Origin of the sequence: Bradyrhizobium sp. CW1, from assembly GCF_023100665.1 — a bacterium.
GTDB lineage: Bacteria > Pseudomonadota > Alphaproteobacteria > Rhizobiales > Xanthobacteraceae > Bradyrhizobium > Bradyrhizobium canariense_D.
On the sequence record NZ_CP064684.1, the window covers coordinates 732,894 to 790,255 of the forward strand.

53 protein-coding genes and 1 pseudogene (2 of these 54 cut by a window edge) are annotated in these 57,362 nt (G+C 61.8%); 42 read left to right on the forward strand and 12 right to left on the reverse strand.

What is annotated here, in order from left to right; translation table 11 throughout:
- Nucleotides 1–132, reverse strand: the beginning of a protein-coding gene (locus tag IVB54_RS03450; protein ID WP_247777071.1) for an ABC transporter substrate-binding protein. Its footprint begins 915 nt before the window's first position; 132 of the gene's 1,047 nt are visible here — the first part of the coding sequence; it begins with the start codon at nt 130–132; the stop codon falls past the left edge of the window.
- Nucleotides 133–359: 227 nt separating this feature from the next.
- Here IVB54_RS03450 and IVB54_RS03455 point away from each other — a divergent pair, with 227 nt between their 5' ends.
- From IVB54_RS03455 to IVB54_RS03485, 7 genes are all read left to right on the forward strand, one after another.
- Complete coding sequence (locus tag IVB54_RS03455) at nt 360–731, forward strand: hypothetical protein (RefSeq protein ID WP_018453145.1); 372 nt, start codon at nt 360–362, stop codon at nt 729–731.
- A 121-nt stretch (nt 732–852) separates the two neighbouring features.
- A complete protein-coding gene (gene hisE, locus IVB54_RS03460) occupies nt 853–1,257 on the forward strand; it encodes a phosphoribosyl-ATP diphosphatase (protein WP_007597487.1) in 405 nt (134 codons plus the stop codon).
- Nucleotides 1,258–1,302: 45 nt separating this feature from the next.
- Nucleotides 1,303–1,905 (forward strand): YqaA family protein, encoded by a 603-nt coding sequence (locus IVB54_RS03465; RefSeq protein WP_085385485.1) that lies wholly within the window; start codon nt 1,303–1,305, stop codon nt 1,903–1,905.
- Nucleotides 1,906–1,953: 48 nt separating this feature from the next.
- A complete protein-coding gene (locus IVB54_RS03470; RefSeq protein ID WP_018453147.1) occupies nt 1,954–2,490 on the forward strand; it encodes a hypothetical protein in 537 nt (178 codons plus the stop codon).
- A gap of 30 nt (nt 2,491–2,520) precedes the next feature.
- Nucleotides 2,521–3,921, forward strand: a complete 1,401-nt coding sequence (locus tag IVB54_RS03475) for an aspartate ammonia-lyase (protein ID WP_018453148.1) — start codon at nt 2,521–2,523, stop codon at nt 3,919–3,921.
- A gap of 150 nt (nt 3,922–4,071) precedes the next feature.
- Entirely contained in the window at nt 4,072–5,040 is a 969-nt protein-coding gene (locus tag IVB54_RS03480) for a nitronate monooxygenase family protein (protein ID WP_018453149.1), read from the forward strand.
- Between the two features lie 55 nt (nt 5,041–5,095).
- Nucleotides 5,096–5,869, forward strand: coding sequence for a thioesterase family protein (locus IVB54_RS03485; protein WP_247299252.1), 774 nt, complete (start codon nt 5,096–5,098; stop codon nt 5,867–5,869).
- A 10-nt stretch (nt 5,870–5,879) separates the two neighbouring features.
- Here the strand turns inward: IVB54_RS03485 and IVB54_RS03490 are convergent, their stop codons facing one another.
- Entirely contained in the window at nt 5,880–7,442 is a 1,563-nt protein-coding gene (locus IVB54_RS03490) for an AMP-binding protein (RefSeq protein ID WP_247360883.1), read from the reverse strand.
- Between the two features lie 108 nt (nt 7,443–7,550).
- Between IVB54_RS03490 and IVB54_RS03495 the strand changes: the two genes are divergently transcribed.
- The 4 genes from IVB54_RS03495 (at nt 7,551) to IVB54_RS03510 (ending at nt 10,554) form a co-directional block, all read left to right on the forward strand.
- Complete coding sequence (locus IVB54_RS03495) at nt 7,551–8,525, forward strand: nitronate monooxygenase (protein ID WP_018453151.1); 975 nt, start codon at nt 7,551–7,553, stop codon at nt 8,523–8,525.
- A 137-nt stretch (nt 8,526–8,662) separates the two neighbouring features.
- Nucleotides 8,663–8,911: a hypothetical protein gene (locus IVB54_RS03500; RefSeq protein ID WP_018453152.1), complete on the forward strand. Its 249-nt coding sequence runs from the start codon at nt 8,663–8,665 to the stop codon at nt 8,909–8,911.
- A gap of 132 nt (nt 8,912–9,043) precedes the next feature.
- Nucleotides 9,044–9,754 (forward strand): hypothetical protein, encoded by a 711-nt coding sequence (locus IVB54_RS03505; RefSeq protein WP_018453153.1) that lies wholly within the window; start codon nt 9,044–9,046, stop codon nt 9,752–9,754.
- A gap of 86 nt (nt 9,755–9,840) precedes the next feature.
- Nucleotides 9,841–10,554, forward strand: a complete 714-nt coding sequence (locus tag IVB54_RS03510) for a hypothetical protein (protein WP_018453154.1) — start codon at nt 9,841–9,843, stop codon at nt 10,552–10,554.
- Between the two features lie 106 nt (nt 10,555–10,660).
- Here the strand turns inward: IVB54_RS03510 and IVB54_RS03515 are convergent, their stop codons facing one another.
- Nucleotides 10,661–10,885 (reverse strand): cysteine rich repeat-containing protein, encoded by a 225-nt coding sequence (locus IVB54_RS03515; protein ID WP_018453155.1) that lies wholly within the window; start codon nt 10,883–10,885, stop codon nt 10,661–10,663.
- Between the two features lie 235 nt (nt 10,886–11,120).
- On the opposite strand from IVB54_RS03515, the gene IVB54_RS03520 reads away from it, so the two are divergent.
- On the forward strand, nt 11,121–11,402 hold the full coding sequence (locus IVB54_RS03520) for a hypothetical protein (protein WP_026232471.1): 282 nt from the start codon (nt 11,121–11,123) through the stop codon (nt 11,400–11,402).
- Between the two features lie 116 nt (nt 11,403–11,518).
- Here the strand turns inward: IVB54_RS03520 and IVB54_RS03525 are convergent, their stop codons facing one another.
- Together IVB54_RS03525 and IVB54_RS03530 are read right to left on the reverse strand one after the other, a co-directional pair.
- Nucleotides 11,519–13,456: an ATP-binding protein gene (locus tag IVB54_RS03525; RefSeq protein WP_247299254.1), complete on the reverse strand. Its 1,938-nt coding sequence runs from the start codon at nt 13,454–13,456 to the stop codon at nt 11,519–11,521.
- A complete protein-coding gene (locus IVB54_RS03530) occupies nt 13,453–14,136 on the reverse strand; it encodes a response regulator transcription factor (RefSeq protein WP_018453158.1) in 684 nt (227 codons plus the stop codon). Before IVB54_RS03530 ends, IVB54_RS03525 begins: the two co-directional genes overlap by 4 nt.
- A 404-nt stretch (nt 14,137–14,540) precedes the next feature.
- Between IVB54_RS03530 and IVB54_RS03535 the strand changes: the two genes are divergently transcribed.
- Nucleotides 14,541–16,349 carry a caspase family protein gene (locus IVB54_RS03535; RefSeq protein WP_247360887.1) on the forward strand — a complete coding sequence of 603 codons (1,809 nt, stop codon included), beginning with the start codon at nt 14,541–14,543 and terminating at the stop codon, nt 16,347–16,349.
- Nucleotides 16,350–16,381: 32 nt separating this feature from the next.
- Here IVB54_RS03535 and IVB54_RS03540 read toward each other — a convergent pair whose 3' ends face one another.
- On the reverse strand, nt 16,382–16,825 hold the full coding sequence (locus IVB54_RS03540) for a hypothetical protein (protein ID WP_204512507.1): 444 nt from the start codon (nt 16,823–16,825) through the stop codon (nt 16,382–16,384).
- A 327-nt stretch (nt 16,826–17,152) separates the two neighbouring features.
- Between IVB54_RS03540 and IVB54_RS03545 the strand changes: the two genes are divergently transcribed.
- On the forward strand, nt 17,153–18,958 hold the full coding sequence (locus IVB54_RS03545) for a caspase family protein (RefSeq protein WP_247482680.1): 1,806 nt from the start codon (nt 17,153–17,155) through the stop codon (nt 18,956–18,958).
- Between the two features lie 65 nt (nt 18,959–19,023).
- Here IVB54_RS03545 and IVB54_RS03550 read toward each other — a convergent pair whose 3' ends face one another.
- Nucleotides 19,024–19,257 carry a hypothetical protein gene (locus tag IVB54_RS03550; protein WP_026232472.1) on the reverse strand — a complete coding sequence of 78 codons (234 nt, stop codon included), beginning with the start codon at nt 19,255–19,257 and terminating at the stop codon, nt 19,024–19,026.
- Nucleotides 19,258–19,493: 236 nt separating this feature from the next.
- Between IVB54_RS03550 and IVB54_RS03555 the strand changes: the two genes are divergently transcribed.
- From IVB54_RS03555 to IVB54_RS03575, 5 genes are all read left to right on the forward strand, one after another.
- Nucleotides 19,494–20,159, forward strand: a complete 666-nt coding sequence (locus IVB54_RS03555; RefSeq protein WP_018453161.1) for a response regulator transcription factor — start codon at nt 19,494–19,496, stop codon at nt 20,157–20,159.
- Nucleotides 20,156–21,577, forward strand: coding sequence for a sensor histidine kinase (locus IVB54_RS03560; protein ID WP_018453162.1), 1,422 nt, complete (start codon nt 20,156–20,158; stop codon nt 21,575–21,577). The genes IVB54_RS03555 and IVB54_RS03560 overlap by 4 nt, the downstream gene beginning before the upstream one ends.
- An 87-nt stretch (nt 21,578–21,664) precedes the next feature.
- Nucleotides 21,665–22,741, forward strand: coding sequence for an ABC transporter substrate-binding protein (locus IVB54_RS03565; protein WP_085350789.1), 1,077 nt, complete (start codon nt 21,665–21,667; stop codon nt 22,739–22,741).
- Between the two features lie 271 nt (nt 22,742–23,012).
- Entirely contained in the window at nt 23,013–24,320 is a 1,308-nt protein-coding gene (locus IVB54_RS03570) for an MFS transporter (protein WP_247777072.1), read from the forward strand.
- 77 nt (nt 24,321–24,397) lie between these two features.
- Entirely contained in the window at nt 24,398–25,195 is a 798-nt protein-coding gene (locus IVB54_RS03575) for a substrate-binding domain-containing protein (protein ID WP_018453165.1), read from the forward strand.
- Nucleotides 25,196–25,315: 120 nt separating this feature from the next.
- Here IVB54_RS03575 and IVB54_RS03580 read toward each other — a convergent pair whose 3' ends face one another.
- Complete coding sequence (locus IVB54_RS03580) at nt 25,316–25,495, reverse strand: hypothetical protein (RefSeq protein WP_143273402.1); 180 nt, start codon at nt 25,493–25,495, stop codon at nt 25,316–25,318.
- A 36-nt stretch (nt 25,496–25,531) separates the two neighbouring features.
- On the opposite strand from IVB54_RS03580, the gene IVB54_RS03585 reads away from it, so the two are divergent.
- From IVB54_RS03585 to gabD, 14 genes and pseudogenes are all read left to right on the forward strand, one after another.
- The gene (locus IVB54_RS03585) at nt 25,532–26,851 is read left to right on the forward strand and encodes an MFS transporter (RefSeq protein ID WP_026232474.1); all 1,320 of its coding nucleotides are present in this window, start codon (nt 25,532–25,534) and stop codon (nt 26,849–26,851) included.
- Nucleotides 26,852–26,913: 62 nt separating this feature from the next.
- The gene (locus tag IVB54_RS03590; RefSeq protein WP_018453168.1) at nt 26,914–27,951 is read left to right on the forward strand and encodes an isocitrate/isopropylmalate family dehydrogenase; all 1,038 of its coding nucleotides are present in this window, start codon (nt 26,914–26,916) and stop codon (nt 27,949–27,951) included.
- A gap of 4 nt (nt 27,952–27,955) precedes the next feature.
- Complete coding sequence (locus tag IVB54_RS03595; protein WP_018453169.1) at nt 27,956–29,278, forward strand: MFS family transporter; 1,323 nt, start codon at nt 27,956–27,958, stop codon at nt 29,276–29,278.
- Nucleotides 29,279–29,353: 75 nt separating this feature from the next.
- Nucleotides 29,354–31,012: an acetolactate synthase large subunit gene (locus IVB54_RS03600; protein WP_018453170.1), complete on the forward strand. Its 1,659-nt coding sequence runs from the start codon at nt 29,354–29,356 to the stop codon at nt 31,010–31,012.
- Nucleotides 31,013–31,085: 73 nt separating this feature from the next.
- On the forward strand, nt 31,086–31,454 hold the full coding sequence (locus tag IVB54_RS03605) for a phasin family protein (RefSeq protein ID WP_143273907.1): 369 nt from the start codon (nt 31,086–31,088) through the stop codon (nt 31,452–31,454).
- Nucleotides 31,455–31,495: 41 nt separating this feature from the next.
- Complete coding sequence (acs, locus tag IVB54_RS03610; protein ID WP_240543312.1) at nt 31,496–33,550, forward strand: acetate--CoA ligase; 2,055 nt, start codon at nt 31,496–31,498, stop codon at nt 33,548–33,550.
- A complete protein-coding gene (gene ppa, locus IVB54_RS03615; protein WP_018453173.1) occupies nt 33,547–34,074 on the forward strand; it encodes an inorganic diphosphatase in 528 nt (175 codons plus the stop codon). Before acs ends, ppa begins: the two co-directional genes overlap by 4 nt.
- Nucleotides 34,075–34,095: 21 nt before the next feature.
- Nucleotides 34,096–34,710, forward strand: a complete 615-nt coding sequence (locus IVB54_RS03620) for an adenylate kinase (protein ID WP_026232477.1) — start codon at nt 34,096–34,098, stop codon at nt 34,708–34,710.
- A complete protein-coding gene (locus IVB54_RS03625; RefSeq protein WP_018453175.1) occupies nt 34,707–35,879 on the forward strand; it encodes an iron-containing alcohol dehydrogenase in 1,173 nt (390 codons plus the stop codon). Before IVB54_RS03620 ends, IVB54_RS03625 begins: the two co-directional genes overlap by 4 nt.
- A 21-nt stretch (nt 35,880–35,900) precedes the next feature.
- Nucleotides 35,901–36,575 (forward strand): poly(R)-hydroxyalkanoic acid synthase subunit PhaE, encoded by a 675-nt coding sequence (locus IVB54_RS03630; RefSeq protein WP_039798611.1) that lies wholly within the window; start codon nt 35,901–35,903, stop codon nt 36,573–36,575.
- Entirely contained in the window at nt 36,572–37,693 is a 1,122-nt protein-coding gene (phaC, locus tag IVB54_RS03635) for a class III poly(R)-hydroxyalkanoic acid synthase subunit PhaC (protein WP_018453177.1), read from the forward strand. The genes IVB54_RS03630 and phaC overlap by 4 nt, the downstream gene beginning before the upstream one ends.
- A complete protein-coding gene (locus IVB54_RS03640) occupies nt 37,693–39,615 on the forward strand; it encodes a CoA-transferase (RefSeq protein ID WP_085361112.1) in 1,923 nt (640 codons plus the stop codon). Before phaC ends, IVB54_RS03640 begins: the two co-directional genes overlap by 1 nt.
- Before the next feature lie 4 nt (nt 39,616–39,619).
- On the forward strand, nt 39,620–40,546 hold the full coding sequence (locus tag IVB54_RS03645; protein WP_085361111.1) for an alpha/beta hydrolase: 927 nt from the start codon (nt 39,620–39,622) through the stop codon (nt 40,544–40,546).
- Between the two features lie 62 nt (nt 40,547–40,608).
- Nucleotides 40,609–42,085, forward strand: a pseudogene (gene gabD / locus IVB54_RS03650) (NADP-dependent succinate-semialdehyde dehydrogenase).
- A 239-nt stretch (nt 42,086–42,324) separates the two neighbouring features.
- Here the strand turns inward: gabD and IVB54_RS03655 are convergent.
- A complete protein-coding gene (locus IVB54_RS03655) occupies nt 42,325–43,203 on the reverse strand; it encodes a GNAT family N-acetyltransferase (RefSeq protein ID WP_018453181.1) in 879 nt (292 codons plus the stop codon).
- Nucleotides 43,204–43,474: 271 nt separating this feature from the next.
- Here IVB54_RS03655 and IVB54_RS03660 point away from each other — a divergent pair, with 271 nt between their 5' ends.
- From IVB54_RS03660 to IVB54_RS03670, 3 genes are all read left to right on the forward strand, one after another.
- Nucleotides 43,475–44,398: a glyoxylate/hydroxypyruvate reductase A gene (locus IVB54_RS03660; RefSeq protein ID WP_018453183.1), complete on the forward strand. Its 924-nt coding sequence runs from the start codon at nt 43,475–43,477 to the stop codon at nt 44,396–44,398.
- A 14-nt stretch (nt 44,399–44,412) separates the two neighbouring features.
- On the forward strand, nt 44,413–44,769 hold the full coding sequence (locus tag IVB54_RS03665) for a cupin domain-containing protein (protein ID WP_018453184.1): 357 nt from the start codon (nt 44,413–44,415) through the stop codon (nt 44,767–44,769).
- A gap of 242 nt (nt 44,770–45,011) precedes the next feature.
- Nucleotides 45,012–46,469 carry an NAD-dependent succinate-semialdehyde dehydrogenase gene (locus tag IVB54_RS03670; protein ID WP_018453185.1) on the forward strand — a complete coding sequence of 486 codons (1,458 nt, stop codon included), beginning with the start codon at nt 45,012–45,014 and terminating at the stop codon, nt 46,467–46,469.
- Nucleotides 46,470–46,707: 238 nt separating this feature from the next.
- On the opposite strand, the gene IVB54_RS03675 is transcribed toward IVB54_RS03670, so the two are convergent.
- Nucleotides 46,708–47,397 carry a haloacid dehalogenase type II gene (locus IVB54_RS03675; protein ID WP_018453186.1) on the reverse strand — a complete coding sequence of 230 codons (690 nt, stop codon included), beginning with the start codon at nt 47,395–47,397 and terminating at the stop codon, nt 46,708–46,710.
- 316 nt (nt 47,398–47,713) lie between these two features.
- Between IVB54_RS03675 and IVB54_RS03680 the strand changes: the two genes are divergently transcribed.
- On the forward strand, nt 47,714–49,090 hold the full coding sequence (locus IVB54_RS03680; protein ID WP_026232478.1) for an aspartate aminotransferase family protein: 1,377 nt from the start codon (nt 47,714–47,716) through the stop codon (nt 49,088–49,090).
- A gap of 93 nt (nt 49,091–49,183) precedes the next feature.
- Here IVB54_RS03680 and IVB54_RS03685 read toward each other — a convergent pair whose 3' ends face one another.
- Together IVB54_RS03685 and IVB54_RS03690 are read right to left on the reverse strand one after the other, a co-directional pair.
- Nucleotides 49,184–49,660 carry an Lrp/AsnC family transcriptional regulator gene (locus tag IVB54_RS03685; protein WP_018453188.1) on the reverse strand — a complete coding sequence of 159 codons (477 nt, stop codon included), beginning with the start codon at nt 49,658–49,660 and terminating at the stop codon, nt 49,184–49,186.
- A 115-nt stretch (nt 49,661–49,775) separates the two neighbouring features.
- Complete coding sequence (locus tag IVB54_RS03690) at nt 49,776–51,101, reverse strand: FAD-binding oxidoreductase (protein WP_247299260.1); 1,326 nt, start codon at nt 51,099–51,101, stop codon at nt 49,776–49,778.
- Nucleotides 51,102–51,779: 678 nt separating this feature from the next.
- On the opposite strand from IVB54_RS03690, the gene IVB54_RS03695 reads away from it, so the two are divergent.
- The 5 genes from IVB54_RS03695 to IVB54_RS03715 form a co-directional block, all read left to right on the forward strand.
- Entirely contained in the window at nt 51,780–53,483 is a 1,704-nt protein-coding gene (locus tag IVB54_RS03695) for an ABC transporter ATP-binding protein (protein WP_039798616.1), read from the forward strand.
- Nucleotides 53,480–55,144, forward strand: a complete 1,665-nt coding sequence (locus tag IVB54_RS03700) for a peptide ABC transporter substrate-binding protein (RefSeq protein ID WP_085361104.1) — start codon at nt 53,480–53,482, stop codon at nt 55,142–55,144. The genes IVB54_RS03695 and IVB54_RS03700 overlap by 4 nt, the downstream gene beginning before the upstream one ends.
- A 72-nt stretch (nt 55,145–55,216) precedes the next feature.
- Complete coding sequence (locus tag IVB54_RS03705; protein ID WP_247777073.1) at nt 55,217–56,167, forward strand: ABC transporter permease; 951 nt, start codon at nt 55,217–55,219, stop codon at nt 56,165–56,167.
- A 37-nt stretch (nt 56,168–56,204) separates the two neighbouring features.
- The gene (locus tag IVB54_RS03710; RefSeq protein WP_026232479.1) at nt 56,205–57,083 is read left to right on the forward strand and encodes an ABC transporter permease; all 879 of its coding nucleotides are present in this window, start codon (nt 56,205–56,207) and stop codon (nt 57,081–57,083) included.
- A gap of 153 nt (nt 57,084–57,236) precedes the next feature.
- Nucleotides 57,237–57,362, forward strand: the 5' portion of a protein-coding gene (locus IVB54_RS03715; protein ID WP_026232480.1) for an FAD-binding oxidoreductase. 1,185 nt of this gene lie beyond the right edge of the window; the window shows 126 of its 1,311 coding nt (coding positions 1–126); it begins with the start codon at nt 57,237–57,239; its stop codon lies beyond the right edge, outside the window.

A 57,362-nucleotide genomic window follows, 5' to 3' on the forward strand; every position in this document is an offset into this window, starting at 1 on the left:
GTCGAAGGTGAACTGGATCGCAATGGAGGGCACGACGGTCTCGGCCGCGGTAGCATCGCGCGCAGTCAGCACCGCAAGCGAGATTGCAGCGGCCAGCAGACCGCGAAGAGCAATTGTCGTGAATTCGAACATCAGTCGCGCCGGTCCGGTGTTGTTATGGCTTGGTGACGCTCGGAGCGCCGGCTGGCGACAAGCTTGTTCGCGCCAACATGAACGGCGGATGAGCGGCGGTTGCGTCACGATCACGCAACCCCGTTCAGCTTGTGTTGGGGTTGGGGAACCCAACATGGGATGCGGGTGTTTGAGAGACACGAGCCTGTCATCAGGCACCATTCGAGGTCCCAAGGAGGGTCCAGGACATGTTTGACAGATTTTCAGGATTTGCCGGCCGTAAGGCCGTTCTCGCTACCGCCGCGGTGCTGGCGCTGACCGCAATAACCCCGACCGCTTCCTACGCGGGCGGCCGTCATTGGCATGGTGGCGGCGGTGGCGCGGCGGCTGCTGCAGCGTTTGCCGGCATCGTCGGCACCGGTCTTGCGATCGCCGCGACCCGCAACGCCTACGCCTATGACGATGGCCCCTATTATGGCGGCCCCGCCTATTACAGCGGCCCTGCCTATTACGGCGACGGCCCGTATTACGGACCCGGCCCGAACTACCAGTATCAGCGTTACGGCGGCACGGCTCCGTCGGAGCTCTGCGGCCAAGGCCACCGCACCAACTGCTACTAGTTTTGGCCACAACAAAAGGTTGACCACAAACGGGCCGTCGTGCTTGCCGCGGCGGCCCCTTTTTGGGCTCTACTATCGCGCGTTAACGCGCTGGCCATGGGTTTAGAGTAGCGTCGCGTACATGAGTGATTCGCTTGAGCGGCTATATCTGGCTGTGCTCGCGGCCAGGGACCTTGATCCGGCAACATCGCGCACAGCGCGGCTGTTTCAGCGCGGCCCGTCAAAAATGGCGAAGAAGCTGGCTGAAGAGGCCATCGAGGTCGTCATCGACGCGGTCAACGGCGATAGCGAAGCCGTGATCCGGGAAAGCGCAGATCTACTCTACAATCTGACCGTGCTCTGGGCCTCGGCCGGCGTGCGCCCCGAGGACGTCTGGCGCGAGATGACGCGGCGTGAAGACATGCTCGGCATCGCCGAGAAACTGCCGAAGTCGGCTATGAAACTGCCCAAAGTTGCGTCACCGCGTGTCGCCGCCAGGCGGCCAATCGTCGCGCTCGAAGGCCGCACCGCGCGCAAGCGCCACTAGTATTGGCACAAATCGGTCCCATCTCGGCATGGACAAATCCGTCCCATGGTGCTTCATCGCGGCGCCATGCTGAAACGTATTTACGACTGGTGCATCGACGCCGCTCACAAGCCTTACGCGCTCTGGATCATGGGCGCCGTGGCTTTCGCTGAAAGCTCCTTCTTTCCCGTCCCGCCGGACGTGATGCTGATCCCGATGTCACTGGCGCGCCCGCAACGCGCCTGGGTCTATGCGGCGATCTGCACTGCGACGTCGGTGCTGGGTGGCCTTCTGGGCTACGCTATCGGTGCGCTGCTCTTCGACTCGGTCGGCCATTGGCTGATCGAAGTCTATGGCCTCGGCGGCAAGGTCGACGCCTTCCGCGCCTCCTATGCCGAATGGGGCGCCGTGATCATCCTGCTCAAGGGCCTCACGCCGATCCCCTACAAGCTCGTGACCATCACGTCCGGCTTTGCCGGCTACAATCTCGGGCTCTTCATCCTGTGCTCGATCGTGGCGCGTGGCGGGCGCTTCTTTATCGTGGCGATCCTGCTAAACCGCTACGGCGACTGGATCCGGATCAAGATCGAGAAGCATCTCGGATTGGTGGTGGCAATCGGCGCCGCGGTGCTCGTGCTCGGCTTTGTCGTCGCAATCAAATTGATCTAACGCCCAAGGCGCTTTGCCACCGCGCCTCGTTCGGCTACGGTTGCCGCCATGATGCTTCGATCCGGCAATCCGGTCCTGCGACTGGGCACGCTGACATTTGCGGCGCTTTCGGTCCTGCTCGCTGCCGGCGGTACCGGATGGCCGCAATCCGCACCGCCGGCGCTCGGCTTGCAGGAGCAAGGACCGCAGGCCGCACCGGCGCCCTCGACAGCTCCTTCGTCGCCGCCGGCGCACGAGGAAAACCCCGGGCTGATCAACGAAATGGGCAAGCTGTTCGAAAAGCTGCCCTCGATCCTGCCGCCGATCAAAAGCCCGAGCGAGACCATGAACGATTTGTCGCGCCTGGCGAAGCCGTCGACCATGGTGTCGGGACGCGTGGCCTGTCCGGCCTCGTCGAACGGCGCGCCCGACTGCAAGCTCGCCGCCGACAAACTCTGCCAGAGCAAGGGCTACACGGAAGGCAAGAGCCTGAATGCCGACTCCGCGGAAAAGTGCTCGGCCAAGGTTCTGATCCCGGGCAGGCAACGCAAACCGGATGACTGCCGCACTGATACCTTCGTCACCAGCGCGCTGTGCCAGAACTGAGGACGTCGCGCGAGCAAGCAAGGAGCGCCCATGAGCCGCACGGAGCAGGACTTCCTCGGACAGCGTGAGATCGCCGACGACATCTATTACGGCGTCCAGACCATCCGCGGGAAGGAGAACTTCCACATCACCGGCATTCCGATGAACCAGGAGCCTTACTTCGTGAAGGCGCTTGGTTACGTCAAGAAGGCCGCCGCCATGGCCAACCGCGATCTCGGCGCGGTGGACACCAAAGTCGCGGAAGCCATCATCGTGGGCTGCGATCGCGTCATCGCCGGCGATATGATGGACCAGTTCGTCACCGACTTCATCCAGGGCGGGGCCGGCACCTCCACCAACATGAACGCCAACGAGGTGATCGCCAATCTCGCGCTGGAATCGCTCGGCTTTGCCAAGGGCGACTACCAGCACGTCAGCCCCAACGATCACGTCAATTACGGCCAGTCCACCAACGACACCTATCCGACCGCCTTTCGGCTGGCGCTGATCCTGCGGCTCGAGAGCTACATGACGGCGCTGCGTCAGCTCCAGGAGGCGTTCTTCGCCAAGGGCAGGGAGTTCGAGCGCGTGCTGAAGATGGGCCGCACCCATTTGCAGGACGCGGTGCCGATGTCGCTCGGCGCCGAATTCCGCGGCTGGGGCACCACCATGGGCGAGGAGGTCGATCGAATCTCCGAGGCCCGCGCGCTGCTGCGCGAGATCAATCTCGGCGCCACCGCGATCGGCACCTCCGTCACCGCGGCGCACGGCTATCCCAAGCTCGCGGTCCGGCATCTGAGCGCGCTCACCGGCGTCGACTTCATCCTAGCAGGCGATCTCGTGGAGGCGACGTCGGATACAGGCGCCTATGTGCAGCTCTCCGGCGTGCTCAAGCGCACCGCGAGCAAGCTGACCAAGATCTGCAACGACATCCGCCTGCTCGCCTCGGGCCCGCGTGCCGGCTTCAACGAGATCAACCTGCCGCAGCTTCAGCCGGGCTCCTCGATCATGCCCGGCAAGGTCAATCCTGTCATCCCCGAGGTCGTCAACCAGACTAGCTTCCTCGTGATCGGGCTCGACACCACCGTGACGCTCGCGGCGTCCGCGGGTCAGCTCCAGCTCAATGTGATGGAGCCGGTGATCTCGTTCGCGCTGTTCTTCTCGATCCGCACCATGGAGCGCGCGGTCAACAGCCTGCGTGAGAATTGCGTCGTCGGCATCACTGCCAACGAGGAGCACACCCGCAACATGGTGCTGAATTCGCTCGGTATCGTCACGGTGCTGAAGCCGCTGCTCGGCTACAAGGAATGCGCCGAGATCGCGCGCGAGGGCTACAAGAGCGGCAAGTCGCTGCATCAGATCGTCGTCGTCGAGCGCAAGCTGCTGACCCAGGAGAAATGGGACGAGATGTTCTCGTTCGAGCGGCTGATCAATCCGGATTTGCTTGCGTGATGTCGTCGGTCCGCGCTGAATTCCGCGGCTTGGAATTGCGGTAACGGCGTCCCTCCACGGCGCTAAAACGCAATACTTGACAGTGGAAAGATTGCCTTGTTGGTATGGCTCCCAACTTCGATGTGACCGCCAACAGAGGATCGTCTCGCAATGTCCATGCCTGCCTTGTTCAAGGGACGCCTGTCGATCCCCGTGATCGGTTCGCCGCTCTTCATCATCTCGGTGCCCGATCTCGTGATCGCGCAGTGCAAGGCGGGCGTGGTCGGCTCGTTTCCGTCGCTGAACGCGCGGCCGCCGGAGCTGCTTGACGAGTGGCTGGCGCGCATCACCGAAGAGCTCGCGGCCTATGATCGCGCGCATCCCGACAAGCCGTCGGCGCCGTTTGCGGTCAACCAGATCGTGCACAAGTCGAACAACCGGCTCGATCACGACATGCAGCTTTGCGCCAAGTACAAGGTGCCGATGATTATCTCCTCGCTCGGCGCACGCGAGGAGCTCAATCAGGCCGTGCACGGCTGGGGCGGCATCGTCTTCCACGATGTGATCAACCAGAAGTTTGCGCACAAGGCGATCGAGAAGGGCGCCGACGGCCTGATCCTGGTCGCCGCGGGCGCCGGCGGCCATGCCGGCACGATCTCGCCATTGGCGTTCGTCGCCGAGACGCGAAAATGGTTCGACGGCCCGATCGCGCTGTCGGGCGCGATCGGCAACGGCAAGGCGATCCGCGCCGCGCGCATACTTGGCGCCGACTTTGCCTATATCGGCTCGGCCTTCATCGCCACCAAGGAAGCCAATGCCGTCGACAAATACAAGGAGATGATCGCGGGCGCGACGGCTGACGACATCGTCTATTCCAACCTGTTCACCGGCGTGCACGGCAACTATCTGAAGCCGTCGATTCTCGCCGCCGGTATGGATCCGGAGAACCTGCCGACGTCAGATCCCTCCAAGATGAACTTCGGCACCGACGCCTCCGGCGAGCGCGCCAAGCCAAAAGCCTGGAAGGAAATCTGGGGTTCGGGCCAGGGCGTCGGCAGCATCGACGGCATCGTGCCAGCCGCCGAAATGATCGCGCGCTTCAAGAAGGAATACGACGAGGCGGTCGATCCGCCGTTGTGAACTTCGCCGGGACGACAGCTTTTGCTCAGCACCGAATGTGCATCACGGAGAAACGATGCCTCCCATCTACCGCATCGACGGCGACAGCGTCGTCACCAGCCCGGATGCCGCGGGCCCGTGGGACCGGCGTATGCAGCACGGTTCGGCGCCGGCCGCGCTGGTGACGTGGGCGGCTGAGCGCATTCCGACGCCAGTTGCAATGGACATCGCGCGCGTCACCATCGACCTGATGCGCCCGGTGCCGGTGGCACCACTCACGATCGCGACCGAGATCTTGCGCGAGGGCCGCAAGATCCAGCTCTGCGGAGTCAAGCTGCTCGCCGACGGCGTCCAGGTGGTCGGCGCCACCGTGCTCAAGATCAAGCGCCAGGCGCTGACGCTGCCCGAGCACGTCAAGGCGCTGCCGGTTACGCTGCCGTCGCCGGAGGACTCGCTGCTCGAGGACGGTCATGCCGCTACCAGCCCGTTCGTACGTTCAGTCTCGATGCGCGCTGCGCGCGGCCGCTTCGGGCAAGCCGGCGCCGGCGCGATCTGGTTTCGCGTCGACCATCCCCTGATCGCGGGCGAACCGCTCTCCCAGGCGACGCGCGCCGTGGTCGCGGCCGATTTTTCCAACGGCACCGCCTCGTCGCTCGATTTCCGCGCCTGGACCTACATCAACGCTGACCTCACCGTGAGCTTTGCGCGCCAGCCGGTCGGCGAATGGATCCTGCTCGACGGTGATTCCTGGATCGGCCCCGATGGTGCCGGGCTTGCGATGTCGCGGCTCGCCGACCGGCAGGGCTATTTCGGCCGAGCCGTGCAAAGCCTGGTGATCGAGAAGCGGTGAGGCACCTTATCTATCCCACCATCCGGCCCCGCCCGCTCCAAAAGCTCGCGCGCAGCATCTTCTTGTCGACCTTGCCGACGCCGGTCATCGGGAGTTGCTTGACGAACTGGATCTGCTTCGGTGCATGAGCCGAGCCTTTTCGCGTCTTCACCAGATTGATCAGTTCATCGGCGTCAGGTTTTGCGCCTTCGCGCAGGACGACGACAGCGGTCACGGCCTCGCCCCATTTCTCGTCGGGGATGCCGACGACCGCAACCATGGCCACATCGGCGTGCTGTGACAGCACGTCTTCGATTTCCCGCGGAAAGATGTTGAAGCCGCCGGAGACGATCATGTCCTTCTTGCGGTCGAGGATGAACATGTAGCCGCGATCGTCCTTACGAGCGATGTCGCCGGTGTGCACCCAGCCGTTCTTGAGCGTCTCGGCGGTGGTGTCGGGCCGCTTCCAGTACTCCGCCATCGCATGCGGAGCGCGCACGCAGATTTCGCCGGCCTCGCCCGTCTTCACCTCCTGGTCGTTGTCGTCGAGGATCTTGACCTCGCACGCCGCGATCGGGAAGCCACAGGACAGGAACAGTTCGGGCCTTTTGGGATCGTGATCCGCCTTGCGCAGCACCGAGATTGGGTAGCATTCGGTCTGGCCGTAGAGCTGCGAGAACACCGGCCCGATCCGTTCGATGCCCTCGACCAGCCGGCTCGGCGACATCGCGGAGGCGCCGTAGAGCACCAGCTCGAGCGAGGAGAGGTCGGTCCTGCTCAATGCGGGATGATCGAGCAGCACATAGACCATGGTCGGCACGAACAGCGTGAAGTTGATGCGCTCGCGTGCGATAGTCCCCAGCACCGCCTCGGGATCGAAACCCTTCAGCATGTGCACGGTGCCGCCCCGCATCAAGGTCGGTAGCACTTTCGTGCCGGCGACATGGCTGATCGGTGCCACCGCGAGGTAGCGCGCGCCATCGGGAATCTCGAAGTCGGCGAGGATCGCGGCCGCGGCTCCGGCATTTTCGCGGTGGTAGCGCAACGCGCCCTTGGATTTGCCGGTGGTGCCACCGGTGTAATTCAGCGTGGAGAGGTCGTCGGGTCGGGCGAGGCAATGCGCGCTGGCATGGCCTTCGATCTCGATCGCCTGCAAGAGATCGACGCCATAGTTGGCCGGTCCCGTGGTGAACACCGCCTTGAGCCAGGTCGCCTGCGCGGCGAGCTCGCCGCCGCGATCGTGGAAGGCGGCCGCATCGACCACCAGCACCTCGGCCTCGGAATCCTCGAGCTGGAACATCTGGTCTCCCGGCGATCCCAAAGGATGCAGCCAGGTGACGCAGAGCCGCGACAATTGCGCGGCAACGCCGGCGCACCAGGTGTCGGCGCGGTTCGCGGTGAGGAAGGCGACCCGCGCGCCGGGCTGCAATCCAAGCCGCATGAACACGCCCTGGATGCGCCCGATCAGGTCGATGGTGCCCTGATAGCTCAGCGATCCGCCGGGCCACGCGAACGCGGTTCGGCCCGGATAGCGCGACAGCGCCCGCAGCGCCTGCGCGCAAGTCGGGGACGATGCATGGAGCGGATCGGACATATGTTTCCTCGCTGCTTTGTTATCGGCTTCCGGCGTGCCAATGTTTACCGCGACGCTAGCACAGGGAATGCGGGATGGAACGACTAAGCCCGCGCGAGGGAGGCACGCGTGACGTCAGATCGGCTGCAACATTTCCACGGTCGTCTCGCCCTGCCGCTGATTGCCGCGCCGATGTTTCTGGTGTCGGGCGTCGAGCTCATGGTCGCGGCCTGCCGCAACGGCGTGATCGGCAGCTTCCCCACCGCGAATTGCCGTAGCACCGAACAACTCGATGAATGGCTCACCGACATCGAAGCGCGGCTGCGGCGGCATGAAGATCAAACCGGCCGAAAGGCCGCGCCGCTTTGCCCAAACCTGATCGTGCACCGCTCCAATGCACGGCTGGAGCAGGATCTCGCCGTGTTGCTGCACCACAGGCCGGAGATCGTCATCACCTCGGTCGGCTCGCCCACGACGGTGCTCAAGCCGCTGCACGACGTCGGCGCATTGGTGCTTGCGGATGTTGCCTCGATCCGCCACGCCGAACGCGCGGCGGAAGCAGGTGCCGACGGGCTCGTGCTGCTTACCGCCGGCGCGGGCGGGCAAACCGGCTGGCTCAACCCGTTCGCCTTCGTCCGCGCGGTGCGTGCGTTCTACGATGGCATCATCGTGCTCGCGGGGGGCATCAGCGACGGCCACGCATTGCGCGCGGCCGAAGTGCTCGGCTGCGATCTCGGCTACATGGGTACGAAGTTCATCGGGACGCGGGAGAGCATGGCGGATGAGCGTCACAAGCAAATGCTGGTCGACGGCAGCGCGGACGACATCTTGCTGACCACCGCGTTCACGGGCCTGCAGACCAGCATGCTCAAGCCGTCGATCCTGGCAGCCGGTCTCGACCCCGACGATCTGCCGGCGCGCGGTGCAATCGACGTCGGCAAGGACATCGAAGTCAACGCGCGCGAGAGCCGCCCCGAGCGCTGGCGCGATATCTGGAGCGGCGGGCATTCGATATCGGGTGTAACCGAAGTGATGGAGGCCAACGATCTCGTCGCGCGGACGGTCGCGGAGTATCGAGAGGCGGGTGGCCGCCTCTCCCCGTAAAAACCGGAGACCGACAGGGCCCGTCCCCTCCATCACAGTTAGTCGAGCGCTCCTTAGAAGCGGTCACTTAACGGCAGATTAACCATCGATCGCCCAGAATCCCCTCAGGCGCCAATCAGGACCGAGAGGGACAGGCGATGGACTTCGACTTTCTCAACGCCAAGACGGCGGCTTCGCTGGACGAAATTCGCGTTCGCGTGGCCCATGCGCTGGCCCGCCACCCGCTGTGCCGCAATGTTCGCTTCGACATCGTCAGCGTCCCCCGCACCCGCCGGGGCGGCAATTGGACGGTGGCGCTGCAATCGGTCGAGCCGCGTGGAGTCTGGGAGGCCTCGGAGATCGTGGCCGACATCCAGGACGCTTACGATCTGGCGCTAGCTGCTTGATTTTGTTGACCTTTCCAGATCATGTCGCCGCAGTCCGCGCGATTGCCGCCGCGATGGCACGGTTAAGCCTTAATTTTCGCCCAGTTTGCGGGCAGTGATCACGTGGACTTGAAGCCGGTTGCGGAGAGACGTTTGTCGAAAGCCATCACCATCGTCGTGCTGACCTGCTTCCTCGTCCTCGGCGCCGCCACCACCGCCATTCTCGGCCGCGATAGCGTGCCCAGCGTCAGCGCCGAAATGATCACGCAGGCGCCGGCGCCCAAGCTGCTTGCAACCAATCGGGCCGCCAAGGCCGACCGTCTGGTTCCGACGCTGGCGCTAGCCTCGGCCGCCATCGACCCGGTTCAGGTTCCGGCGGACAAGCTCTCGCAAATGCCCGTGCTGACCGAGCCGCTGCGTCAGGCGTTTGCCGCCGCCACGCCATCCGATTTCCCGATGCCCAAGGCGAGCGTGAACGAGGCTCCGGCCGCTGCAGAGATTCCTGCCGTCGAAGTCCCGGCCAAGCCGAAGGTCGTCGCCAAGCCGCAGCCGCAGAAATCCTATTCGCTGTTGTCCGACGTACAGATTGCGGGCATCAGAGACCGTCTGAAGTTGTCGTCGTCGCAGGAATATTACTGGCCGTCGGTCGAGACCGCGCTGCGCAACGTTGTCCGCAAGATCTCGGCAAACAAGCTGTCCAATCCGAACGTGCAGGGCGTGCCGATCGATCCCAATTGCGACGAGGTCCAGCAGTTGAAGTCGGCCGCGATGCCGCTGCTGTTCCAGCTGCGTGACGACCAGAAAGAGGAAGTGCGCAAGCTCGCCCGCATCATTGGGCTCGAGAAGGTGGCGCAGCAGATCTGACGCGCAAGTTCCTTCCGGAACTGCGGCTATATCGGGAACATCCTGCAATTGACAAGCGTTGCCCGCTCCAAAGAGGGAGTGGACCAATGCGCGCCTCGACAGCCTATTTCGTCGGTGCAGGAACCATCGTCGCAGCCATCGCCATTGGTCTCGGCGGCGGCATTGTCGCCGGCAATATCATGAATCCGGTCTCGCCCAAGCAGGGGCCTGATACCAGCAAGATCGCGCAGCGCGCTGACGCCAAGCCCGCCACGACGGAAGCGCCATCCGAGCGCCTGCAATATCTCACCGGCTCGCAAGCCTTCGGCGCCATGGTCGCCGCGCCAGCGCAGGCCGAAGCCAAATCCGACGCCAAGGCCGAGTCCAAGCCTGAGGCAAAGTCCGAAGCGGTGAAGCCCGACACGCAGACCACTCAAGCCAACGCTGAACAGCCAGCGCAACAGCCTTCGCAGGCGGCAGCGGTGGAGCCCCCGAAACCGCCACCGGCGTCGCCTCCGCAAGTCGCAAAGCCTGCCGAGCGGCAAGCATCGACAGAGCCGTCATCCTCATCCGACAACGCCTATGCCAAGGCCAGGGATTCTGACGTCAAGCGCGCCACGTCTGAACGGCGCCGGACGGAGCGCCGTGAGCGCTGGGCCGAGCGCCGCCACTACGATTTCCGCGATCCGCGTGGGATGCGCGACCGCACCGATTGGGACGACGTCGCGCGCAACATCCGCGAAGATGCCGATGCGCGCGAGGTCCCGAGCAGGCCGCGCGGCGGCTTTCCGCAGATCAGGCTATTCGGCGACGACGATTAGCGTCCATCCTCGCCGTCGTGCGCGCGCCCGACCTATGACCGGCGCATCGACGTCTATGGCCTGACGGCTTTGACGCCGCCGAGATTTGTGTTGTGGACGCGAGCACTCACCCGCCGTGTGACTCCACGACCTTGCGGCAGCCGTCCGAAAGCTTCGACTTGTTCTCGCGCAGGCAGGCATTCATCTGTGGCGGCTTGCCGATATGTTCGGCGCAGAATTTGTTCGCGTCGCTTCGGCAGGTCATCTGCTCCTGCGGCGTCGGACCGGATTGCGCAGCGGCGGTCTGGGCGGTAGCGGCGAGCAGCAGCACGGCAAGAACCGAGATCTTCATAAAACACCTCCTTGGGAATGTCGTTGGTCCCGCCTGGGATCAAGCGGGCCGGACCATCTCGCGAGCGCCGGGCGCAGGTCCATGCCATGTTCATGGCATCGGCCAGCCCCTCCCGCCGCCGTACCCCCATTTTCATGGCATGTATCAGCGCGCCGTCTTTTGTCATTCAGGCTGCACGTCGGCCGCGAGACCCGGTGATTGCATCGGGACGCCGAACGGGAAGCAGGAGAGCAAGATGTCGAAAAGAGCGGGAGCGCTGAGCGCCGGGCTGACAATTTTGGCGCTGGCAGGTGCGGCGACGGTCTCGCTGGGCACGAGCCCGGCGCAGGCGGTGGTCTATTGCAAGACGGTCGGCATACCCAAGGGCTGCGTGGTGCGGCCGAGAGCGGCAGTGGTCGCTGCGCCGGCCGCCGCAGTCGCGGTCGCGACACCCGGGGTCGGTGCGCCCGGTGTCGGCGTGCGCGCGGGCACGCCGATGAATCGCGGTGGTCCGGTCAATCGCGTCGGCGTGCGCTGAGAAAGACGAAAGAGTTCGGGCGAAGGAGCATTGCGGACGAACCCCCGTCTTCCGCAGGCAAATCATCCGGCCCGTCCCTCTCTCCGCGCGTCCCACACGTTCGGAGAGGGGGCTTTTCAGCCGACGGCGGCACCGCTGTCGGGGAAAATCTGCGGCAATTGCAGCCGCACGCGCGTGCCTGAGGAATCCGAGCTCAGATCGAGCATCGCCCCGCAGCGCGCGGCACGGCTCCTCATGTTGCGAAGCCCCCGCGCGGTCTGGCCCGCGTCGGTGGCTCTGCCGCTGCCGACCGGCGCAGAACCGTTCGCAAAGCCCTTGCCATCATCCGCGACCTTGATCACACCGAACGGCCCCTGACCTTCGTCGACCGTCTCGATGGTGACCGCGATGCGGCGGGCCTGTGCGTGCTTGACCGCATTGGTCACGGCCTCGTCGAGGATGCGCACGATCTGGATGACATGCCATGGCCTGAGCTCGGGATGCAGCGGCAGCCCCTGCGGCGTGGCCACGTGCCAGTCGAGCGCGATGTCGTGCGGTCGCAATTGCGCGGTCGCTCGCTCGCGCCAGGAGCCGAGTGCGAGCATCAGGTCGCCGCCGATGTCGTCCATGGAGTCGATGACGAGGCGGAGGTCCTTCAGCGCCGCACGGGCAGCGTCGGTGATGGTCGCGCCCTCGTGCCCGCGCTCGGACAGTGCCACGATGCTGATGAGCTGGCCGCCGAGGCCGTCATGCAGGTCGCGCATCAGCCGCGTGCGCTCATTGGCGAGCGCGGCTGCCCTTGCGCGCTCCTCCTCGCGGGCAAAGCTCGCCTTCAGCCGCTCCTCGGCCTCACGTACGCGCGTCACGAGCTGGTCGGCAAAGCTGTCGACCTGGTTCAGCGCGCGCGCGAACCGCCAGGTCAAGCCGGCGCCGATCGCGACCAGCATCGCCGAGTAGGACAGGCGCGAGAGGAAGATGCGCTCGTCGGTCACGATCTCGAACACCGACAGCATGTCGTGGACCCAGCAGATCAGCACGATGGTCACCGCGCAGCCGAGCGTGAAGCTTGCCGCGTCCTGCCGCCGCACCACCGCGGCAGCGGTGACGCAGGCCATCAGGAGCAGGCAGAGACCGACGGTAGGAATGCCAAGCAGGAGAAACAGAATGCGCGGCAGCGGCGGGCCGGCGATCAGTCCGACGCCGAACACGACGAGCCCCGGCGCGAACAGCAGCATGCCGTAGCGCGGCCAGCGCCAGCCGAAGAACAGCACGCCGAAGACGACGACCAGGGCGCTCTCGATCGGTGCGGACGCGAGCAATACCGCGGCGAGCCGGGACGTGTTGAGGGGGGGCACCGGTGGCGGCGCAAAGGCCTGCACTACGCCGAGTACCATCGCCACGGCCAGCACGCCGTAAACCGGCTCGCGGCGGCGCATCAGCCACATGATCGCCAGGATGACGGCGAGGATCGACTGCCAGGCGGAGAACACCACGGGCAACGTGACGAACATCAGCGTGCGTGTCTCGTAGGCCGGCCGCAAGGCCGCATCCAGCCCGACATAGACGGTGTCGAGAAAGCCCTTGAGCGGTCCCCAAACCAACAGCCGTACCGCGATCTCGTTCGTGCCCTCGCGCAGCAGCGAGGACGGGATCGCCCCGATTTGCGGAGTGTTGCGGTCGGGTCGGTTGGCGTTGGCATCGCGTCGGGAATCCAGGATGACGACGCCGTTGATTGAGACTTCCACCGCGTTGCTGAAGCGCGGCAGGAATACCGACCATCCCGACGCGACATCGCCGCGGCGGAACGTGAAGGCGCCGGTGTAGAGCGGCGGGTCGGCCAGGGAATAGCGTGACGACGTGAAATGCGGCAGCGTCACGGGACGTGCCACGCCGTCCTCGCGCAGCGAGAATTCGCTCAGCGCAAAGTCGTCGGGGTCGCTGGGCTGGAGCAGCCGCAGCCCGAGGACGGTCGCGACCACTATCAGCGCCTGCAGCAGCAGATAGGGCACGAGACGCGAGACCAGCAGCCGGCGCCGCCCGGGTTTGACCGGTGCCTTGGCCACGATCTCGCTCACAGCTTGATCAGGCCCTGCTGCACCGCTTCGAACACCGCTTCGCTGCGGGTGTGCACTTCGAGCTTGCGATAGATGTTCTTGATGTGGCCGGGCACGGTCTGCCGGGACAGGCCGAGATGGCTTGCGATCTCGGCGTAGCTGAAACCTTTGGCAATGCCCCAGAGGATGTCGATCTCGCGTGGGGTGAGCCTTGCGGTGTTGAGCGCGGGGCCCGGCGGAGGCTCGGCCGCATTCTGCGCGGAACCTTGCGTCCTGCGCACGATGAAGCGGGCGATCGAGGCCGAGATCGGCGAATGGCCGGCGACAAGATCGCGCACGGTGGTGGCGATATCAGTGGGGAACGCATCCTTCAGGAGATAGCCGGTGGCGCCAACCGTGATCGCGGAGATCACACTTTCTTCGTCGCCGAGCGCCGAGATCACCATGATCTCGGTGTCGGGAAAGCGTTGCCTTGTCTCGCGGATCAGCTCGACGCCGTGGCCGTCGGGCAGCCGCAGATCGGTGAGCAGCACGCGCGGCACAGCCGCGCTCAGCGCCGAACGAGCCTCTCCCAGCGTACCGGCGCTTCGCACCTCGTAGCCGGCCTTGACCAGCGCGTCCTGGAGCCGCCAGCAGGTCGGCGCGTCGTCCTCGACGAGGAGGATGGTGATGGCTTCACCCGTCTCGCCCTGTTCGGTCATGATCATCGTCGTCCTGCACCGCGTGTCCCCCGCGGCGCAGGGCCAAGTTTAGCCGCGGTGCGGGCGCCGCGACACCCATAATCATGGGGGCGCAAGGCATCGGTCTGGCGTTCCCGACGCGATGCCTACTGCTTCGTCGCACTGGCTCGTCCGGCGGCATGGGCGGGCCCGGCAGTCGCTGCACCAGATGCGCGGTACCGGCATTGTTCTTGTAGAACTGCTGATACGGCTCCTTGATCAGGTCGAGCTTCGTCGGCCGCAGTCATGCCGCCGGAGGTTTGGCCTGACGCCCACGGCGGCACCGGGAAGTGAGATAGGCCACAGACGGGTTGACTTACGGGAGGAGACCCTCGAAATCATCCCGGAGCCAGCCTAGGGCTCCTTGACGGAATGAAGCCTGCACCATGGTCGGATTGATCCTCCCGGCTCCGATGTCACGCCTGCAGCGTCTGGCCGGCCGTGTTGCGCTGGCGATTGCTCTGATGCTGGCAGCGGCGACGACCGCGCAGGCCGACAAGCGAGTGGCGCTGGTCCTTGGTGTGTCCAACTACCAGAGCGTCGCGCGGCTGGCCAATCCCGACAGCGACGCGGCCGCCATCAGCGACGTGTTCAAGCGGATGGGGTTCGATATCGTGGAGCTTCGCCGCGATCTCGGCGTCATCGAGATGCGGCGGGCGGTGCGCGATTTTGCTGCGGTTGCCGCGGATTCCGACATGGCCGTGGTCTATTACGCCGGTCACGGCATCGAGGTGAACGGCGCGAACTTCCTGATTCCGGCAGATGCCAGGCTGCAGAGCGATTTCGACGTCGAGGACGAGGCGGTCCCGCTGGACCGGATTCTCCAGGCGATAAATCCGGCGAAGCGGCTGCGGCTCGTCATCCTCGATGCCTGCCGCGACAATCCATTTGCAGAGCGGATGACACGCAGTGTCGCCACGCGTTCGATGGGCCGCGGCCTCGCCAAGATCGAGCCCGCCACGGCGGATACGCTGATTGCGTTCGCCGCCAAGGCCGGCGCGGTCGCCGGCGACGGCGACGGTGCGCACAGCCCGTTTGCGACCGCGCTCTTCAATCATTTGGCGACACCGGGCCTCGACCTTCGCCTGACGCTTGGCCGGGTTCGCGACGAGGTGCTCAAGAGCACGGGGCGGCGGCAGGAGCCCTTCGTCTACGGATCGCTCGGCGGCGACACCGTGGCGCTGGTGCCGCTGATTGCCCCAAAGGTCGATCCGGACGCGGAGTCCCAGCGAGACTACGAATTTGCGGCGCAGATCGGCACAAGGGAGGCGTGGACCTCGTTTCTCGGCGTTCACGGTAGCGGCCCCTACGCTGTGTCTGCTCATGCGGCCCTCGACAAGCTGGATGCGGCGGAGAAGGCCCGTGAAAAGGCAGACCTGCTGAGGCGGCAAGCCGAACAGCAAGCCAGGCAGAAGAACGAGGATGTCAAGAAGCAGATCGAGGAGCAGGCTGCGCGCCAGGCCGAGCAGGCGAAGCTCCAGGTCTCAGAACAGGCCCGGCGCGATCTGGAGAAGGAGCGCCAACGCATCGCCGAGCAGGCCAAGCGCGAGCTCGACGATGCCCGGCGGCAGGTTGCGGAGGCGCGCCGGCAGGCGGAGGATGCGGCCCTTCAGGTCGAGCAGGCAAAGAAGCAGGCCGCGCTGGACGCGCAGCAGCAGATCGAGGCCGCAAGGCGCGAACAGGAACAGCGCGAGCGGGAGCGACAGGCCACACTCGCCGCGCTAACTCCGCCGGCTGCGCCTGCCCCTGCGTCGGTTGTCGTGCCGGCAATGGATCCGGCGGATATTGCACGCCTGCTCCAGGCCCATCTGAAGCGCGTCGGCTGCGATCCCGGGACCACCGACGGTGCCTGGACGGCGCCGTCGCAAAAGGCGCTCGACAATTTCAACCGAAACGCCGGCACCAGATTCGACGTCAAAGTTGCCAGCCTCGATGCGCTCGATGCGGTGCGCGGCCGGCCCGATCGTGTCTGTCCGCTGGTGTGCGCCAAGGGACAAAAGGCAGAAGGCGATCGTTGCGTCCAGATCGTCTGCGACGGCAATGACGTGCTGGATGCCCAGAGCACGTGCCGCCGGCGTCCCGATCCGCCGCCGCAGAAGCCAAAGGCGGTATCGCGCCAGGAGCCGAGCCCGCGCGGTCGCGCACGTCCGTCCGGCGGAGCCGATTCATGCGGAGGCAGCTGTGAGGGTGATTGAGACCGGTGCCGAGAGCACGGTGCTTCGGCAGCTCACAGGCTGGGAACGACGTTGACGTTGACTTTCAGATTCAGGAACGTGCGCTTGCCGGCGCCGTCCTCGAAGTAGAGTCTGCTCTCGAAATGGTCGCTGCCGGTAAAGCCGGAATTCGGCCGGTACACAGCCTTCGTCGAGTTGACCAGGCTGTAAGATCCGTTCGCCGGAGAGACGACGACGTCCTGGCCCACGAACGGACCCAGGGATTGGAAATTGAACCCGCAACCGCGGTCTTGCGCGACCCGCATCGGGATGACGACATTACAACCCTGGCAGATGTTGAAATGCGGGCGACGGCAAGCTGCGTTGGCATTCAAGCCGTGGGCGTTTCCGTAGCTCTTGTAGCCCGGGCGCATCTTGTCGGCGCTCGCAGTGCCGGAAAGAAGCAACGAGGCGCTGGTTACAATCGACAATACAACTGTCATGAAAGGACGGATCATTCTGAAAACCCCTTGGCGGCCAACGAAGCAAAAGCGATTTATGCCGACATAGAAGCTCAAGCGCCCCGGGGAGGCAAGTATCTGCGGAAGGTTGCTGGACAGCTTCCCAATGCCATGCCCCTTCCACTATCATTTCGAACAGGGAGTCGCCCGGCAGGACACTGCGCGGCGGCAACCGTCTCGCCTGACGGCCGGGCCTGATGTGTGATCGATGGCACAGACCCGAGGGCGGACCGCTATCGAAATAGTACTCATATCGATTGCAGCCACATTGCTGACGCGTGGAGCGAAGCCTGCATCATGATCCGATTGAGCCCTTCAGTCCCGATGTTGCGTTCAAGCCGGTTGGTCTGCCGGCTTGCGCTGTCGATGTTGTGGATGCTGGCAGCGGCGACGACCGCGCAGGCCGACAAGCGAGTGGCGCTGGTCCTTGGTGTGTCCAACTACCAGAGCGTCGCGCGGCTGGCCAATCCCGACAACGACGCCGCCGCCATCAGCGACGTGTTCAAGCGGATGGGGTTCGATATCGTGGAGCTTCGCCGCGATCTCGGCGTCATCGAGATGCGGCGGGCGGTGCGCGATTTTGCTGCGGTTGCCGCGGATTCCGACATGGCCGTGGTCTATTACGCCGGTCACGGCATCGAGGTGAACGGCGCGAACTTCCTGATTCCGGCAGATGCCAGGCTGCAGAGCGATTTCGACGTCGAGGACGAGGCGGTCCCGCTGGACCGGATTCTCCAGGCGATAAATCCGGCGAAGCGGCTGCGGCTCGTCATCCTCGATGCCTGCCGCGACAATCCGTTTGCAGAGCGGATGACACGCAGTGTCGCCACGCGTTCGATGGGCCGCGGCCTCGCCAAGATCGAGCCCGCCACGGCGGATACGCTGATTGCGTTCGCCGCCAAGGCCGGCGCGGTCGCCGGCGACGGCGACGGTGCGCACAGCCCGTTTGCGACCGCGCTCCTCAATCATTTGGCGACACCGGGCCTCGACCTTCGCCTGACGCTTGGCCGGGTTCGCGACGAGGTGCTCAAGAGCACGGGGCGGCGGCAGGAGCCCTTCGTCTACGGATCGCTCGGCGGCGACACCGTGGCGCTGGTGCCGCCGGTTGCACCGCCGATCGATCCGAACGCGGGAGCCCGGCGGGATTATGAGCTTGCGGCGCAGGCCGGCACCAAGCAGGCCTGGCTTTCCTTTCTCGCCGTTCATGCCACCGGCATCTATGCCAACTTTGCGCATGCGGCGCTCGACAAGCTCGAGGCCGCAGAAAAAATCAGCGAAAACGCCGATGCCGTACAGCGGCAGGCCGAGCAGCAGGTCCGGCAGAAGAGCGACGATTTCAGGAAACAGATCGAGGAGCAGGCGGCGCGTGAGACGGAACGGGCCACGCAGCAGATCTCCGAGCAGGCCCGGCGCGATCTGGAGAAGGAGCGCCAACGCATCGCCGAGCAGGCCAAGCGCGAGCTCGACGATGCCCGGCGGCAGGTTGCGGAGGCGCGCCGGCAGGCGGAGGACGCGGCCCTTCAGGTCGAGCAGGCGATGAAGCAGGCCGCGCTGGAGGCGCAGCAACAGATCGAGGCGGCGAAGCGCGAGGCAGACCGGCGCGAGAAGGAGCGCCAGGCTACGCTTGCCGCTCTGACCCCGCCCGCCGCGCCCGCTGCTGCTCTCGCCGTGGCGCCGACTAGCGTGCCAGCGATGGATCCTGCGGACATCGCCCGCTTGCTCCAGGCGCACCTGAAGCGTGTCGGTTGCGATCCCGGTGCGGCCGATGGCGCCTGGACTGCACCGTCGCAAAAGGCGCTCGACAGCTTCAACAGATATGCCGGTACGAAATTCGACGTGAAGGTCGCAAGCCTCGACGCGCTCGATGCGGTGCGCGCCCGGCCCGATCGCATCTGCCCGCTGGTTTGTGCGAGGGGGCAAAAGGCGGTTGGCGACCGCTGCGTCCAGATCGTCTGTGACAACAAATTCGTGCTGGACGCCCAGGGCGTGTGCCAGCGGCGTCCCGATCCGTCGCCCCAGAAACCAAAGGCGGTGTCCCGCCACGAACCGAGCCCGCGCGCGCCGTCTGCTCCGGCCAGCAGCGAGGGCGGCAAATGTCATACCTATGGCGGAAAACAGTACTGCCAGTGATGCGGCGTTGCTCGCCCTGGGTTGACGGGGTGGCGAGATCCTCGCGTCCGTCCAGGATGGCCCCTCTACGAAGCCTCTGCCCGCGGCGGCGGATATCGCCGGGCCAGCGCCGACAACGGCAAGTGTCGCTCGCCCTCAGGTAGCTCGAGATAGGCGAGCACGAGCGGCCGTTTCCAGTCACCGACGCCGAAATCCATCGCCATCCATTTCTGCGGTTCGGGGCCCTCAAGACCGCGCACCCAGACGAAATAGCGGGGGAGATCGTCGGCTTCCGTTTCCGTCACGCGTCTCCTGGCGATCAAAGCTGCTCGCTGTATCGTTACGTGTTGCCACACGATATGGGGACTGGCCTGGCAAAGTCGAACCGTCGAGGGAGGGGATGCCGGGAAGCACGCGGCCCTCTCCTGGCGAAGTGTCCGAAGGATGCGAGCCGTACATCCGCGAGGAAGCTCCGATTTGATCTTTCGATACTGTCCTTCTAGCCTCACGGTGACGTCTCCCGCGCACGGGTGGTGCGAACGCAAGGGTTTGTTCAGTGAGGATTCTGATTGTCGAGGACGATGCCGCCATGGCGCGCGGCCTTGCCGAGCGGCTCAAGCTGTCCGGGTTCGCCGTCGATATCGAGTCTGACGGGGCTTCGGCGGCGCAGACCGCCTTGCTGGAACCCTACAGCCTCATCATTCTGGACATCAACTTGCCGAACGTGTCGGGTTTCGGCGTCCTGCACAAGATACGGCAAGCCGGGTCGACCGTTCCGGTCATGATTCTGACTGCCCGTTACGCGACCGGCGATAAGGTCAGCGGGCTCGATCTCGGCGCCGACGATTATCTCTCCAAGCCATTTGATATCGCCGAATTTGATGCCCGCGTTCGCGCGCTCGTGAGAAGGGGACAGGGGCTTCCAAATCCAACCTTGATCTGTGGCCCGCTCGCGTTCGACCGCGCCGCGGGCACGATTACACTGAGCGGCCGGCCGCTTGAATTGCGACGGCGCGAGTTTGCCGTGCTGGAAGTGCTGATGACCCGCGCCGGCAAAGTCGTCTCCAAGGAGCGCCTGATCGCGGAGGTATTTGGCTTCGACGAGGCGGTAGCGCCGAACGCGGCGGAACTCTATGTTGGTCGCGTTCGCCAGAAACTCGGTCCTGACGGGCCGCGGATCCGAACCGTCCGCGGGCTAGGCTATCTGCTGGAGGTACAGTGATCGCCACCTGGCGGCCGTCGTTGAGGCGAACGCTCCTCACCAATCTGGTGGCGCCCGCCATTGTATTGGCGATGGTGCTTGGAATCGGCGGTATGTTGCTGATCCAGCGCGTTGTGCAGACAGTTCATGACCGGTTGCTCGATGGGTCGGTTCTCGCCATCGCCGAACGCGTCGGCGTGGAAGATGGCGAACTGACGGTCGACTTGCCGCAGGTTGCGCTCGGCATGCTGGAAAGCCAGTCGCACGACAGCATCTATTACAGCGTGACTTACCTCGGCGAATTGATCACCGGTTACAAGGATCTTCCACTATCCGGCTTCGATCGATTGAAGGCTGGCGAAACCGGCCATCGCGATGGCGCGTATCGCGGCAAAACGGTTCGTATCGGCGCGCAGGCGCGGCAGGTCTACGGCAGGCCGGAGCTGGTCCTCGTCGCAGTGGCCGAAACGGTGCAGGCGCGCCGCGTCGTCGAACGTGAAATGCTGATCGGACTGGCGATGCTCGAGGCCGGGTTGATTAGCCTCATCGCTTGCCTCGGCTGGTACGCCGTCGATCGAGGCCTGAGGCCGCTTGGCGAACTCAAGCAAGAAATCGACGCGCGCGGTATTCAGGGCGGTCCAAATCTCAGTCCGCTCGACCTTTCCCGGGTGCCGCAGGAAGCTTTAGCACCGGCGCTCGCGGTAAATTCCCTGCTACAGCGGCTGGATCTGGCCATCGGACTGGTGCGCCGATTCACAGCCGATGCCTCGCATCAGATGCGAACCCCATTGGCGATACTGCGGACGCATCTCGATCTGGTGCGACGCCTGGGGTCGGAAACGCCGGCGGGCCAATCTGCCCTCGACGAGGTCGATAACGCCATCAACCGCCTTGAACGGCTGCTCGGGCAGCTCGTGACACTGGCACGGGCCGACGAGCAGAACATTGCGCAACCGGCCGCGGAGAACGTTGACCTGAATGAGGTCGCCTTCAATGTCCTGTCGGAGCGTGCCCCACAGGCTTTCGCGAACGACATCGACGTCCAGTTCGATCGATCCGACTGTCCCGCGGTCATCGCCGGCAATACGGTCCTGATTGGCGAATTGCTGGCAAACCTGATCGACAATGCGATCCGCTACAACCGCCCCGGGGGGATGGTCCTGGTTCGCGCGGTTGTTGACGCCACGACCGCGCGAATTGAAGTCGAGGATACCGGTCCGGGAATTCCGGAGGCCCATCGGGCCCGCGTTTTCGAGCGTTTTTATCGGATTCCGATGGCGAACGGCCCTGCAGGCAGTGGTCTTGGACTAGCCATCGTGAAAGCCTTGTCGGACCGTCTCGGGGCCCAAATCGTGCTTGCACCTGGCCCGGAAGGCCGGGGTCTGCGGGTTTCCGTGAGCTTTCCTCTTGCCAAGCGTGATGGTGAAAGCTCAAGTTGAGGCCGGATTGTGCGCTGCCGTACGAATGGCTGCGGTCCTGAACAAACTGAAGTCCGCAAAGCGGCTCATGGACGAGGAAACGTCACGATGGCGGCTGCCAAAGCCTTGGCCTTGTGCGTTGGGATCTTGCTGACGTGGCCTGCCATGTCGGAGCAGGCGCAGCTCGGCCCTCTCAAAGGGCAAGCATCCGCTATCGCCGGAGCTCGAGAGCAGCTCAACATCGTATCGACGACCCAGGACGCGGACGTCGCCGACTTGCTTGCCGATTTCCGGGCAAGTCATCCGGACATCGAGATCGTCCATACAAAGATCAACTCGAACGATATCTACAATCAAGTCGTGGATCCCTCGACCTCCAGCGCAGCACCCGGAGACATTGTCTGGAGCTCCGCGATGGATCTGCAGATCAAGCTCGTCAATGACGGCTATGCTCAACCCTATGTCTCGAAGGAAATTGCGCATATCCCGGATTGGGCCATCTGGAAAGACGAAGCCTATGCCATCACGGCGGAGCCGATTGTCATTGTTTATAACAAGAACCTCGTTGCGGAGTCCGATGTACCCCGAACCCGCACTGACCTGAAGAGCCTTCTAAGCCGAAAGCCTGACATCTATCGAGGTAAGATCGCAACCTATGACCCGGAGCAGAGCGGGACCGGTTTCCTGTTCATCACGCGCGATGCCGGAATCACCAGGACAACGTGGGATTTGGTCCGTGCGTTTGGCAGCGCCGGTATCAAGCTCTATTCGACCACCGGAACGGTGCTTGATCGGATTTCATCCGGCGAACATCTGCTCGCCTACAATATGATAGGGTCTTACGCGATCGAACGGGCCAAGGAAGATGCCTCTATCGGAATCGTGTTTCCTGCCGACTACATCACCTTGATGTCGCGAATAGCCTTTATACCCGTCACCGCGCCCCACCCGGAATCCGCGAAATTGTTTCTTGATTACCTGCTTTCAGAACGCGGCCAGAAATTTCTCCTGGCCCGGTCAGTCGGTCCTGTGCGCCTCGGTCTCGGCGCGGAAGGCGTGATACCTGCGGATCGCAGCGGCGCAGTCAAGCCGATCCATATTGGTGCAGAATTGCTCACCTATCTCGATCAATCGAAACGAGCGAGCTTCCTCAAAGAGTGGCGCCGCGCGTTGCAGGATCGATAGAAATCCAGGGATCTGGATTTCAGACGGAATAACATCCGAGAGAAGCCCCCCATATCTGCCGGCTCATCAAGCGCGTCGTCTTCAAACCGATTTTCTTGCGGAGTGCGGCAGCGACAGGTTGGTGACAGGCAGCTGATATACGATGAGGCAGCAATCGTAGCTTGAACGATCGCTCCTCGCGTATCGGTCAATCCGGCCGCGATCAAGTTTGCAACACCTGCAAGACGGGTGAACAAGACAAAAAAACATAAACGATAAAAGGGAGGACGGCATGACGGTTACCACCGGACAGTCGAAGCTTGGCATGGTGCTCCGCGTCACCAGTGGCAACTTTCTTGAGATGTTCGACTTCTTTCTGTCGGGCGTCTACGCGTCGTACATCGCCAAGGCATTCTTCCCACTCGAAAATGAATACGCGTCACTGCTGCTGACCTTCGTTGCGTTTGGCGCAGGCTTTCTGATGCGCCCGCTCGGCGCCATCATCCTCGGCGCCTACGTGGATCGGATCGGCCGGCGCCAAGGCCTGATCGTTACACTGTCGATCATGGCTGCCGGCACGGTGCTCATCGCGTTCGTGCCAAGTTACGCAACCATTGGCATATTGGCCCCGATCCTCGTCTTGATCGGACGCCTGCTGCAAGGCTTCTCGGCTGGCGTCGAGCTTGGTGGGGTTTCCGTCTATCTCTCGGAAATGGCCACACCGGGAAAGAAGGGTTTTTACGCCAGCTGGCAATCGGCAAGTCAACAGGTCGCGATCATCGTCTCGGCCTCGCTGGGTTTCGCTCTCAATGCATGGCTTGCACCGGCGCAGCTTGACGATTGGGGCTGGCGTATTCCGTTCTTCATCGGCTGCCTGATCGTTCCTTTCGTATTCTTCATTCGACGCTCGCTGCAGGAAACCGATGAATTCCTGGCGCGGAAGCATCATCCGACACCCCGCGAGATCTATCGCTCCATCCTCGCAAACTGGAGCATTGTGCTTGCCGGGATGATGATGGTGATCATGACCACGGTGTCGTTCTACCTCATTACCGTCTACACGCCGACATTCGGCAAATCGGTCCTCAAGCTGAACGCGGCCGATGGCCTGATCGTGACGATTTGCGTGGGAATATCGAACTTCATCTGGCTTCCCATCATGGGCTCGTTGTCCGATCGGATTGGTCGTCGGCCGATCCTCATCGCCTTTTCGACTTTGGCATTTCTGACTGCATATCCCGCGCTTTCCTGGTTGGCCGCAGGCCCGACGTTCCCGAAGATGCTGACGGTCCTACTTTGGTTGTCTTTCATCTACGCCAGCTACAACGGCGCGATGATCGTCGCATTGACCGAAGTCATGCCGGTGGGTGTGCGAACGTCGGGATTCTCCCTCGCATATAGTCTGGCAACGACGTTCGGCGGGTTTACGGCAGCGATCTGCACCTGGCTGATCGCTGCCACTGGTGACAATGCGTCGCCGGGATATTGGATGAGCGCGGCAGCGCTCTGTGGTCTGGCCGGGACGTACCTCGTTTACAGGCCGCAACAACGACGCGCGCTATCCGGCGCCAATTCGGTCGAGACGGTGATAGGGACGTGACCACCAAAGTGCTCGATGACGTCGACCGTCATCGAGCAAGCACAGTCCTCGAATAATTGCATCGAAGGAAATTGCCGATGAGCGTGACGATCGTCGTGCGCAGGCGAGTTGCGCTAAGCTTGCTGATTGTCTTGGCGGCCGCGGCTGGAATCGCCAAGGCGTCCGAAGTCAGGGTCATGATCTCGGGAGGCTTGGCGACGCCTTATAAGGAGCTCGTACCGCAATTTGAACGCGCGACGGGAAATACGGTCGTCACGGCCTATGGCCCCTCGATGGGAACGACGGAGAACGCCATCCCCGTGCGACTGGCACGCGGCGAGGCGGCGGACGTGCTCATCATGGTCGGCGACGCGCTTGGCGAGATGATCGAGCAGGGCAGGGCGGTCAGAACCAGCCGCGTCGACCTGGTACGCTCGCCGATCGGGATCGCGGTACGCGCCGGAACGCCAAAGCCTGATATCGGTACTCCTGACGCATTGAAGCAGGCACTGTTGAACGCGAAGTCAGTTGCATACTCCGACAGCGCCAGCGGCGTCTATGTGGGCACCGAGCTGTTCAAGCGTCTCGGGATCGCCGCCGAGATGAAGGACAAGGCCAAAATGATTCCGGCGGAGCCGGTCGCGAGTGTTGTTGCACGCGGTGACGCCGAACTCGGCTTTCAACAGATCAGTGAACTTCTGCCGATCGCTGGAGCCGACCTTGTCGGGCCGCTCCCGCCAGACGTCCAGAAAATCACGATCTTTTCTGCAGGCATAACCTCCGGTGCCAGTCAGCCGGAAGCCGGACGGGCTCTGATTGCCTTCCTCGCTTCCGCTGCTGCTGCTCCGGCCCTGAAAAAAGCGGGTCTCGATCCCTTTGCAGCATCGGAGAAATAGACCGCTTCAGATCTGCGCGAGGCGGACGATTCCAGCGAAGGGGGACTTGATAATGAAGCAGTATCTCAACAGCTTCGGCGCACGCCAGACACTTGTCGTCGGTGCAAAGAGCTACGCCTACTATTCGCTTGCCGCAGCGGAAAAGAATGGCCTTCCCAGCATCTCCAGAAGCTCGCGATCGAGATCCGCGAGTCCGATGGTGCGAATAAGGCCATCATACCCTTGACCTGCCGCATCGATACGCTCGACGAGCTCGAATATTTCCGCAACGGCGGAATTTTTCAATACGTCCTGCGCCAACTCGCTGCCTGACCGTCAACCCGAAACGAGGACGCCATGCCAACGAATTCCGCGCCGCTACCGAGGATCGAAGCGGAAACCATGCGCCGCATTACATGGCGCCTGCTTCCGTTTTTCATGGTGTGCTATTTCATTTCATACGTTGACCGCGTTAATGCCGGGTTTGCGGCCCTGCAAATGAACAAGGATCTGGGCCTGACGCAGGCTGCCTTCGGGGCGGGCGGGGCGCTGTTCTATATCGCCTACATTCTTTTCGAGGTCCCCAGTAATCTGGCGATGCAGAAAGTTGGCGCGCGGATCTGGATCGCGCGCATTATGATCACATGGGGGATAGTCGGTATTCTCTCCGCTTTTGCGGTAGGGCCGATTACTTTTTATCTGAGCCGCTTCTTGTTGGGTGCAGCGGAGGCCGGGTTCTTTCCTGGTGTGATCCTGTATCTGACCTTCTGGTTTCCGGCGGCCTATCGCGCACGGATCGTTGCGGTTTTCATGGTGGCGATACCGCTATCGAGCTTTTTGGGATCGCCAATATCCGGCGCTTTGCTGGCGATGGATGGCGTGCTCGGCCTTCGTGGTTGGCAATGGCTTTTCATCGTTGAAGCCATTCCGGCCGTCCTGCTCGGCCTGGTCTCGTTCTTCGGGCTTCCGAACAAACCCGCTGATGCAAAATGGCTCGAGCCGGAGGCGCGCAATTGGCTCGACGCGCGCCTGCAGTCGGAACGATCGATGGCGAAGCAGGTCGGCCACATGTCGCTGTGGCAAATTCTGACCAACAAATATGTGCTCATCCTCGGTTTGATCTATGCGGGAAGCTCGGCCACGAGCAACGCGTTGTCGCTGTGGCAGCCTCAGATCGTGAAATCGTTCGGGATGTCCAACATGGAGACCGGCTTCCTGAATGCCATCCCATTTGGCATCGCCTCCGTTGCGATGATCTTTTGGGGAAGATATTCGGACAGGTCGAACGCCCATGCCCAAAACACCGCAATACCACTTGCGTTATGCGCAACGGCGCTGCTTGCGACCATGCTCACGAGCTCATTACCCGTGACGCTTGCTATTCTGAGCGTGGTCTTGATCGGTAATTATTCGATCAAGGGACCATTCTGGGCCCTGGCGACTGGGACACTCTCTCCGGCAACTGCTGCGGCCGGAATTGCCGGCATCAATACCCTGTCGCACATCGGCACTTCTGGCGCGGTGTGGCTGCTCGGCGTCATTAAGGAGGCGACGGGTAGCTTCCCCATGGCCTTGATACCGCTGGCTTTGCTTCAAATCGCCGGGATCATCGCGGTGCTTTGGATCAGCAAGCAGGAAACGCTACCCGCCACCTCCGCCGCAAGCCCCGTACATTGAGTGCAAGGCAGCATGTCTGACATTCACAAAACCCCGCGGCTCTCATCTTCGAGGACATAGTAATGCCTGCTCAATCCAAAACGAAGCGGCCCGCTACGCTCATTCCAGGCGATGGTATCGGCCCCGAGATCGTGAAATCGGCCGTCGACATTCTCGAAGCGCTCGGCTCTCCATTCGAATGGGACATCCAGCAGGGTGGCCTGGCCGCGATCGAGGAAAGCCGTGATCCGCTGCCGCAGGCGACGCTGGACAGCATCCGACGTACGCGGCTCGCCCTGAAGGGCCCGCTAACGACGCCGGTGGGGGGAGGATTCCGCTCGATCAATGTTCGTCTGCGCGAAGAATTCGGCCTTTACGCCAATTTGCGGCCGGTTCGAAGCATGGTTCCCGGAGGACGATTCGACGAAATCGATATCGTGCTGGTGCGCGAGAACCTCGGCGGGCTCTATGTCGCTTTCGAACACTATATTCCAATTGGGGAAGATCCGCACGCGGTCGCCATTTCGACCGGGGTCAATACGCGTGAAGGATCGCGCAAGATCATCGAATTCGCATTCGACTACGCGCTCAAGAACGGTCGCAAGAAGGTGACCGTCGTGCACAAGGCCAACGTGCTGAAGGCGCTGACCGGCATCTTTCTCGAGGTCGGTCACGAGGTTGCAAAGAAGTACGAGGGCAGGGTCAAGATGGACGATCGCATCGTCGATGCCACGGCGATGCAGCTCGTCATGAATCCCTGGCAGTTCGACGTCATCGTCACTACCAATTTGTTCGGTGACATCCTGTCGGATCAGCTCGCCGGTCTGGTCGGCGGCCTCGGCATGGCGCCCGGCGCCAACATCGGTCCGGATGCGGCGATCTTCGAGGCCGTGCACGGCTCGGCACCGGATATTGCCGGCAAGGGAATCGCCAATCCGCTCGCTTTATTGCTGGCGGTCGGGCTGATGCTGGAGCACATTGATCAGCCTGATCTCGCAAACCGTCTTAGAACGGCAATTGATCAGGTCTTGCGCGAGGACGGCGTTCGCACGCCCGATCTGGGCGGCAAAGCGTCCACTGGCGACTTCACTCAAAGCATCATCCGTCGATTGGGAGGGTAAGCAAATGACCGCTGTTGCTGCATCGCACCCGGCAATCCCCGCTGACAGCACGGCGCAAAAGCTGTCGCGTATCAAGGCGATTGTGGCTGCGTCGTCCGGAAATCTGGTCGAGTGGTACGACTTCTATGCTTACGCATTTACCTCGATCTATTTCGCGGCGGCGTTCTTCCCGTCTGGCGACCAGACCAGCCAGTTGCTGGCGACGGCCGGCATTTTCGCCGTAGGGTTCTTCATGCGGCCGCTCGGTGGCTGGCTGTTCGGCTGGATCGCCGATGCGCATGGCCGCAAGAATTCGATGGTGCTGTCGGTGCTGCTGATGTGCGCGGGATCGCTGATGATCGGAATGCTCCCCACGTACCAAACAATCGGCGCCGCGGCGCCGGCGCTCCTACTGTTTGCGCGCATGGCACAAGGCCTGTCGGTCGGCGGGGAATATGGAACGGCGGCAACTTATATGAGCGAGATTGCCGGCAAGGGCAACCGCGGGTTCTATTCGTCATTCCAGTATGTCACGCTCATCGGCGGGCAACTTCTCGCACTCCTCGTTGTCGTGGTTCTGCAGCAAACCTTGTCGCTCGACGAGCTGAAGGAATGGGGATGGCGGGTGCCTTTCCTGTTCGGCGCCGTCGCGGCCGTTGTGGCGTTGTATCTCCGCCGCTCGTTGCAGGAGACGGCCTCGGCGGAGACCATGCACCGCAAGGAGGCAGGTTCTCTCTCCGGCCTCTGGCATCATAAGCGCGCGCTGCTGATCGTTCTCGCATTCACGATCGGCGGATCGCTATTTTTCTATACGTTTACGACCTACATGCAGAAATTCCTGGTCAACAGCGTGAAGCTGGATGCCAAGACGGTCAGCTCGATCATGACCGCTGCCCTGATCGCCTTCATGCTGCTGCAACCGGTGTTCGGGGCGCTATCGGACAGGATCGGCCGGCGCAACAACATGATCCTGTTCAGCGCATGCGCTACCCTCGCTGCGGTGCCGCTATTGATGGCATTGTCCAGCACCACCAACGTCTACGCCGTTTTTGGCCTGATCATGATCGGTCTTGTGATTGCGTGCTTCTATACCTCGATCAGTGGCGTCGTGAAGGCCGAACTGTTTCCGCCCGAGGTGCGCGCCCTAGGCGTCGGACTTCCCTACGCGATTGCCAATGCGATGTTCGGCGGAACGGCGGAATATGTTGCATTGTCGCTGAAATCGTCCGGATACGAAACCCTGTTCTTCTGGTACGTCGCGGCGATGGCGCTGGTCGCCCTGGTCGCGTCGCTCTGGATGCCGGATACGCGGACGCGAGGCTATCTCGACGGCGATGGCCGGATCTGAACTGAAACACGACGGCCCCGTCATGCCTGCGACGGCGTCCGGAGAGCATTGAATTCGAATGGGAGAGACGCGCTGATGGCCAAGGGATCAGATTTGTTGGTTGCCGCACTCGAGAACGAGGGCGTCGACCGAATTTTCGGCGTTCCCGGCGAGGAGAACCTCGATGTCGTGGAAAGCTTGCGCAACTCGTCGATCAAGCTGATCCTGACACGCCACGAGCAGGGCGCGGCCTTCATGGCCGCGACTTATGGACGGCTGACCGGCAAGCCCGGCGTGTGCATCACCACGCTTGGCCCTGGCGCATTGAACCTGACGACTGGCGCCGCCTACGCGCTGCTCGGCGCCATGCCCATGATCATGCTCACGGGCCAGAAGGGCATCATGAGCAGCCGACAGGCCAAATTCCAGATCGTCGATGTGGTTAGCGCTTTCAAACCGTTGACCAAGCTGTCGCTCCAGATCGTCAGCACAAGCGGCATTCCGACAATCGTTCGCGATGCCTTCCGGATCGCCATGGAAGAGCGTCCGGGTCCGGTTCTTCTGGAACTGCCCGAGGACATCGCGGGCGAGGAATCCGAAGACGTCGCGATGGTGGCGCCGCATCCGATCGAGATCCCGGTCGCCCATCGTGCCTCGCTGGATCGCGCTGCCGACATGATCCTCAAGGCCAAGCGGCCCTTGATCATGCTCGGCGCCGCCGCGTCCCGGCCGCGCAGCACGGCCGGCATCGGCGGCTTCGTCCGCCGCACGAAAATTCCGTTCTTCACCACACAAATGGGCAAGGGAACGGTACCCGGCGGCAGCAACCTCTACATGGGGACGGCTGCACTCAGCGAGCGCGATTACGTTCATGAAGCGGTCGACCGAGCCGATCTGATTATTGCCATAGGTCACGACACCATCGAAAAGCCGCCCTTCATCATGGGCCCCAAAGGTCCTCAAGTCATCCACGTCAGCTACACGCCGGCCAACGTGGAGCGGGTCTACTTTCCGCAGTGCGAAGTGGTCGGCGATGTTGGACCGAGCCTGGAGTTGCTGGCCGATCGTCTCGAGGGGCGGCTGCATCATGCCGGCGCGCTGTTAAGCCTTCGCGAAAGTATCCTGGCCCGGATCGGCGATCGCGCGACCGAGGACCGTTGGCCCCCGACGCCGCAACGCATCGTGCACGATGTGCGAAAGGTCATCCCTGAAGACGGCGTCGTCGCGCTGGATAACGGGATGTACAAGATCTGGTTCGCCCGCAACTACCGCACCTATGTGGCGAACACGCTGCTGCTGGACAATGCCCTCGCGACAATGGGCGCCGGGCTGCCATCCGCCATGATGGCGGCGATGCTGCATCCGGAACGCCGCGTGCTCGCGGTCTGCGGCGACGGCGGCTTCATGATGAATTCGCAGGAGATGGAAACCGCGGTTCGCCTTAAATTGAATCTCGTCGTGCTGATCCTGGAAGATTCGGCCTATGGCATGATCCGCTGGAAACAGGCGGTCGATAGTTTCCCGGACTTTGGCCTCACGTTCGGGAATCCGGATTTCGTCAAATACGCCGAGAGCTACGGCGCGAAAGGCTCGCGGGTCGAAAGCACGGATTCGTTGATTCCGACGCTCGAAAACGCTTTCAAAGGTGGCGGTGTGCACCTCGTCGTCGTGCCGATCGACTACAGCGAAAATACCCGCGTGCTCGTGGATGAACTTCGCGAGAAGCTGAAGCAGGTTATTGAGCCGACCGTGTGAGCCGTCGGCGAGGGCCGATTGATGAGCTGAGCTGAAATTGGCGTGGTCGCAAGCGCCGGCAATGGAGAGTGCAATGAGTGAGCAGATCAACGAGCAGGCTGAGAAGATGCGGGAAATGGCGCAGACCACGCTGGACAAGGCGAAAGAGGCTGTGTCGAAATACATAACCGAATCCCAGAAGTTGAGAGAGAAGGCCGATTCCAGCGTTCGCTCAACCTATTCGGCGGCGAAGGAGATGAACGAAAGAGCCGTCGCGTTCGCCGAGGAAAATGTGGCTTCGGGCTTCGAGCTTGCGCAACGGCTGTTGCATGCCAAGGACCCGCAGGAAATGGGTGCAGTTTATCAGAGCCATCTCAAGGAGCAGATGGAAAAAATGAACGCGCAGTTTCGCGAGCTTGCAAGTGCAATGAACCAGCCGTCGACTGTTGACCTGAATAAGTAGCGCCGGTCGCCTCAGAGCGAAATCAAATCGCTGATCACAGGATGTTGCCTGCACGCGTTCCGAGCGCGGACGATGCATCATCCGATCAAGACAATCGCATCGCAGTGCGTCGGGGAGGCTCCAAGGTGGGCACGGAAAAGTCAGATACGCTGATCCATGACGTGCCGGCCGGCTGGGCACGGCGGGCTCATGCTGACGCTGCGAAATACAGCAGCATGTATGCTTCGTCGGTGTCGACGCCGGATGCTTTCTGGGCGGAGCATGGCAAGCGGATCGACTGGATCAAGCCGTTCACGAAGGTGAAGAATACCTCCTTTGCGCCCGGCAAGGTCTCGATCAAGTGGTTCGAGGACGGCACCACGAATGTGGCGATGAACTGCATCGACCGGCATCTTGCCCGGCGTGCCGGTCAGGTCGCGATCATCTGGGAGGGCGACGATCCCGCCGAATCCAGGCACATCACCTACGCGGAGTTGCACGATCAGGTCTGTCGTTTCGCGAATGTCCTGAAAAGTCACGGTGTGAAGAAAGGCGACACCGTCACAATCTACCTGCCCATGATTCCGGAAGCCGCCTATGCCATGCTCGCCTGCGCGCGAATCGGGGCGGTCCATTCCATCGTGTTCGGCGGGTTCTCGCCGGATGCCCTGGCCGGACGTATCGAGGGCTGCCAGTCCAAAGTCCTGGTCACCGCCGATGAGGGGCTGCGCGGCGGGCGCAAGGTACCGCTGAAGGTCAATGCCGACGATGCGCTGAAGAAGGTGGCCGGCATCGTGAAGACGATGATCGTGGTCAAGCGCACCGGCGGTGGCATCGACTGGGTCGACGGCCGCGACGTCTGGTACGCGGACGAGGTGGCAAAGGCCTCGGCCGACTGCGCGCCGGTCGAAATGAACGCGGAGGATCCGCTATTCCTTCTTTACACGTCGGGTTCAACCGGTGCTCCAAAGGGCGTCGTTCACAGCACGGGTGGCTATCTCGTTTTTGCGTCGATGACGCACCAGTATGTGTTCGACTATCACGACGGCGACATCTACTGGTGCACCGCCGATGTCGGCTGGGTCACCGGCCACAGCTACATCGTCTATGGGCCGCTGGCCAACGGCGCGACCACGCTGATGTTCGAGGGGATCCCGAACTATCCCTCAACATCGCGCTTTTGGCAGGTCGTCGACAAACACAAGGTCAACATCTTCTACACCGCGCCGACCGCGATCCGTTCGTTGATGGGTGCGGGGGAAGAGCCGGTCAAACAGACCAGCCGTGCGTCGCTGCGCTTGCTCGGCTCGGTGGGCGAGCCGATCAATCCGGAAGCGTGGGATTGGTATCACCGCGTGGTCGGCGATGGACGTTGTCCGATCGTCGATACCTGGTGGCAGACCGAGACAGGCGGCATCTTGATCTCGCCGCTTCCCGGCGCGACGGCTTTGAAGCCCGGTTCGGCAACCCTGCCGTTTTTCGGAGTGATGCCGGAAGTGGTGGACGCAAGTGGTGCCGTGCTGACCGGCGCATGCGAAGGCAATCTCGTCATTGCCGATTCCTGGCCAGGCCAGATGCGCACGGTCTACGGCGACCACGAGCGCTTCATGCAGACCTACTTCGCGACCTATCCGGGCAAGTATTTCACCGGCGATGGCTGCCGGCGCGACGCCGACGGCTACTACTGGATCACCGGCCGCGTCGACGACGTCATCAACGTATCCGGTCATCGCATGGGGACAGCCGAAGTCGAAAGCGCGCTCGTCGCACATCAGAAGGTTTCCGAAGCCGCTGTTGTCGGTTTTCCGCACGACATCAAGGGGCAGGGCATCTACGCCTACGTCACCTTGATGTCGGATGCGGAGCCCTCCGGAGAGTTGCGCAAGGAACTAGTGGCCTGGGTCCGCAAGGAGATCGGACCGATCGCCGCACCCGATGTCATTCAGTTTGCGCCGGGCCTGCCCAAGACCCGCTCTGGAAAGATCATGCGTCGTATTCTGCGCAAAATCGCCGAGGACGAAGTCGGCGCGCTCGGGGACACCTCAACCCTGGCGGATCCGGCGGTGGTCGATGATCTCATCAAAAACCGCCATAGCCAAAAGGCGGCGCGGAAATGAATATCGACGCGATTTCGATCGGCGACAATCCCCCGGAGGACGTCAATGTCATCATCGAGGTTCCGATCGGCGGTGAACCGATCAAATACGAAATGAACAAGGCGGCGGGCGCGCTGTTCGTCGACCGCTTCCTGTATACGCCGATGCGCTATCCCGGAAATTACGGCTTCGTTCCGCACACGCTTTCGGACGATGGGGATCCGATCGACGTGCTCGTGGCCAATTCGCGGCCGATCGCTCCTGGCGCCATAATCAATGTGCGGCCGATCGGCGTGCTCAAGATGGATGACGAGGGCGGCGGCGACGAGAAGATCATCGCCGTGCCGATGCCGAAACTGACGATGCGCTACGCACACGTCAACGGGATCGCCGACATGCCGCAGATCGCGATCGAGCAGATCCAGCACTTCTTTGAACACTACAAGGATCTGGAGCCGGGGAAGTGGGTGAAGGTGATCGGATGGGGCGACAGTGCCGAAGCGCGCCGGCTGATCGTCGAGGCCATCGCGCGGGCAAAGAGCTGAAACCGAGATATGGGCAATGATATGAGACTGGTTCTGTTGGGGCCGCCAGGCGCAGGTAAGGGCACGCAGGCGACGAGGATCGTCACTCGATTTGCGATCCCGCAATTGTCGACCGGCGACATGCTGCGCCAGGCGGTTGCGGAAGGCACGGCTGCGGGATTGCGCGTCAAGCACATCATGGATCGGGGTGAACTTGTGCCCGACGACGTCGTGGTATCGGTGATCGCTAATCGTATCGACCATTCCGATGCGGTAAGCGGCTTTATCCTTGACGGCTTCCCGCGCACGGTCGCGCAGGCCGAAGCGCTCGATCAGGAACTCGCCACCCGGGGCATCAAGCTCGATGCGGTGCTTGAGCTCGAGGTCGACGAAGATGCGCTGCTCGACCGCATCAAAGGGCGCGCCGACGATGCGGCAAGCCGAGGCGAGCCGGTGCGCCGCGACGATAATCCCGAGGTCTTCAAGACCCGGCTCGGCGTTTATCGCGAGCAAACCGCGCCGGTCACGGAATACTACCGGTCGCAGGGACTGCTCAACGTCGTCGACGGTTTGCAGCCGATTGACGCCGTGACCGAACAGCTCGCCGCGGCGCTTGCGGCAGTAACGTCCGATCAGATCAGGAGTGATGTCAGATGAAAGCGTTTACCTTCCAGGCACCCCCCAACATCCTGTTCGAGGCAGGCGCATCGAAAAAGCTGGCGGAGTTGGTCGCTGGATACGGGGCAAAACGTGTTCTGCTGGTCACGGATAAGGGCGTACGCAATGCAGGCCTGACCAGAAACGCCGAGGCTGGCCTGGTTGCCGGCGGCTGCGAACTGACGATATTCGAAGATGTGGAGGCGGATCCGCCGTCGCATATCATCGAGCGGGCGGTCGCACTGTGTCGTGACAAGGACATCGAGCTGGTTGCCTCAATCGGCGGCGGCAGCGCGCTCGATACCGCGAAGTTGGTGGCCTATCTGGCCAAAACGCCTGATCGCCTCGAAGATATCTACGGCGTCGGCCTTGCCAAGGGCGAACGCCTTCCGCTGCTGCTGGTGCCGACAACGGCCGGAACGGGCTCGGAGGTGACCCCGATTGCGATCGTCACCACGCCGACGACCGAGAAAAAGGGCGTCGTTGCGCCCCGCCTGCTCCCGGACTGGGCGATCCTCGATCCGGAGCTGACGCTCGGCCTGCCGCCGCATGTCACCGCGGCGACCGGCATCGACGCCATGGTCCATGCGATCGAAGCCTATACCAGCAAGCACCGGAAGAATCCGATGTCGGACCAGTTGGCACGGCAGGCTCTCGCCCTGCTGTCGGCGAATGTCCGGACGGTCTGTGCGGACGGATCTAATCTCGAAGCGCGGTCGCAAATGCTGCTGGGTTCGATGCTGGCCGGCATGGCGTTCGCCAATTCCCCGGTCGCCGCCGTGCACGCGCTGGCCTATCCGATCGGCGCGCTGTTCCACGTGCCGCATGGCCTGTCGAATGCCTTGGTGCTGACCCAGGTGCTGCGGTTCAATTTGCCGGAGGCGGAAGGCCTCTACGCCGAACTGGCGCCGATCGTCGATCCCAAATCGGAAGGAATGAGCGTCAGCCAGCGGGCACGGCTGTTCGTCGATGCGATCGCGGCGATCTGCCGGGATTGCAACGTGCCGGCCTCGCTGGCCGATGTCGGCATTGCGAGGGGCGACCTGAAGAAGCTCGCCGAGGATGCGATGAAGCAGACGCGGCTTCTCGTGAACAATCCGCGGGAATTGAGCTTCGACGATGCGCTGGCGATCTACACCGAGGCGTTCGGCAACCGCGCGGCGGCCTGAGCGGCACAAAGAGTGAGCAGCATGAGCGAGAACGACAAATCGGCTTCCGCTGATTCCGATCCCGGCCTCGAATGGGCGAAGCTGTGGCAGACGATGGCCGAATCCTCGAACCGCATGGTCGAGGCGTGGTCGGGGTCGATGGCACCGTTCATGCTGGCGCGTCTGTCGGAAAAGCCGGGTGGTTTTGGCGACGGCAACGAACTGTCGGCAGCGATCGAGCGGATGGCGCAGGGGCCGCGGCTGGCCGACGTCTGGGACATCGACCGGAAAATGGCGTTGGCCTTTGGGGCCTGGATCGAGATGCGCCAGCGGCTTGCGAGCTACAATGCGGTTGCTGCCGCTCCATGGCCTGAAGCGTCGAAGCGGTTTTACGAGACGATGTCCGCCACCGGTAGCGATGGCTCCCCGCATCCGGAGTGGCGCGAGGCGTTCGCCAAATGGAGCGAAATCTCCAACGAGGAACTGATCCGGAATCAGCGCACCGACGGCTTCTTGCAAGCTCAGAAGGAACTGCTGCAGGCGGGATTGAAGTTACGGAGCCGGCAGGATGATGTCGCTGAGGCCGCGTCAGCCATGTTGGGGCTGCCGACCCGCAAGGATTTCGACGACGTGACGCAGCAATTGACCGAACTCCGCCGAGAAGTCCGTACGCTCGCCCGCCAGATCCGCGACCAGAAGAGCGAAGCCGCACGATGAGCGATCAGGAGAACCAAACCTCGCGCTTCGCCCGGGACATGGCGGCCAACGCCGAGAAGATGTTCAAGGCGACACAGTTGATCGCCAATACGCGGGATGAAGACGTCGCCATCGGCACGACACCGAAGCATCTCATGATGCGCCGCGACAAGGTCGAGCTGTTCCATTATGAGCCGATGGCGGAAGCGACGGCGAAGACGCCCGTCCTTTTGGCCTACGGCCTGATCGGGCGGTATACCATGGCTGATTTACAGCCTGACCGCTCGCTGGTGCGCAGCCTTCTCTCAAAAGGGCTCGATCTCTGGCTGATCGACTGGGGCCAGCCGGGCCGAACCGAGCGATGGCTGAAAATTGATGATTACGTCGATGACTACATCGATGCCGCAGTCGACCGCATCGCGCAGGAAACCGGCCATGACAAGATCACGCTGCTCGGCATCTGCGAAGGCGGCGTCTTTACGACGTGCTACACCGCTCTGCATCCGGAAAAGGTCAAAAATCTCGTCATCACCATTACCCCAATCGACTTCCATGCCGATGTCAAGGACAAGGCCGCGCACCACGGCTTCCTCAACCTTTGGACCCGCAGCCTCGATCCTGATGACATCGACAAGCTGGTCGATACTTACGGCGTGCTGCCGGGCGAGTTCATGAGCTCGGTGTTCTCGATGATGACGCCGATGCGCTCACTGACGAAATACAATGTCGATCTCATCGACGTCGTCGATGACGAGGCCAAGTTCATGAATTTCCTCCGCATGGAAAAGTGGCTCGCGGACCGTCCGCATCATCCTGGCGGAGCGGCGAAGCAGTGGCTGAAGGATCTCTACCAGGAGAACCGCCTGGTCGATGGCAGCTTTGAACTGTCCGGCCGTCGGGTCGATCTGAAGTCTATCACGGCTCCCGTGCTGAATGTTTTTGCGTTGGATGACCATATCATTCCGCCGGACTGCTCGCGCGCGCTCGGAGCGAAGATAGGCAGCACGGATTACACCGAAATTCCGCTGCCCGGCGGCCATGTCGGCCTGTTCGTCTCCAGCAAATCGCAGGGCAAGCTGAGCCAGAGCATTGCCGACTGGCTGGTCGCCCGCGACGCCAATCCCGGAAGTGAAGCCTGATGCGCAACAAGATCGTCGACGCCGCCGAGGCGGTTGCCATCATCCGTTCCGGTGACACCGTCGCCTCGTCCGGCTTCGTCGGCGTGGGAACGCCCGATGAAATCATCAAGGCGCTGGAGCGGCGTTTCGTGCAGACCGGAGAGCCGCGGGACCTTTCGCTGGTGTTCGCGGCGGCGCCGGGAGACGGCGCCGATCGCGGCCTCAACCGCCTGGCGCATCCCGGCCTGATCAAACGCCTGGTCGGCGGACATTTCGGCCTGGTTCCGAAGCTCGCCCGGATGGCGGTCGACAATCACGTCGAGGCCTATAACTTGCCGCTCGGATGCGTATCGCATCTGTTTCGTGAAATTGCGGGGCGCAAGGCCGGGCTTCTCTCCAAGGTCGGGCTCGGCACCTTCGTCGATCCGGCCAATGGTGGCGGAAAGCTGAATGCGCGCACCACCGAAGAGCTGGTGCGGATGATCGAAATCGACGGCGAACAATGGCTGTTCTACAAGGCATTTCCCATCAACGTTGCGATCATCAGAGGTACCACCGCCGACCACAACGGCAACATCTCGATGGAAAAAGAGGCGTTGACCCTCGACAATCTGGCGCTGGCAACGGCCGCCAAGAACTGCAAGGGATTCGTCATCGCGCAGGTGGAGCGCATCGCCGCCTCCGGCTCGCTCAATCCGCGTCACGTCAAAATTCCGAGCGTCTTGATCGACTGCGTCGTCGTTGCGCAGCCCGAAAACCATGTCCAGACCTATGCCACGGGTTACAACGGAGCATTTTCGGGCGAATTGCGCGCGCCGGCCGATCGCAATGTTCCGATGGCGCTGGATAACCGCAAGATCATTGCGCGCCGCTGCGCCCTGGAATTGCCGATGGGCGGCGTGGTCAATCTCGGCATCGGCATGCCGGAGGGAGTCGCCTCGGTTGCCGCCGAAGAAAAGCTGTTCGACTTTGTGACGCTGACTGCCGAGCCCGGCATCATCGGCGGTATTCCGCAAGGCGGTCTCGATTTCGGTGCTTCGATCAATGCAGAATCGATCATCGACCAGAACCAGATGTTCGATTTCTACGACGGCGGCGGGCTCGATCTGGCCTGTCTCGGCATGGCTCAGGTCAATGGCCGCGGCGACGTCAACGTCAGCCTGTTCAATGGCCGTCTGGCCGGCGCCGGCGGCTTCATCAACATATCCCAGAATGCGCGCCGGCTGATCTTCGCAGGCACCTTCACCACCGGTGGGCTCAAGACGTCGGTCGTGGATGGTCAGCTCAAGATCCTCAGCGAAGGCAAGTCCTCGAAATTCATCGACAAGGTGGATCAGATCACGTTTTCGGGCCAGCTTGCCGCAACCAACAGGCAGCCCGTTCTCTATGTGACGGAGCGATGCGTGTTCCGCCTCACTCCCGAGGGTCTCGAACTGATCGAGATCGCGCCGGGTATCGATATGGAGCGCGACATTCTCGCGCTCATGGGCTTTCGGCCCATCATCCGCGCGCCGAAATCCATGGATGTTTCGCTGTTCAGCGAGGCCCTGATGCAGCTCGACGACCGGCTGCTCAATCGGCCGCTGGCGGAGCGGCTGTCGTACGATGCCGATCGCAACACGCTTTTTCTCGGACTTGACGGCTATCGGGTCCATAGAGATGCCGACGTCGAGGTAATCCGGGCGTCGATCCTCGAACTCTTCCATCGTGTCGGACGCCGGTTTTCCGCAGTCGTCAACTACGATTCGTCTTACATCGCTCCCGACATGACGGAGAAATGGTTTTCAATGGCCGCCGAGGTCGAGCGGACCTGCTACGATCATGCCTCGCGCTACACCACCAGCGCATTCATGCGCCTGAAGCTCGGCGACGCGCTGGCCCGCCGCGACGTCGCGCCGCATATCTTCGAAACCTCGGCCGACGCCCACCGGTTTGTCGAATAGACCGATGGGGCTGAAATCCACCGAGTTGCGCCCCACGGACTGGCCTGAAGGACGGCAGAGGGCGCCCGACCGCACCGGATCGGTGCGCGGGCTGACCCGGCGCAGCTTCCATCGCATCGCATTCACGGATTGGGGGCCCGCGCCCGCGGTGCGGCCGGTGCTCTGCGTCCATGGCTTGACCAGAAACGGCCGGGACTTCGATCACCTCGCCGCAGTTCTCGCAATGGCAGGGCGGCAGGTCGTCTGCCCGGACTTGCCGGGCCGCGGACAAAGCGAACGGCTGCACGACAGCAGCGACTATGCCTTGCCGCAATATTGCAGCGACATGACCGTGTTGATGGCAGCTCTTGGTGCAACGGAGATCGATTGGGTTGGAACGTCGCTGGGCGGCTTGATCGGGATGGTGCTGGCTGCCCTTCCGGGCAGTCCGATCCGTCGCATCGTCATCAACGACATCGGACCCTATCTGCCCTGGACCGGATTGCTTCGTCTCGGTGCCAATCTCAACGAGGCGCCCAAATCGTTTGAGACGATCGAACAGGCCGAAGGCTACTACCGGCGGGTTCTGGCGCCTTTCGGGCGATTGGAGGATGTGCACTGGCGGCATCTGACAACGCATAGCGTGGCCTGGAGCGTGGAGGGGCGCTGCTTCAAGCCGCTGTGCGATGCGAACATCGCTCAGGCCTTTCGAAACCCTTGGCACTACAGCGTCGATCTCTGGAAATACTGGGATGCGATCGATGTCCCCATTCTGGTCATACGCGGGCAGCAATCGGATTTGCTTTCCGAAGGCGTCCTCAAGGACATGATGCGGCGCAATCGCAATGTCCGCGTTCACACCGTCGCGGACTGCGGGCATGCGCCGGCCCTGATCGCTGACGAACAGATCGAGGTCGTGACGCAGTTTCTGAGCGGCCACGACTCCACTTAGCGCTGAATGCTTCATGCCGAACTGCATTATAACGTGTTAATTCCAACCTGGCTGTCTTCATCATGGCTTCGAAACTCACGCTCAAAGATCCGACCCTGTTGCGCGATGCCTGTCCGGTGGCAGGTGCGTGGGTAGCCGCCGATAACGGCGCCACCATCACGGTCGATAATCCCTCGACCGGCGCCGTGGTCGGACATGTCCCCAACATGGGGATGGCCGAGACCCGGCGGGCGATCGAATTCGCCAACGCTGCGCTACCGGCGTGGCGAGCCCGTACCGCGAAAGAGCGCGCCGTGATCCTGCGACGCTGGTTCGATCTGATGATGGCGAACCAGGACGATCTCGGTGCGATCATGACGGCGGAGCAGGGCAAGCCGCTTGCTGAAGCCAAGGGCGAGATCGCCTATGCCGCAAGCTTCGTCGAGTGGTTCGGCGAGGAAGCAAAACGCGTCTATGGCGATACGATCCCGGGGTTCACGGCCGACCGACGCATCATCGTGCTAAAGCAGCCGATCGGCGTTTGTGCCGCAATCACCCCGTGGAATTTTCCGGCCGCGATGATCACGCGCAAGGCGGGCCCGGCCCTGGCGGCGGGTTGCACCATGGTCGTCAAGCCGGCAAGCCAGACACCACTGTCCGCGCTGGCGCTTGCGCTGCTGGCGGAGCGGGCAGGCGTCCCTCAAGGTGTGCTGTCCGTCATCACAGGTTCGGCGTCGGCGATCGGCGGCGAAATGACCTCCAATCCGATCGTACGCAAGGTGACATTCACGGGTTCGACCGAAATCGGCAAGAAGCTGATGGCGCAGAGCGCGTCGACGGTGAAGCGGACATCGATGGAGCTCGGCGGCAACGCGCCGTTCATCGTCTTCGACGATGCGGACATCGATGCCGCGGTCAAGGGCGCGATGGCTTCGAAATACCGCAATGCCGGCCAGACCTGTGTTTGCGTCAATCGCTTCCTTGCGCAGGACAAGATCTACGATTTGTTTGTCTCGCGTCTGGCTGAGGCGGTTAGTGCGTTCAAGATCGGTGACGGGTTCGAGCCCGGCGTCGCGATTGGTCCGCTGATCGACATCGCCGCCGTGGAGAAAGTCGAAGAGCATGTTTCCGATGCGGTTTCCAAGGGAGCGCGCGTCGCCATCGGTGGGAAGCGCCATGCGCTTGGCCGCACGTTCTTTGAACCGACGGTATTGGCGGACGCCACGCCGGACATGTTGATCTTCCGGGAGGAAACTTTTGGCCCGGTCGCGCCCGTATTCCGCTTCAAGACTGAAGAGGAAGCGATCCGCCTTGCGAACGATACCGAGTTCGGACTTGCGGCCTATTTCTACGGCCGCGATATCGGACGGGTCTGGCGCGTTGCCGAAGCGCTCGAGTACGGCATCGTCGGTATCAACGAAGGCCTGATCTCGACCGAGGTTGCACCGTTCGGCGGCGTCAAGGAGAGCGGCAACGGCCGTGAGGGTTCGAAATACGGCATCGAGGACTCTGGAAATCAAATACCTCTGCATGGGTATCATCCAGAGTTCGGCCACTTGAGCGGCTGCCGGCATCGCGGAACAACGCATGGGCGGAAACCGTTTCGGGCCGTAGCTTGAATGGGGAGGGAGCGGCCACGTAGGGAATAGTCGCAACATTCAGCGGTTTAGTTTTGTTGCTCGGAATATCGAAATTCGCCGCGAAAATTTTTCTGACACTCCGGAATCGAAGTTGCCGAATAAGTGGTCGTTATCATTTATATTCGTGGGACAGGCGCCACTAACAATTCGCTTCACAGCTCAGCTCAACGCGTGAGCGGCCAATCCGTAGACCCACGGCTCGTTTTCCTTTCGGTTGAGGAATCGCCGCCCCTTGGACATGGTTGTGACCGTCTCGCTGATCGCGAGGCGGCTCTGCTGAAGATAGTCAGCAAACAGGCCCGTTTGCTCCCGGGTATCGACGCGGGCGAAACGGCCGGTGAGATCCTTAAGATGCACGGCCGTGAGATGGATCGCGTCATAATCATTGCTGGCGACAATGGGACCGATCACGTGACCACGCCCGAATTCGCGCTTCATGGAGTAGCCGACGGTCTTGCCGTCGCGGCGCAGTACACAGATTGACGCACCTTCCGAAAGCAGAGCAAGCAGCTCCCGGCGGCTCGTGCCGAATGCGCGCTCATCCAGCGCCGCAATCTCATTGAGAGTTTCGGCTGACGCCGACCTCAATTCGCCATCCAGAACTGATGTCGGTGGAAGGGGTGATACGATCTCTCCCTGCCACTGATACACGACCGCTTCCTTGGTGAAGCCCAGCGACAGATAAAGATGATAGGCAGCATCGGTCGAGTTCAGGGCAAGACTCCGATCCTCGCACCGTTCGAACACCTGTTCCATCAGCCATCGGCCGGTACCTTGTGCTTGGGTGCGCGGCGATGTGAGTACCAGGCCGATGGTGGCGAATTCGTGTCCGTGGGGGAACCACATCGCACTTCCGAAAACGCGCCCGATGCCGTCAACAGCGACGATGCCCTGACCGGCGCGGCGCAGGAAATCCCAGTCCTTTGGCCGATGCGGCCAGCCGACGGCAATCGAGAGCGCGTGGAGCAGCTTCACATCAACGTCTCGAATGTCGCGCGCGACCAATTCGAAGGACTTCAGGCGTACGGATCGTCCCATCTCAGTTCATTCCTTCGCGGAATGCCAACGTCTATGGCTTGTCGTGCTTTAGCTGCCCAGTTGCGACAGCAGACGTGTTTGCCGCAGCATTGCACGGAAAGCCAGCAGGTTTCACCTGTTTTGGTGCAAGTGTTCGAAATGTTCGGCATATAGCGCACCGATATTCGGCAGAGAAAGCTTCTGCTTGCCGCTAGGCTGTAGATGCCCGGCGAGCTCGCTGCGCGCCAACAAGTCATCGAGCATCTCGCCGCGTGACACGAAGGGTCCCTAGATGGGGTTTCTTTTCAATTCCGATGCCGCTCGGGGCGCAATTTTCCGCCAGATATTTGCGCGCGAGCTCCCCGATCTTGAATTCTACCAGGGTAGGAAAAGCATCGACCCGGAAAAGGTGCGGTATCTGCTGACCTGGAACGTGCCGGACGACGTCTCGCGTTATCGCAATTTGGAGGTGCTCTTTTCGATCGGTGCCGGAGTCGACCAGTTCGTGCCCGAGATCATACCCGATCATGTGATGCTGGTGCGTATGGTCGAGGATGGCATCATACGCATGATGCAGGAATACGTCGTGCTTGGCGTGCTGGCGCTCCATCGCGAGATGCTCGCATATCGGGAGCAGCAGAGAAGGGGCGAGTGGCAAGATATTGTCACTCCACAGGCGACCGAACGCCGCGTGGGTTTCCTGGGCGTTGGGATGCTGGCGCAAGCGGCAATCGATCGCCTCAAGCCCTTTGGATTTTCCCTTGCCGCATGGAGCCGCAGCAAAAAGGTAGTCGAGGGCGTCACCTGCTTTCATGGCGACGATCGGCTAGGCAGTTTCCTGAGAGGAACGGATATTCTCGTCTGTCTTCTGCCCCTGACGGAGCAAACCCGCGGCCTCCTGAACGCAAAACTCTTCTCGCTTTTGCCGATGGGAGCGCGACTGCTGCATCTCGGCCGCGGCCCGCAGCTCGATCAGGCCGCACTCATCGAGGCGCTCGACAGCGGCCGCCTCGCGGCAGCTATGCTCGATGTCACTGACCCCGAGCCGCTGCCGGAAGGCCATGCGCTCTGGGCACATCCGAAGGTCATGATAACGCCGCACATCGCATCCGTGACGCAACCGCATACGGCGGCACAATCCGTCGTAGAAAACATCAGGCGCCACCGCGCGGGAAAAAATCCGATCGGGCTTGTCGATCGAACACTCGGCTATTAACCAGGGATAATGCCATGTCACTTCTGATTACTATCGATACCAATCCGGACTTCGCACCAAAGAACACCTTGCCTGCTCCGGAACGACTCATTTCGGGCAATCCATCCTTCAAGACCTGGGCGCAGGACGCCTCCAAAGCCGAGAAGGTGCTGACCGGCGTCTGGGAAGCAACGCCCGGCGAGACCCATTCCATCAAAGGCACCACTTACGAGTTCTGCCACATCATCTCGGGTCTCATCGAAATTGAGGAAAAGGGTGGTGAGACCAGGACTTACCGCGGCGGCGACAGCTTCGTGATGAAACCGGGCTTTGTCGGCGTCTGGCGCACGATCGAGACCGTGCGAAAGATCTACGTCAGCGCTTATGACTGAGCGCAATGCTCAGAGCGGTCGAAATCTGGCTTGGCAGAACAATCGACTTTCAAAGTCGCGCCTGACCGGCTTCAGCGCCGTCAGGCAATTCTCGATGAAAAAATGCGGTGTGCGGCCTTTATTGCTCAAATGAGCCGGCTTTGCTCGCCAGTCGCAAATCCAAGAGCGTTCTCGTAGTGCAGACCTGCTCGGTTGGCAAGCAGGAATGGCGGAGTTGGGCCCGAAGGCAAAGGAACATGTAGATGATTGCATTGAAGGACAAGGATCTGTTTCGCCAGCAAGGGCTGATCGGCGGCAATTGGCGAGATGCGAGCGCGAAAGCCACTGCCAATGTCATTGATCCTGCCAGCCAGAACGTCCTTGGTACCATCCCCGATATGGGGCGTAACGAGACTGCGGCTGCAATCAACGCTGCGGCTGATGCGTTCAAAGCTTGGAAGAAGACTACTCATGCAGAACGCGCGGCACTTTTGGAGCGTTGGTATGAGCTGATGCGGCAGCATGAGCAGGATCTGGCGCTCTTGCTGACTCTGGAACAGGGTAAGCCGCTTGCTGAATCGCTCGGAGAAATCCGCTATGGGGCATCCTTCGTAAAATGGTTTGCGGAAGAGACACGCCGGATCAACGGATCGACCATCCCTTCACCCACTGCCGATCGCCGCATTCTGGTGCTGAAAGAGCCGGTAGGCGTCTGCGGGATCATCACCCCCTGGAACTTTCCTAACGCCATGATCACGCGCAAGGTGGCACCTGCGCTTGCTGCGGGCTGCACCGTGGTCATCAAGCCATCTGAATTTACGCCATTTTCGGCGCTCGCGATCGGCGTTCTTGCGCAGCGGGCAGGGATCCCGGCGGGCGTGATTAATATCGTGACGGGCATGCCCGCGGAAATCGGCCAGGAACTGATGGACAATGAAACTGTCCGCAAGATCTCGTTTACCGGGTCGACTCGCGTCGGCGCATTGCTGATGAAAGGCGCCGCCGCCAACATCAAGAAGCTCAGCCTCGAGCTCGGCGGCAACGCGCCGTTCATCGTCTTTGATGATGCCGATGTTGACCGGGCCGTCGAGGGCGCGATTGCGTCGAAGTTTCGTAATGGCGGACAGACCTGCGTTTGCTCCAATCGCATTCTGGTGCAATCCGGCGTTTACGATGCCTTTGCGAAAAGGCTCGCCAGCCGGGTCGCAAAAATGAAGGTCGGTGCCGGCACCGAAGAAGGTGTCGAAATCGGACCAATGATCAATGGCGCGGCGATAGAAAAGATCAAGCGGCACGTCACAGACGCCCTGGACAAAGGCGCGAAGATCATCTCGCAGAGCGAACGTATGCCGGAAGGTCGGCAGTATGCGCGCCCCGTCGTGCTCGGTGAGGCAACGACTGACATGCTCTTGGCCTCAGAAGAGACGTTCGGACCAGTCGCGCCGCTTTTCCGCTTCGAGACGGAGGACGAAGCGATCGCGATCGCGAACGGCACGCCCTTCGGCCTTGCCGCCTACTTCTACACTGAAAACCTCAAGCGCTCGTGGCGCGTTGCCGAGGCGCTGGAATTCGGCATGGTGGGCCTGAACACCGGCCTGATCTCGACCGAGGTCGCGCCGTTCGGCGGTGTAAAGCAGTCCGGGCTGGGGCGCGAAGGATCCCAGCTCGGGATAGATGAATATCTTGAGATCAAAACGCTTCATGTCGGCGGATTGGAATAAGGGGGCGATTCCTGGTTTCAGGAGAGGAATCGAAGGGTTCTCCGATTTTGCGGCGGACCGCATCCGCGCGACAACACCATGATGCCTCGACAGCGAAGTAACACAATTCTGTCGGATGAGTAGTTCGAACACAGAAAAAGGGAGCGGTTGAACCGCCCCCTTTATTCATCACGCAACAGTCTCTACTGAAATTTTCGAAGGTCTACGTGCCGCGAAAGAGCCCGAAAAGGATACGCCTTCACGCACTTCTTCGAAGGGGCTCCAAGCCGACTGCGGCGGCGAGCCCGCCGATGTCAGCGACCTCAGTGTATTCATAGAAGGGATTCGCGGGCTCATGACCGCGGTTCACCCACACCTTGCTCTTGATGCCCAGGTCGTAGGCTGTCATCAGGTCGTAGCGGAAGGAGGATGAGACGTGGGTGATATCTTCCGGACCGCAGCCAAGCTTGTCCAGCATGTATTCAAAGCCTTTCATGTGCGGCTTGTAGGCGCCGGTTTCCTCGGCCGTGATGACCGTGTGGAAGGGCGCGCCGAGCTTCTCGACGTTCGACATGATGAGGTTCTTCATGGAATTCGACAGGATGACCAGCGGAATCTCCCTGGCAACTTTGGCCAGACCCGCCGGGACGTCGGGGTGTGGACCCCATGTGTGGATCTCTTCATTGATGCGCTGGGCATCCTCCGGCCGAAATACGACACCGTTGCGCTTGCACGCGCGCTCTACCGAATTATGCACGACCTCGAAGTATGGCTTCCACGCGCCAAGAACTTCGTCCAGGCGATAGGCGGCGAAATCCTTGATGAAACTTGCCATCGTCGTGGCAGAAAGCTGGGAGCCGTAGACTCGCCTTGCCGCACCGGCCATGTCGAAATTCGTCAGCGTGCCGTAGCAATCGAAAGTGATATATTTCGGTCGGAACTCGGTCATGTCGTGGTATCCTCCAATCCTCTCGGCACCGCGTGCCAGTACGACAAGCATCATAATGAGCATCGCGTAAGATAAAGCGCCGCTTTCGCTGGAGCCGGAAGCAGATTGTGTCGTATCGGCTCGAAGCCTTGGCAGAGAGTTGCGCCAAGCAACCTTTCGAGTTGAACAGCACCGCCACGCGGCGGACGCCGCCGCGGTATAAGATGCGGCGTCGATCAAAAACGAAAGTCAAAACTCCTTTGGCTCAGGCGCAGCTTGGGAGGAACTGCTGTCGTCGATATCCTACTTTGCGTTTCGGGTTGATATGGAGGCCGAAATGTTGAGCAATTCGCTGATCGAGCTGGACCGCGCACATCTGGTTCACCCGGTCTCATCCTATCGCGGTCACGAGGCCTTGGGTGTGCGGGTGTTAAGATCAGCGAAGGGCGCGACCCTGACCGATGCATCGGGACATCAATTGCTCGACGGGTTTGCTGGTCTGTGGTGTGTCAACGTCGGGTACGGACAAGAGAGCATCGTTGAAGCTGCCACGAAGCAGTTGCGCGAGCTGCCTTACGCGACGGGCTATTTCGGGTTGGGCTCCGATCCGGCCATCCGGCTGGCCGCCAGGTTGGCCGAATTGGCGCCTGGCGATCTGAACCATGTTTACTTCACGCTAGGTGGCTCCGATGCCGTCGACAGCACAATCCGATTTATTCGGTACTATTATCATGCCAAGGGTACGCCGCAGAAGGATCAGTTCATTTCCGTCGAGCATGGCTACCACGGATCGTCGACGGCAGGGTCCGGCTTGACCGCGATCCCCGCCTTTCATGCGGGCTTTGGGGTACCTTATAGCTGGCAGCACAAAATTCCGTCGCACTATACCTATCGTAATCCTGTCGGTTCCCATCCTCAGGCTATCATTGCTGCGTCGGTCGCGGCCCTGCGAGCCAAGATCGCCGAACTTGGCGCAGATCGCATTGCGGCTTTTTACGTCGAGCCAATTCAGGGATCAGGGGGTGTCCTCGTGCCACCGCCATCTTGGTTGAAAGCCATGCACGCCGTTTGCAAGGAGAACGATATTTTGTTCGTAGTCGATGAGGTCATCACTGGCTTTGGTCGTGTCGGCCCATTTTTCGCCTGCGAAGAAGACGACGTCGTGCCGGATTTCATGACCACCGCAAAGGGTCTGACGTCGGGCTATGTGCCGATGGGAGCCGTTTTCATGTCCGACCGCGTCTACAACACGATTGCGGACGGAGCCGGCAAGACGGCCGTCGGCCACGGCTACACCTATTCCGCGCATCCCGTCAGTGCAGCGGTCGGGCTCGCGTGCCTGGATCTTTACGAAAATGGCTTGTTGGCAAACGGCCGAAAGGCGGGGCACCGCCTGATGGAAGGCCTTCGCGCGCTTGCCGATCATCCACTTGTCGGCGATGTCCGTGGTCGCGGCATGCTGGCCGCAATCGAGCTCGTCACGGACAAGGAGCGCAAGACGCCCCTGCCGGCGGAAGCTGACGCCGCGCGCCGCATATTCGACCGCGCATGGGACAACGGTCTCGTCATCCGCGCCTTTGCCCAGGGCGTGCTGGGTCTTGCGCCCCCGCTCTGCTGCACGGATGCGGACATCGACGGCATCATCGAACGAACTCGCATGACGCTCGACCAAACCCTCGAAGACAGGGACGTCCGCGCGGCGATGAAAGGATAATCACTGCGCCTGTCATTCCGAGGCCAGAAAAAGCCTGAGCCGTAGCGCCGGCCCGGCGATCTGCCCATGCTCCCCGGGGTGGAGGATTGTTCTTCAGCTATTGAATATGCTTTCGAGAGGCAGATGGGATTTCACGATCGGGGACTTCAGCACGACAAAACTGAAGTATTTGTCGATTCCGATATCCATCTCGACGAGACGTTCCATCAGCGCTTGATATTCGCTGATTCCCGCTGTGATAAACTTCACCAGGTAGTCATATCCGCCCGAAACCAGATGACATTCGACGACCGAATCTATCTTTTCGATGGTCGTGAGAAAGCGCGCGAAATCGATCTGGCGATGATTTTTGAGCGTGATCTCGGCGAACACAGTCAGAGTTTGTCCGAGCTTGGAGACGTCGATCTGGGCGGAATAGCCGGTGATGAAGCCCTCCGTCTGGAGCCTCTTGACGCGCATCAGGCACGGGCTCGGGGAAAGGTTTATCAGCTCTGCGAGCTCGACGTTGGAAGTCCGCCCGTTCTTCTGCAGTTCGCATAAAATCCTGATGTCGATCTTATCGAGCTTCATAGGCAATGCCATGAGATGGGAGCCATAGCGGCGTCAAGGCTTTGAGGCTTCAGCGTCATACGCACTGTCATAGCACCAACCAGCATCCTTTCCCACCGGGCGGAGAGATTGCTTTTCAGAACTCGGCGACCTTGCCCCAGGCACCCGTTTTCAGCCGCTCCGGCCTGTATGGACGCGGGTCGACGATCGGTGCAGTACCAGTAATGATGTCCGCCATCAGGTGCCCTGCGCCGGGACCAATCCCGAAACCGTGTCCGCTGAACCCGGCCGCAAGGATAAAGCCCGGAATCGCCCCCACCTCACCGATGGCGGGAACGCCATCCGGTGTGCTGTCAATATAGCCGGCCCAGACATTGGAGATTGCGACGCGACGGAGTTCAGGCAGCAATTCGCAAGCTCTTTTATGTGTCAGCCGAATCTGCCGCATGTCGGGACGGGGATTAAGTGTCCGGTTCAGCTCCATCGGGGTCGTCTCATCGAGCGCCCACTTCGCCAAGGATTCATGACCTTGGCGCATGCCCTCGAATGCTCCAGGGGCGAGACTGCGCCAGCGGCGAGCAAACATCGGCACGAATTCGCGGGCGAACCTGAATTGCTGCGGCGTTGGATCGACTCGCGCGCGCCCGCTTATCGCCAGCGTGTACCCGCCGCTGCTACGCCGCGTGAGCGACACGACTGCAGTGTGCAGGGCGTCGGGCAGACCCGCCGCGCCAGGAGCCACGGCGAGAATGGACTGGCGCACGGACGCCTGTGGGAAGCGAATGCCGAGCTGGTTGCAGAACGAAGAGGCCCAGGCCCCTCCTGCCATGACCACCGTGTTGGTCCGGATTGTGCCCATTTCGGTCACTACGCCGTTCACCCGGCCGGCACGGAGCTCTATGCCGCGAGCGGCGCAGTGCTGGTGCACCGTGCCGCCCGCCGTCATCATCGCACGCGCGACCACGGGCACAGCCTTCGAAGGGTCTGCCGTTCCGTCGGTTGGAGAGGAGACGCCGCCTTTCCATTTGCGGCCCGTCGCTTTGCCTCTCTCGCTAGCTTCGTTCGTGCTCAACATGTGTGTCGTAACGCCGACCGTCTTTGCAAAATCGCGCCATTTCGCCCAGCAGGTCAGCTCATTCTCGTCATTCGACAGATAGAGAAGCCCGCAGCGGCGGAAGCCCGTGTCTTCCCCGGTCTCCTGTGCTACTCTCTCCCAAAGATCGAGACTCTTGGTGGCGATCGGTAGCTCGCGTGCGTCGCGATTCTGTTGACGGCACCATCCCCAATTGCGACTGGACTGCTCGGCGGCGACACGCCCCTTCTCTAGCAAGGCGACCTTAACGCCGCGGCGGGCGAGATAGTAAGCCGTGAACACGCCCACCACGCCGCCGCCAATGACGACGACGTCAGCCTCTTGAGGCAGAGACGGGCTTGATTCAATATGGATGAGCGGCGCACTCATGAAGCGAGGACTCCCGGCGTTTGACCTATCGTAGCTGAGCATTCGCGGCAGGTGCTCTGCGGGAATTTGTGATTAGACGGAATATTCTGCGGTTTGCCGACTACTGTTCAAGCTATTATTGCGAGAACACGTTGCTCGCGCCCACCTCATTCGCCAAAGCACCAGGGCATCAGGCGTTGAGCGCGTGCAGCCGTGCCGTGCACAAGGCAGGCCGCCTGAGAGTTCTCTCGTCGCGGCGCAGACTGAAATGCCAGATGGCACTTCGTTTTCAGAACTTCCTGCTGCCCATACGGCGCGTTTCGGCGACTCTGGGGTGATTGAAGCAGTCAAACTCGCGAATGCCGGGTCAATGTCGATCAGTGGCAGAAGTTCTAAAGGGACGCTGGATGAGCCTTGTCCAGGAACAGACCTCCACAAGAGCAATCAAGCTGGATGGGACTGTTAGCTCCACGAACTTCGATTCAGTGATCGAGTTGGCCGCTCGTCCGATGTTTTGGCTTGAGCGACAGCTTTTTCCTGTCGAGCACCAAGCTTTGAATCATGTCGCACTCTCCGAACAGGGAATGGCAAAATGAGCGGCGAATTTTCGACCTGTCCGATCGTCGCGGCGGCAACAATGGCCGAAGAGCCAATCCGCAGCAGAATGACCCAACGCCGTTGAAAGGGGAGACTGTTCAAATGGCCTCTGCCTCTCAGGCTGTAGCTTCGGAAGATGTGGCACTCTCGGTGCGCGAACTGACCGTGAGCCTGCCGGCCGGGATGGAGCGGGCTCACGCCGTCGAGAACGTCTCCTTTGATCTGAAGCGGGGTCAGATACTGTGCATCATTGGAGAGTCCGGATCGGGCAAGTCGGTCACAGCCAATGCGATCATGGGGCTTCTGCCCAAGGCGATACGTGTTGCCTCGGGTTCGATCGACCTGAATGGGACCGACATCGTAGCCATCTCGCCCGATAAGCTCCGCAACCTTCGCGGCCGCGTCGTCTCGATGATCTTTCAAGATCCGCTCTCAGCGCTCAATCCGCTGATGACCGTGGGCGCGCAGATCGAGGAAGTGATGGCAGCGCACGACGTTGGGACCGCGAAATCCCGTCGCAGCCGCGCCATAGACTTGTTGGTTGAGGTCGGCCTTCCCGATCCGCAACTCATGTATCACCAGTATCCATTCCGGCTTTCGGGCGGGCAACGGCAGCGGGTGATGATCGCCATGGCTCTGGCTCTTGAGCCCGCGATCCTGATTGCGGACGAGCCGACGACCGCCCTCGACGTGACGACGCAGGCGCAGATCCTCAAACTGATCCGCGACATTCAGCGCCGCAAGGGAATGAGCGTGATGTTCATCACCCATGACTTTGGAGTCGTGGCGGAGATTGCCGATTCCGTTGTGGTGATGGAGAAGGGTCATTGCGTGGAGCAAGGCAGTGCCGAGCAGGTGCTCAAGTCGCCCAGTCACCTCTATACGCGCCGCCTGATCGCGGCCGTGCCGCACCTGACCGGCAAGGACCGCAATCCCTTGGAAGCCGCCGACAGGGCGTCAATCCTGAAGGTCGAGTGTCTGGTCAAGACCTATCGTAGCGGCAGTGCGCTTTTCCGTACGCAGCGCATCGTGCCTGCGGTCAATGGTGTCTCGTTCGATCTCACGCAGGGCCGCACGCTAGGCGTTGTCGGAGAAAGCGGTTCGGGCAAATCGTCGCTCGGGCGGCTGCTGATCAAGCTCATGGAGAGCGACGGTGGCTCGATTTTCTTCGAAGGCCGCGACGTCGCCCGGCTTACCGAGGCCGAGTTTAGGCCGCTAAGGCCAAAAATCCAGATGATCTTCCAGGATCCTTTTGCGTCGCTCAACCCGCGCTCGACGGTCGGGCAAATTCTCACAGTCGGGCCGGTCGCGCATGGCGTGCCGCACAGAGAGGCTGGTGAGCGGGCGCGGGAGCTTCTGTCCCATGTCGGCCTGGATTCAGGCGCCTTCGACCGCTATCCGCACGAATTTTCCGGCGGTCAGCGCCAGCGCGTCGGCATCGCCCGTGCGCTGATGTTCAAACCACAACTGCTGATCGCCGACGAAGCCGTCTCCGCGCTTGATGTCTCGATCCAGGCCCAAATCCTGAAGCTGCTGGATCAGATTCAGCGGGAGACCGGCGTCTCGATGATCTTCATCACGCATGATTTGCGCGTTGCCAGCCAGATTTGCGATGAGATCGCCGTCATGCATCGAGGACAGATCATCGAACGCGGACCGCCGTCGCAGATCTTCCTGGACCCGAAATCCGCCTACACGCGCGAGCTCGTCGCTGCCATCCCCGGCGAGCAGCCAAGGGGCGCTCGCGCGCTCGCGGGAGTCAATGAATACCGGCGGGACACAGCCAAGAACGAGGAGAGGTCATGACGGAAGCCTATTTTGACTCGAGCTATTCACGGCGCAATGCACTTCGATTGATGGTGGCCGGGGCTGCCGGCCTCGCTGCACCAGGCCTGTTGGGTACGCCCGCCTTCGCTCAGAAGGCCCCCGCCAAACCGAGCGGTCGCATCGTCGTCGGACTTGGACAAGAGCCGACCGTCTTCAATCCGCTGATGGCGCACATTGAAGTCGATGATGGTGTGCATTTCTCGGTTTTCGACGCGCTCTTCCGGATCGACCCAAAGGGTGAGATTGAGCCCAACCTTGCCGTCGAAGTACCGAACCAGAAGAACGGCGGCATTTCGGAGGACGGCCTCAAATGGCGCATCCGTCTGCGTGACGGTGTGCGCTGGCACGACGGCAAACCCTTCACGGCCGAGGATGTGAAATTCACCCTCGAACTGATCACCAATCCCGCCTTCCGGAGTTGGCGCACAGCTGGCCATGCCCTCGTGCGCGACATCACGGTGATCTCGCCCACGGAGATCTCGTGGCGAATGGAACAGGTTTTTGCGCCTTATCTTTCGTTCCTGACCGAAACCTTCATCGTGCCCAAGCACATCCTCGAGAAGGAGGCCAATCCAAACAACGCCGCCTTCAACCAGGCGCCGGTCGGCACCGGCGCATTCAAATGGGGTAAGCGGGTTGCAGGCGATCATCTCGAACTCGTGGCTAACCCCGAATATTTCGGAGAAGGCCCACACATCGAGAAGCTGATCTTCAAATACATTCCCGATCTCACCGTCCTCTACACTCAGTTCAAGAGCGGTGATGTGGACCTGATGGGGCAGCCGTACATCACAGCTGATCATTACGAGGAAGCCAAGGCGCTGGCGAACCGAGTGGTGACACTGGTCCCAAAGGCTTCATTCGAGTCCTTTTACCTGAATTTGGAGCGTCCACAGTTCAAGGAACTTGCAGTCCGTGAGGCGCTCTACGCAGCCATCGACAAGGAATCGATCATCCAGGGGCTCTATTACGGCGTGCCGACTCCGACGGAGACCTTCATGCCGAGGCAGTCCACCTACTATAACCCCAATCTTCCGGCACACGCATACAATCTGGACCGCGCGCGCCAGATCCTCGACCAAGCCGGCTGGGCGCCCGGGCGGGATGGCGTTCGTGCCAAAAGCGGCGTCCGTCTGTCCTTTGCCAGCTCGACCACGTCAGGCGATCCGCTTCGCGAGCAGGTGCAGCAGTTCTTGCAGCAGACATTTGCTCAGTTGGGCGTCGAGATGAAGATATCGAACTTGCCCGCCGCGGTGATGTGGGGCGAGTTCTGGCAGCAATCGCAATTCGATTCCGTGATCGTCGGCAGCACGTATCTGATCGGCGCCGACCCGGACGTGACCAATCGCTTGCACTCGCGTGCGATTGCAGCGAAGGGCGGGCGTGGTTCGAATAATGCGCAGTATTCAAATCCAGAGGTCGATGCCTTGCTCGACCAAGGCGCTCGCAGCTTCGATCCGGACGCGCGGCGCTCGATCTACCGTCGCGTACAAGAGCTCGTTCGCCGCGACCTGCCCTTCCTGCCGCTGTACCAGACCAATTCGGTCCAGGGTAACAAGAAGGGCATTTCCGGCGTCGTGCCGAACGTCAACACGCGCACCGAATCCTGGAACGCGCTGGCTTGGTCTTGGGCGAGTTGACGTATCGCCGCCCGAGGCCCGTATAGGCGCAGGGCGGCGCCTAGGCGCTGTCAAGCTAACATGGAGACTCGAATGCCCGGGTTCCTGCTTAATCGCTTTTCGCAAAGCATCGTGCTGTTGGTGATCGTCTCGATCATCGGCTTCACGGTGCTCAACTTCATGCCGGGCGGTCCTCTCGCGCAGTTCGGGCTGGATCCCGGCATGACCCAGAAGGACATTGAGCGACTGGCAGAGCAGCTCGGGCTGAACCGGCCGTTGTGGATTCAGTATTTTGATTGGGCCTGGCGGTTGGTTCAGGGCGACTGGGGTCACTCTTTCCGCGACGGAACGCCGGTGCTGGCGGTGATTGGGCGTCACCTCTTCGCTACGCTGCTGCTGATGGGGACTTCCACGGCACTGGCCATCGCCCTTGGTTCCTGGATCGGGATCCGCGGTGCCACCCACCGCTATTCCCTGTTCGATTATTGCGCGACGATTGGCGCCATGGTCGCGCTGTCGGTCCCGACCTTCTGGTTCGGCCTCGTCGGCATCTATATCTTCACGTTGAAGCTCGGTTGGGTGCCTGCAGGGAACATGTACACGATCGGCGACGGATCGGTGCTGGACTACTTGCATCACCTGATCTTGCCAAGCTTGGTGTTGTCGCTGGTCCATGTCGCGGTCTGGAGCCGCTACATGCGCACCGCGACCCTTGATGCGCTGAGCCAGGATTTCGTCAAGACGGCTCGTGCCAAGGGCCTAAGTGAGCGCCGCATCCTGCTGAAGCATGTCGCCGGCAATGCGCTGTTGCCGATGATCACCCTGGCTGGGGTGCAGTTGCCGAGCATTCTGACCGGCGCGTTGGTCACTGAGACCATCTTTACCTGGCCGGGAATGGGGCGGCTGTTTCTCGACAGCCTCGGCTACAGTGACTATCCGATGGTCATGGGGCTGTTGATATTCTCAGCCATCCTTGTCGTGCTGGGCAATCTCGTCGCAGACATCCTTGTCGCACTCGTCGATCCGCGCATTCGTCTCAGCTGAAGACGCCGGTTCGTGCCGTCAACAGGAGTCCCCCGTTATGACTGACATCTCCGCCCACCTCCCTCCAATTCGCTGGTGGCACAGCCGCGGGGTGCGCCGGTTCATGCGACACCATCTGGCGCTGCTCGGGTTCGCGATGATCGCCCTGCTCGTGTTGGCGTGCGTCGTGGGCCCCTACGCCTTGCCTTACGATTCGCTCTATATAGATCTGCGCGCCCGCTTTGCTCCTCCCTTGAGCGGTCATCATTATTTCGGCACCGACCCGTTGGGGCGAGACTTGGCCGTGCGACTCTTGATGGCCGGGCGTGTCTCGCTACTGGTGGGATTCTCCGCGATGTTGTTGTCAACGCTGATCGGAACGCTCGTCGGCGTGACCGCAGGCTATCGCGGGGGCTGGATCGGAGCCGCGCTGATGCGCACGGTGGATGGCTTTCTTTCCTTCCCCTCGATTTTCCTCGTGCTGGCGTTGGCCGCGACGCTCCGGCCCAGCCCGATGATGATCACTGTCATCATTGCTGTCACGAGCTGGATGGAGGTTGCCAGGATCGTCGAAGCCGAGGTCCGTTCGCTGCGCGAGCGCGAGTTTGTCCAGGCCGCGCGCATGGTCGGTCTGAGCGGCAGGCACATCATGCTTCGCGAAATTCTGCCCAATGCCACGGGTCCGATCATCGTGGCCGCAAGCCTCACCGTCGCCCGTGCGATTCTTCTGGAGGCCTATATCAGTTTCCTTGGTTACGGCATCCAACCACCGCTGCCCAGCTGGGGCAATCTGCTCAACGGCGCCCAGCAATATCTGGCCAGCGCTCCCTGGCTTGCCATCATTCCAGGCGCTGCGATTACGATCGCAGTGACCAGCTTCAACTTCATCGGCGACGGGCTGCGCGATGCGCTTGACGTTAGAGATGACCACATTTGACGGCTTGAGCCCAGGTGGCAGGCAGCGGACAGCGTTGAAGGCTATCCAGCAGAACCTCTTGATAGCGTAGACGTCGCAAGCATCGCGTTGGCTGATCAGAATCCGTCTTGTCAGTAATCCAAGGCCACTTTTAACACACGAGAAGTCAGCGACATGCACGAGCCCAGAGCCGCAGAGAAGGACACGCCCTATTGGTGGGAAGCCGCACCACTTAGGTCGCTGCCTCAACAGACTCTTCCCAAGAAACTTGACGTGCTGATCGTGGGCGCTGGCTATGCC

Excerpts from the sequence above, each read along its gene's own strand:
- IVB54_RS03570 (WP_247777072.1), top strand. The coding sequence starts at position 23,013 with ATGACGGTTACCACCGGACAGTCGAAGCTTGGCATGGTGCTCCGCGTC.
- IVB54_RS03515 (WP_018453155.1), bottom strand. The coding sequence starts at position 10,885 with ATGAAGATCTCGGTTCTTGCCGTGCTGCTGCTCGCCGCTACCGCCCAG.
- IVB54_RS03590 (WP_018453168.1), top strand. The coding sequence starts at position 26,914 with ATGCCTGCTCAATCCAAAACGAAGCGGCCCGCTACGCTCATTCCAGGC.
- IVB54_RS03480 (WP_018453149.1), top strand. The coding sequence starts at position 4,072 with ATGTCCATGCCTGCCTTGTTCAAGGGACGCCTGTCGATCCCCGTGATC.
- hisE (WP_007597487.1), top strand. The coding sequence starts at position 853 with ATGAGTGATTCGCTTGAGCGGCTATATCTGGCTGTGCTCGCGGCCAGG.
- IVB54_RS03485 (WP_247299252.1), top strand. The coding sequence starts at position 5,096 with ATGCCTCCCATCTACCGCATCGACGGCGACAGCGTCGTCACCAGCCCG.
- phaC (WP_018453177.1), top strand. The coding sequence starts at position 36,572 with ATGAGCGATCAGGAGAACCAAACCTCGCGCTTCGCCCGGGACATGGCG.
- IVB54_RS03585 (WP_026232474.1), top strand. The coding sequence starts at position 25,532 with ATGCCAACGAATTCCGCGCCGCTACCGAGGATCGAAGCGGAAACCATG.
- IVB54_RS03510 (WP_018453154.1), top strand. The coding sequence starts at position 9,841 with ATGCGCGCCTCGACAGCCTATTTCGTCGGTGCAGGAACCATCGTCGCA.
- IVB54_RS03675 (WP_018453186.1), bottom strand. The coding sequence starts at position 47,397 with ATGACCGAGTTCCGACCGAAATATATCACTTTCGATTGCTACGGCACG.
- IVB54_RS03710 (WP_026232479.1), top strand. The coding sequence starts at position 56,205 with ATGACTGACATCTCCGCCCACCTCCCTCCAATTCGCTGGTGGCACAGC.
- IVB54_RS03700 (WP_085361104.1), top strand. The coding sequence starts at position 53,480 with ATGACGGAAGCCTATTTTGACTCGAGCTATTCACGGCGCAATGCACTT.
- IVB54_RS03695 (WP_039798616.1), top strand. The coding sequence starts at position 51,780 with ATGGCCTCTGCCTCTCAGGCTGTAGCTTCGGAAGATGTGGCACTCTCG.
- IVB54_RS03490 (WP_247360883.1), bottom strand. The coding sequence starts at position 7,442 with ATGTCCGATCCGCTCCATGCATCGTCCCCGACTTGCGCGCAGGCGCTG.
- IVB54_RS03605 (WP_143273907.1), top strand. The coding sequence starts at position 31,086 with ATGAGTGAGCAGATCAACGAGCAGGCTGAGAAGATGCGGGAAATGGCG.
- IVB54_RS03665 (WP_018453184.1), top strand. The coding sequence starts at position 44,413 with ATGTCACTTCTGATTACTATCGATACCAATCCGGACTTCGCACCAAAG.
- IVB54_RS03640 (WP_085361112.1), top strand. The coding sequence starts at position 37,693 with ATGCGCAACAAGATCGTCGACGCCGCCGAGGCGGTTGCCATCATCCGT.
- IVB54_RS03455 (WP_018453145.1), top strand. The coding sequence starts at position 360 with ATGTTTGACAGATTTTCAGGATTTGCCGGCCGTAAGGCCGTTCTCGCT.
- ppa (WP_018453173.1), top strand. The coding sequence starts at position 33,547 with ATGAATATCGACGCGATTTCGATCGGCGACAATCCCCCGGAGGACGTC.
- IVB54_RS03530 (WP_018453158.1), bottom strand. The coding sequence starts at position 14,136 with ATGACCGAACAGGGCGAGACGGGTGAAGCCATCACCATCCTCCTCGTC.
- IVB54_RS03470 (WP_018453147.1), top strand. The coding sequence starts at position 1,954 with ATGATGCTTCGATCCGGCAATCCGGTCCTGCGACTGGGCACGCTGACA.
- IVB54_RS03520 (WP_026232471.1), top strand. The coding sequence starts at position 11,121 with ATGTCGAAAAGAGCGGGAGCGCTGAGCGCCGGGCTGACAATTTTGGCG.
- IVB54_RS03625 (WP_018453175.1), top strand. The coding sequence starts at position 34,707 with ATGAAAGCGTTTACCTTCCAGGCACCCCCCAACATCCTGTTCGAGGCA.
- IVB54_RS03645 (WP_085361111.1), top strand. The coding sequence starts at position 39,620 with ATGGGGCTGAAATCCACCGAGTTGCGCCCCACGGACTGGCCTGAAGGA.
- IVB54_RS03655 (WP_018453181.1), bottom strand. The coding sequence starts at position 43,203 with ATGGGACGATCCGTACGCCTGAAGTCCTTCGAATTGGTCGCGCGCGAC.
- IVB54_RS03690 (WP_247299260.1), bottom strand. The coding sequence starts at position 51,101 with ATGAGTGCGCCGCTCATCCATATTGAATCAAGCCCGTCTCTGCCTCAA.
- IVB54_RS03540 (WP_204512507.1), bottom strand. The coding sequence starts at position 16,825 with ATGATCCGTCCTTTCATGACAGTTGTATTGTCGATTGTAACCAGCGCC.
- IVB54_RS03500 (WP_018453152.1), top strand. The coding sequence starts at position 8,663 with ATGGACTTCGACTTTCTCAACGCCAAGACGGCGGCTTCGCTGGACGAA.
- IVB54_RS03545 (WP_247482680.1), top strand. The coding sequence starts at position 17,153 with ATGTTGCGTTCAAGCCGGTTGGTCTGCCGGCTTGCGCTGTCGATGTTG.
- IVB54_RS03705 (WP_247777073.1), top strand. The coding sequence starts at position 55,217 with ATGCCCGGGTTCCTGCTTAATCGCTTTTCGCAAAGCATCGTGCTGTTG.
- IVB54_RS03575 (WP_018453165.1), top strand. The coding sequence starts at position 24,398 with ATGAGCGTGACGATCGTCGTGCGCAGGCGAGTTGCGCTAAGCTTGCTG.
- IVB54_RS03595 (WP_018453169.1), top strand. The coding sequence starts at position 27,956 with ATGACCGCTGTTGCTGCATCGCACCCGGCAATCCCCGCTGACAGCACG.
- IVB54_RS03680 (WP_026232478.1), top strand. The coding sequence starts at position 47,714 with ATGTTGAGCAATTCGCTGATCGAGCTGGACCGCGCACATCTGGTTCAC.
- IVB54_RS03535 (WP_247360887.1), top strand. The coding sequence starts at position 14,541 with ATGGTCGGATTGATCCTCCCGGCTCCGATGTCACGCCTGCAGCGTCTG.
- IVB54_RS03465 (WP_085385485.1), top strand. The coding sequence starts at position 1,303 with ATGGTGCTTCATCGCGGCGCCATGCTGAAACGTATTTACGACTGGTGC.
- IVB54_RS03600 (WP_018453170.1), top strand. The coding sequence starts at position 29,354 with ATGGCCAAGGGATCAGATTTGTTGGTTGCCGCACTCGAGAACGAGGGC.
- acs (WP_240543312.1), top strand. The coding sequence starts at position 31,496 with ATGTTGCCTGCACGCGTTCCGAGCGCGGACGATGCATCATCCGATCAA.
- IVB54_RS03660 (WP_018453183.1), top strand. The coding sequence starts at position 43,475 with ATGGGGTTTCTTTTCAATTCCGATGCCGCTCGGGGCGCAATTTTCCGC.
- IVB54_RS03670 (WP_018453185.1), top strand. The coding sequence starts at position 45,012 with ATGATTGCATTGAAGGACAAGGATCTGTTTCGCCAGCAAGGGCTGATC.
- IVB54_RS03620 (WP_026232477.1), top strand. The coding sequence starts at position 34,096 with ATGAGACTGGTTCTGTTGGGGCCGCCAGGCGCAGGTAAGGGCACGCAG.
- IVB54_RS03565 (WP_085350789.1), top strand. The coding sequence starts at position 21,665 with ATGGCGGCTGCCAAAGCCTTGGCCTTGTGCGTTGGGATCTTGCTGACG.
- IVB54_RS03685 (WP_018453188.1), bottom strand. The coding sequence starts at position 49,660 with ATGAAGCTCGATAAGATCGACATCAGGATTTTATGCGAACTGCAGAAG.
- IVB54_RS03630 (WP_039798611.1), top strand. The coding sequence starts at position 35,901 with ATGAGCGAGAACGACAAATCGGCTTCCGCTGATTCCGATCCCGGCCTC.
- IVB54_RS03475 (WP_018453148.1), top strand. The coding sequence starts at position 2,521 with ATGAGCCGCACGGAGCAGGACTTCCTCGGACAGCGTGAGATCGCCGAC.